The organism is Rummeliibacillus sp. TYF005 (assembly GCF_003844195.1).
Taxonomy (GTDB): domain Bacteria; phylum Bacillota; class Bacilli; order Bacillales_A; family Planococcaceae; genus Rummeliibacillus.
This window is the reverse complement of the sequence record NZ_ML122544.1, coordinates 57,672-107,471: the sequence shown is the minus strand read 5'-3', so window position 1 is coordinate 107,471 and position 49,800 is coordinate 57,672. Positions and strand designations below refer to the sequence as shown.

Here is a 49,800-nt window from a genome sequence, read left to right as displayed (position 1 = left end):
AGAGCTCTTACTACTAATATACGAGGAGAAGAGAAAATGAAAAAGTGGTCATTGTTAACATTGGTTTTTGCGTTATTTCTTGTATTAGGAGCATGTGGCTCCAAAGATTCAGGTAAAGAAGATTCAAACTCGGGTTCAAAGAAAGAAACAATAACAGTAACAAACGATTTTGGTATTCAAAATGAGGATGGCTCTTCAGATTCTGTGAAGGATGAAGTAAAGGTTCCTAAAAATCCTAAAAAGGTTGTTGCTTATGATATGGGATTCTTAGATACACTTGATACATTAGGCGTTAAGATTGCAGGTGTTCCACAAGATTCAATTCCTACTTATCTTAAGAAATATGAAGGTTCTGAATATGAAAATGTTGGTTCTCTAAAAGAACCTGATTTTGAAAAATTAGCTACTATTGCTCCAGATGTTATTTTTATCTCAGGGCGTCAAGCGAGTCTATATAAAGAATTTAGTGAAATTGCTCCAACTGTATATGTAGGATTAGACACTGCAAACTACATCGATTCATTTAAAAAGAATACAGAATTAGCTGGTCAAATCTTTGATAAAGAAGACCAAGTAAAAGACGAATTATCAAAAATTGATGATACCATTGCAAAAGTACAAGGTGAAACAAAGGATTTAGATAAAAAATCTTTAATCATTTTAGGTTCTGAAGGCAAGATTAGTGCTTATGGTCCGGCATCACGTTTTGGATTAATCCATGATGTATTTGGTTTCAAAGCAGCTGATGAGGGAATTGAGGTTTCTACTCATGGACAAAACGTATCTTATGAATATGTACTAGAGAAAAATCCTGACATTATCTTTGTTGTCGATCGTGACGCAGTTGTTGCTGAAGGTGCTTCTGCGAAAAAAGATATTGAAAATGATATTGTTAAGAAAACAACAGCCTATAAAGAGAGTAAAATCATTTACCTTAACCCAGAGGTTTGGTACTTATCTGGCGGTGGGTTACAATCTGTAGCTGAAATGGCGAAAGAAGTAGAATCTGCATTATAGTAGTTAAGGTTTAAAATATGTAGAAAAGGTGACTTAAAAGGGGTTCATACTTTTAAGTCGCCTTTTGTTATGTAATTATTTATTTTTAATCACTTTTATCTAGCATAATAACTAGGTATAGTATTACATATGAATATAATATGTTGGAAGGAATTTAAAAGGAGGAAAATGGAGTGAAGAAATTTTTCTATCCTTTATCTATTATAACGTTTGTGTTATTTGGCGTTATGTTGATAAATATTAAAAGTAATTGGGTTGCCAGTTTAGATACAACTGTTTCAAAGATATTGAAAGGTAATGACGTAATTGAATTTTTCCATTACTTCGGGGAGACGAAGTTTATAATGGTCATAACATTCCTCTTACTAATATGGCTATGGATTCGTGATTATAATTATCGTGGTATGATGTTCACGCTAATCACAATAGCTGGAGGAAATGTGCTAAATCGTTTAATAAAGGAATGGGTACAAAGACCACGACCAATTATCCCGCATCAATTATCGACTTTTAGTTTTCCCTCAGGACATGCTATGATTGGAATTCTCTATGTTTTCACAATTGCTTACCTTGCAACTGAGTATGAAGCTTCAACAAAAAGAAAACTAACGGTATGGTTACTGGCAACGATAATGGTCATTTTAATAGGTCTATCCAGAGTAGCAGGAAGTCGTCATTTTGCATCAGATGTAATTGCAGGTTGGTCCATTGGCTATACTTGGTTTATTGTTTTAGTAATTTGGTATGAACGAAGAAGAAGAATTATTAATAGGCATTCAAAAAGGTAACCTAAAAATAGGAGTCATTTTAGGTTACCTTGAGTAGAAAAGGATTTGTTCAATCTTGATGTTGGACAATCCTTTTTATTTATCCTAGTCTTGTTTTCTTTATGGTTATTTTATTGATCGTATAAGTTAAAATACTTGCTACAACTAAAAACAATAAAATGATACTAATAACACCATTCCATCCATACTTAGTCCAGAAAATCCCGCCACTTGTACCACCAACACTTGACCCTACATAATAGAAAAATAAATAGAGTGAAGAGGCTTGAGCTTTATCGTGACTAGCCCTTTGACCAACCCAACCACTTGCAATGGAATGTCCGCCGAAGAAACCAAAAGTGAAAATAGCAATTCCAAAGATTTTTAGAATTAGGTTTCCTGCTAAAGCAAGAACAGCACCTACAAGCATTAGACCGATGCCTGTTAATAATATTTTAAAACGACCATGTTGGTCAGCTAATCCGCCCATCCATGCAGAACTGAATGTACCAACTAAATAGATTAAGAAAATCCAACCGACCACTGTTTGACTTAATGAGTATGGAGGATTCAATAGTTGAAATCCAATATAGTTATACATCGTTACAAACGATCCCATTAATAAGAAACCTATTCCAAATAGACTTAATAATGCAGGATCTTTTAGATGCATAACCATCGATTTAAATAACGGTTTAAATGCAAGCCTTTCTGCGTTAAAGTGTTTTGATGCTGGTAACAAGAAATAAAAGGCGATGGCAACAAGTAAACTAATAGTCCCTATTGTGAGCATACCAATCCGCCAATTAAATAGATCACTAACAGTACCCATAATAATCCGTCCTGCAAGGCCACCAATTGAATTTCCACTAATATACAGACCCATCGCAGCACCTAAACTAGCCGGTTCAATTTCTTCACCGAGATAAGCCATGGCAATTGCAGGGAGACCTGCGAATACTATTCCTTGTATGACTCGCAAGGTAAGTAACATGTGATAGTTTGGAGAAAATGCAATAAGAAAAGTTAAAATGGCTACGGCAACCATTGAAAAAGTCATAATTGGTTTTCGTCCCCAAGCCTCTGAAAGTGAACCAACGATTAACATACTAAATGCTAAGGCTGCGGTTGTTAATGATAAGGAAAGACTTGCAGTAGCAGGTGATATATTAAAAAATTTTGAAAGTGTCGGTAACACAGGTTGAGTCATATATAAATTTGCAAATGTACTAAAAGCACCAGCAAATAACGCTAAGTTAGCTTTTCGAAAGTTCATCGTTCCTTTTTTTATATAATCATCCATTGTAGTAAATCACTCCATTAAAGTATCGAAAGGTAATAATTATAATTGTATATTTTTAATACGATTAATTATAGGTATTATTCAAAGATAAATACAATTTAATTGAAGTAGTTTTTAGAATGATGCCAGTTAGTTAGCTTTTTAAAATTTCCCTATGAAATAAAGTTGCATAAAGGAAACTATTTGCATACAATGAGCAAAAGCCAATTTTCAATCATTGGGGAGGTATGCGGATGGATGGGAGTGTTTTATATGCATTAGGCTTGACATTGTTTGCAGGGTTAGCAACAGGTGTTGGTAGTTTGATAGCATTCTTTACTTCTAGGACGAATACAAAGTTCTTATCTTTTTCATTAGGGTTTTCAGCAGGGGTTATGATTTATGTATCATTGGTAGAAATTTTCGTGAAGGCAAAGATTGCGTTAGTAAGTGAATTAGGAGCGAAGCAAGGGTATTTATATACAGTCATAGGTTTCTTTGCGGGGATGTTATTAATTACTCTGATTGATAAGATGATACCGAAGCAAGGAAATCCACATGAAGTAAAAATGGTTGAAGACTTACAAAAGGGACCTTCAAAAGAAGAATATACGAAGCTTATGAAAATGGGGGTCTTTACAGCACTGGCAATTGGTATTCACAATTTCCCTGAAGGAATAGCAACGTTTGTGTCAGCTCTAAATGATCCAAATTTAGGTTTGGCGATTGCGATAGCTGTAGCTATACATAATATTCCGGAAGGGATAGCTGTATCTGTGCCTATATTCTATGCAACGGGGAATCGTAAGAAAGCATTTAAGCTATCCTTTTTATCAGGATTAGCAGAACCAGTTGGTGCATTTGTTGCTTACTTACTGCTAATGCCTTTTTTAAATGAAATTATATTTGGCTTGATTTTTGCAGGGGTAGCAGGGATTATGGTGTTTATTTCACTAGATGAATTATTACCGGCTGCTCGAAAATATGATGAGGCACACTCGTCTATTTATGGTGTTGTTTTAGGGATGATTGTCATGGCTATTAGTTTAGTGTTATTAGCATAAATAAGAGGGATTGCATTTTGCAATCCCTCTTATTTACATATATTATTCAACCAACTCTGTTACATTGACCTGTACACCTTTGTCATCGACCTGTACAGCTTTAATATCGTAGTTTGGAAATAACGGTTTCATCTTTGTAACAAAGTTTTCTACGTGATTTTTATCAACCAATGAAATGACGGTAGGACCAGCACCGCTGATAGCAGTTCCGTACGCTCCAGCATCTTTGGCGGTTTGTCTAATTTCATGGTAGTTTGGAATTAAATTAGCGCGAAATGGTTCATGGAATAAGTCGTGCTCCATAAATTCACCCGCACGTTTATAGTCTTTTAATAACAATGCTGCTGTTAGCATATTTGCGTTAGCACTTGCGTGTACAGCATATGCTTTGTCATAGTTTGCAGGTAATACTTTACGAGCCTCTTCAGTCTTTAACTCAACGTTGGGTATAAAAACTGCAAAAGCTGCGTCTACATCTTGTACATGAATAAGTTCTAGCTGGCCATTTGGTAATGTAGAGCCAATTGTAAGTCCTCCACAAACAGATGCAGCAGCATTGTCTGGATGCCCTTCAATTTTAGAAGCTAATCGACAACGCTCATCAGTTGATAACTCTAAATTACATACTTGGTTTGTAATTTCAATACCTGCAACGATGGCGGACGCACTACTACCAAGACCACGTGCTAAAGGTAATTCACTTTGCATAATGACTTTACAAGGTGGCAAGCTAACATTGTATCGTTCAGCAGTTTCTTTTGCGACTTTATAGATTAAATGATCTTCCACAGTGAATTTTTCTGGGAGATGTATGGAATGATGCTCAAACTCCCATTGATCACTAAGCGTTACGTCCAAATGAAGATATAAACCTAAAGCTAAACCAATCGAATCGAAACCAGGACCTAGGTTAGCAGTACTTCCTGGGACAGTAATAGACCATTTTTTACTCATACTAATCCCTCAATATATTTGCGGATTTCTTCCTCATCATTCGGTAGGGATACCATGTCCACATTTGAAGCTTTCACAGCTGTATCAGGATCTTTTAAACCATTACCTGTCAATACAGCAACTACACGACTACCTTTTGAAATAGAGCCATTTGCAACTGATTGTATTACACCTGCAACGGAAGCAGCAGATCCAGGTTCTGCAAATACACCTTCTTTTGCGGCAATTTGTCGATAAGCGTTTAAGATTTCTTCATCTGTTACAGAACCGATTTTACCTTCTGATTCATCACGTGCTGCTTCTGCTAGTTTCCAACTTGCAGGATTTCCGATGCGGATAGCAGTAGCGATTGTTTCAGGATGTGCAATTGGAGCACCTTGAACGATTGCAGCAGCACCTTCAGCTTCAAATCCGAACATTTTTGGCAATTTCGTACCTTTTTTCTCATGATATTCTTTGAAGCCTTTCCAATAGGCACTAATATTACCGGCGTTGCCGACCGGAATTGCTAAGATATCTGGAGCATCTCCTAATTGATCACAAACTTCAAATGCAGCTGTTTTTTGGCCTTCTAATCGATATGGGTTTACGGAGTTTACTAAAGTAACAGCAGTTGTTTCACTAATATCACGAACAACTTGTAATGCTTCATCAAAGTTGCCATCTATTTCAATAATTTTAGCACCGTACATATAAGCTTGAGCTAATTTGCCGGCTGCAACTTTACCTTTTGGTATAACGATGATGGCTTGAATCCCTGCACGGGCAGCGTAAGCGGCAGCAGCAGCAGAAGTATTACCAGTTGAAGCACAGATAACACATTTACTACCGTCTTCAATGGCTTTTGCCACTGCCATTACCATTCCACGATCTTTGAAAGAACCAGTTGGATTTAAACCTTCAAATTTCACATGTAAATCAATTCCAAGTTCTTTTGATAATGTATCTAAATAAATTAATGGTGTATTTCCTTCATGCAAAGTTAAGGCAGGTGTTTTGTCAGTTACGGGTAAAAATTCTTTATAGTGATTTAAAAGGCCTTTCCACATTTGTAACATTCTCCTTTGTATATAAAATCTTTTGATGTTCATTCTAAAAGTACAAGTGTTTTTCTATAAGAGACATTTTAACTCATTTCAAGTACTGTTTTCAATAGTATCTTGTAAATTTTCAAAACTATTTGAATTTATTTTACATCTTGTCACAAAATATAATTCTGTGTATAGTTGTATTTACAAATTAGTTTACTGGTGTAAAGACACAAGGAAGCTTAGGAGGCGTATAAAATGACAAAGGCAGTAGTTAATACACCAACAATCTCAAGAAATAAATTGCTAGGTGTAGCTGGTATTGGCTGGCTATTCGATGCTCTTGACGTTGGAATTCTATCATTCGTTATTGCGGCTTTAGCCAAAGAATGGAATTTAACCTCTGAACAAATGGGGTGGATTGGTAGTATCAATTCTATCGGTATGGCAGTTGGAGCTTTTGTGTTTGGCATTTTTGCAGATCGAATCGGACGGAAATCTGTTTTTATCTGGACTTTAGTTATTTTCTCTATAGCAAGTGGATTATCGGCCATGGCAACTACTCTAGCCATATTTATGATTTTACGGTTTTTTATTGGAATGGGCTTAGGTGGGGAGTTGCCAGTTGCTTCTACATTAGTTTCTGAAAGTGTAGCTTCACATGAAAGAGGAAGAGTAGTAGTCTTGTTAGAAAGCTTTTGGGCAGTTGGCTGGTTATTAGCAGCACTTATTTCTTATTTTATTATTCCTGAGTATGGCTGGAGAGTGGCATTGCTATTAACTGCTATACCTGCACTCTATGCAATCTATTTACGTTTGCATTTACCAGATTCACCGCAATTTACTGCAAAAAAGAATCCGTCTAGAAGTATATTGCAAAATTTAAAGGATGTTTGGTCTAAAAAATATATGAGACCTACACTAATGTTATGGATTGTTTGGTTTACTGTTGTATTTTCTTATTACGGTATGTTCTTATGGCTACCAAGTGTTATGGTGTTAAAAGGATTTAGCTTGATCAAAAGCTTTGAATATGTCCTAATTATGACGCTTGCGCAGTTACCTGGATATTTTACGGCAGCATGGTTAATTGAAAAGGTAGGACGTAAATTTGTCTTAGCTACCTATTTATTTGGGACTGCTATCAGTGCACTTGCATTTGGTTTAACAGATATTACTTGGATGTTAATCGTTTCAGGAATGTTACTATCCTTCTTTAATTTAGGTGCTTGGGGTGCACTCTATGCCTATACGCCAGAGCAATATCCAACAGTCATAAGAGGAACTGGGGTAGGAATGGCAGCATCTATCGGTAGGTTAGGGGGAATATTTGGACCGCTTTTAGTGGGGGTATTGATGACAAAAGGATTTTCGATTGGTTGGATATTCTCCATCTTCTGTGTGTCTATTTTGATAGGTATACTAGCCATCCTATTATTAGGAAAAGAAACGAAACAAACAGTATTACAATAAAAAAATATATTGCTTATTTAAATAGAAGATAAATACTATTGTTGTTAACGCAACCATAGTATTTTATGTAAAAAAATACCAGCAAAAATAGTATAAGTCTTAAATTCATTTTAGATTGAATTATACTAAAATGTTTTTGCAATATAATGTTTTAAAAATAATTATTTGATCATGAAAATATAGAATAGTTTAAATTTACAAATTCTTTATAATCTATATTCAATATTATGTTAATTTTTATAGAAAAAGAGTATTATCTGTTAAAAACAGTTAATACTTTTTTTTACATATTTTACAAAATGCAAAAATAATTCATTTTCTATTCATTTTTATGATGATTATGACTTATTGTTCATATGGAACGACATCACTAAAATAGATAAATGTGACGTTTTTTAAAACTTTTATAAATAAGTAAGATTAGAATAATATCTAACCGGGAAATACTTAAGCTTAAAGGTAAGTGTTTTTATTTATCTCGAGTGGAAAAATTATTTCTATTATTTTAAGGGAGGGTTCTAATAATGAGTAATAAAGATATTTCAAGACGTGACTTCCTGAAAACAACTGGTATTGCTACAGGAACGTTAATCGGTGGTGGATTAATCGGCGGATTAATCGGATTTAACTCTAAAAAAACTACTGCACCAACGAAAACTACAGAAACAAAAACAAACCAAACATCTACAAGTGAAGGTAAAATGTTCTTCACAACTGATAAGGATTTTAATATATTAGCCGCAGCTACTGAACGTATTTTTCCTAAAGACGATTTAGGCGCAGGTGCTATTGACTTAGGTGTTCCTTACTTCATCGATCATCAATTAGCAGGACAATATGGTAGTAACTCAAAAGAATATATGCAAGGACCATTCGGCGCTGGTCAACCTACTCAAGGTTACCAATCTCGTTTGACTCGTGCTGAAATTTTCACTCAAGGTGTTCAATCTTTAGAATCTGAAGCTCAAAAACGTTACAAAAAAAGCTTTACAGATATTTCTGATAAAGAACGTGATGTGATTTTAACTGCATTCCAAAAAGATGAAATTAAGATGAAAGGTGTTACCGCCGGATTCTTCTTCAATTTACTTCGCTCTGCAACAATTGAAGGTGCTTATTCTGATCCATTGTATGGTGGTAACAGAAACATGGAAGGCTGGAAAATGAAAGGCTTCCCAGGTCACCAAATGTCTTATATTAACGTAATTGAAAAAGAAGGATTCCAAAAAATCGAACCTAGATCACTAGGTATGCACTAATTTAGGAGGTTGTATCAATGGCTAAAACTATGCCAAAAGTTGATGTTGTAACTGTCGGTGTTGGTTGGACAGGCGGTATCGTTGCTGCTGAATGTACTAATGCCGGATTAAAAGTTGTAGGACTTGAAAGAGGTAAAGATCGTGGTACAGCAAACTTTGCCAACGTACATGATGAATATCGTTATGCAATTCGTTATGAATTAATGCAAGACTTATCTAAAGAAACAGTCACTTTCCGTAACAATCGTAAACAACAAGCATTACCAATGCGCCAATTAGGTTCTTTTTTACTTGGTGAAGGTCTTGGCGGAGCTGGTACTCACTGGAATGGACAAGTATTCCGTTTCTTACCATATGACTTTGAAATTAAAACAATGACAGATAAAAAGTACGGTAAAGATTTCCTAGGTAAAGACTACCTATACCAAGACTGGGGTCTAACTTACGATGAAATAGAACCATACTATGATAAATTCGAAAAAATAGCTGGTACTGGTGGTGAAGAAAACTCTCTAACTGGTAAACGTTCTGATAAGTATCCGAACAAACCAATGAAGAAAACACCATTATTACAAAAATTCGATAAAGCAACAAAAAAATTAGGTTATCATCCATACATGATGCCATCTTCAAACATGAGTGCAACATACAAAAACCCTTATGGTAATACTCTTAATGCTTGCCAATATTGCGGTTTCTGTGAACGCTTTGGTTGTGAATATGGCGCTAAAGCTACTCCAGAAGTAGCTGTTATCCCAACTGCATTAAAATCTGGTAAATACGAAATTCGTTTTAACTCAAATGTTGTTGAAGTTTTAACAAAAGGAAACAAAGCAACAGGTGTTAAATACCTTGACACTGTAACAGGTGAAGAATTTATTCAACCAGCAGACGTTGTTGTATTAACTTCATATATGATGAATAATGCTAAATTATTAATGGTATCTAATATTGGTACTATGTATGATCCTGCAACTGGTAAAGGTACTCTAGGACGTAACTATTGCTATCAAATTATGCCTGGTGCAACAGGTTTCTTCGATGAACAATTCAATACATTCATGGGTGCTGGTGCGTTAGGTATGTGTATTGATGATTTTAATGGTGATAACTTTGATCACTCTAAACTTGGATTTATCCATGGTGGTAATATTGAATTAACACAATTAGGTAACCGTCCAATCGGTAATAACCCAACACATTCTGATACACCAACATGGGGTGCTGAATGGAAAAAAGATTCAATTATGAACTATACTCGTTCTCTTAGTGTAGGTGCTCAAGGTGCTTCTATTCCTCACAAAGAAAACTTCTTAACTTTAGATTCTAAATATAAAGATGTTTACGGTGTTCCATTGTTACAATTAAATTATGATTTTACTGAACAAGATAAAAAATTACACAAGTTCATTTCAGATAAGTGCGCAGAAGTCTTAAAAGAAATGGGTGCTAAAACAGTTGAAGCACGTGCGGAAATTACAAATTACAATATCGTACCTTACCAATCAACTCATAACACTGGTGGTACAGTAATGAGTAAGACTCCAGAAGATGGTGTAGTAAATAATTATCTACAACACTGGGATTGTGAAAATCTATTTGCTGTAGGTGCCGGTTCATTTGCGAATAACTCTGGTTATAACCCAACTGATACTGTCGGTGCTTTAGCATTACGTTGTGCTGAAGGTATTATTAAATACTCTAAAAAAGGCGGTTCATTGGTTTAATAGAAAATTATCTGTTAAACTAGTTCACTGATGAAGGAGGAATGAGTCGTGGGATTAGGTGCAATTGGAGTTCCAGGATTAATCGTTATCTTAATCATTGTCTTAATCGTTTTTGGACCAAAAAAATTGCCTGAAATTGGTTCTGCAGTAGGTAAAACCTTTACAGAATTCAAAAAGTCAACTAAAGGTTTAATTGACGAAGACGATGAAGCAAAAAAAGAAAAATCAACTTCTGATAAAAAAGAAATCTAACTAGAGGGTGTTCGTATGGATCCATATGAAGAAAATGCAAAAAAAGTACTCAGCCCTTTGGATAAAATTAGTGAAGATATAGAAGAAATTGAGAAAGAAAAAGAAGTAGAAGAATCTGCTTCTCTTTCGAGTATCGAGCAGGAGCAAGAAGAAGATTCTTCTCTAGCTGATGTAAGTGAAGCTTTTGTAGAACATTTAGCCGACTTAAGAAAGCAACTAATTAAAGGTCTGGCAGTTTTTGTGTTCTTTTTCATCATTGTATTTGCTACAGTGAACAAATGGCTTCCATATGTAACAAGAGGACATGATTTAGTTATTCTAGGTCCACTTGAAGTGATCAAATTCTATATGTCAATTTCAACAACGCTTGCCTTAGGCCTATCTTTACCATTCCTGATGCATTTTGTATGGAATTTCATCAAACCTGGGCTTAAGGAAAATGAAAAAGGATTTCTAGGATTATATTCTCCTGTAATGCTTGTTTTATTTGTTATTGGTGTTGCATTTGGTTATTATGTATTAAACCCACTAAGTTACAGTTTTCTCGTTGGAATAGGTGAATCAAACTTTGATGTCATGATTTCTGCTAGTCAATATATGAGTTATTTAATTATGACAACTGTTCCGATAGGTTTATTGTTTGAGTTGCCGATTTTAGCAATGTTTTTATCAACAATAGGTGTTTTAACATCTGTTGCGATGAAAAGTATTAGAAAATGGTCATACGTTTCGATGGCTGTACTTTCTGCTTTGATCACGCCACCTGACTTTATGAGCCAATTAATCGTGCTTATTCCTATGATATTATTGTATGAAATCAGTATTTTATTAGTGAAGAAAATTGAACGTAAACAAGCTGCAAAATTAGAAAAGGAAAGTACTAATATGTAAGTTAGACTTCCGATCCTATATAAACTTGCCCAATGAAAAACTGATAGTCTATTAATTGGTTTGAGTATTGGCTCATTTATCTGAAGATATCAGATAGATGAGCCTTTTGCATTTATACAGTGAATAATTATAAAAGAATTAATAGAAAAGCTACCTCATATTATTATGTTATAGTACAACGAAAAAGTGACTCGATGTGTGTTATGTAAGTTAAAACATCTAAAGAAAGAATTGTAAAATGATAAATCACCCATGTATTCTTGTATGAATTAAAAAAATATAATTTTATAGTAAATTTTCGTTTGATATTAAATCATTTGTAGGAATTAACTCAAACATATTCTAATATGCTTTTAAGGATAGAAAAAATATTGCCAAACAAATATGTACTTTAATCGAAGTTCATTTTTTAAGCGACTTCACTAAGAAACATTGAATTACTAATTATTACTTAATTTTTTATGATGATTTAATACGTTTACTTACATACCAAATACTAAATGACGTTAATGACAAGTCAATAACAATGAAAATTTCTAGAGAAAAGTTATGGTAACGCTTTCAAAAAGGCGTTGACTAGATTGTGGGCTTTTTTGTAAAATTTCAATTGAGTTTAGATTTTGTTTTCGAGTTTCAGAGTTCGTCTTTAAAAAATTAGAAAAATATCTTTATAGACGAATTTTTTATTAAGTACATTATTCATAGAGGAGGATAAGGATGTCTACATTTACAGCTGAGTTAGTCGGCACGATGATTTTAATTTTGTTCGGGGGAGGCGTTGTAGCTAGTGTTTCCCTAAACAAATCGAAAGGTTTTGGAGGCGGTTGGGTAGTTGTTACAATCGCATGGGGTCTCGCAGTATCCATGGGCGCCTATGCTGTTGGGGGAATTAGTGGAGCACATTTAAACCCTGCATTAACAATTGCACTAGCAACGATAGGAGATTTTCCTTGGAATGATGTACCAATGTATATTGTAGCTCAAATGATTGGAGCTTTTCTTGGTGCAGTATTAGTTTATCTTGTATACTTACCACATTGGGGCGCAACTGATGACCCTGAAGCAAAACTAGGTGTGTTTAGTACAATGCCAGCGATTAATCATCCATTATCAAACCTAATTACTGAAATTATTGGCATATTTGCATTAGTGCTTGGTATTTTGGCGCTTGGAACAAATGATATGACAGATGGATTAAATCCTTTTGTAGTAGGTTTATTGATTGTTGTAATTGGGATGGCTCTAGGCGGTCCAACAGGTTATGCTATTAACCCAGCTCGTGACTTAGGTCCACGTATTGCTCATTTTATATTACCGATTCCAGGTAAAAGAGATTCTGGATGGAGCTATGCATGGGTTCCAATTGTAGGTCCTATAATCGGTGGTGTGTTTGGAGCGTTATTCTATCAACAAATATTTGAAGGTAAATCTAGTATTCTATTTTGGGTATTCCTAGTGATTATTTTACTAATCATTATAGGCGCTCAAGCAACAGTGAAAAAAGTAGTGAAATAAAAAATAAAATAAATAAGATGGGGGTATTGGTATGGCGGAAAAATATATAATGGCTTTAGATCAAGGTACAACTAGTTCACGTGCAATTTTGTTTGATCAATCAGGAGGCATTTTCCATACAGCTCAACAAGAATTTCCACAGTACTTTCCTAAATCAGGTTGGGTAGAACATAATCCTGAAGAAATCTGGAGTTCTATTTTATCTGTTATTGCTGGAGTTCTTTCTGAAAAAAATGTAAGCGCTGACCAAGTAGCTGGAATAGGCATTACAAATCAACGCGAAACAACTGTAGTTTGGGATAAAAATACAGGAGTACCTATATATAATGCAATCGTATGGCAATCACGCCAAACAGCAGCTATTTGTGAAGAATTAAAAGCTAAAGGCTATAATGATTTATTTAGAGAAAAAACGGGTCTACTGATTGACGCTTATTTCTCTGGTACAAAAGTTAAGTGGATTTTAGACAATGTAGAAGGTGCACGTGAAAAAGCTGAAAAAGGGGACCTTTTATTTGGTACCATTGATACTTGGCTAATTTGGAAGTTAACAGGCGGAAAAGTACATGTTACGGATTATACAAATGCTTCACGTACATTGATGTACAATATTCATGATTTGAAATGGGATGAACAATTACTAGATATTCTAGGTGTCCCAGCATCAATGCTTCCAGAAGTACACCCATCTTCAGAAGTTTATGGTAAAACGGATGCTGTTCACTTCTTTGGGCAAGAGGTTCCAATAGCAGGTGTTGCAGGTGACCAACAGGCAGCATTATTTGGCCAAGCTTGTTTTGAAAAGGGAATGGTTAAAAACACTTATGGTACTGGATGCTTCATGCTGATGAATACAGGTGAAAAGGCTGTTAAATCTGAAAATGGTTTACTGACGACCATTGCTTGGGGTGTTGATGGTAAAGTAACATATGCACTTGAAGGAAGTATTTTTGTAGCAGGCTCAGCAATCCAATGGTTGCGTGATGGTTTACGGATGTTCCGAACTGCTGCAGAAAGTGAACGTTATGCGGAAAAAGTGGAATCTACTGAAGGTGTATACGTTGTGCCTGCATTTGTTGGATTAGGTACACCATATTGGGATAGCGATGTTCGAGGAGCTGTATTTGGTTTAACTCGTGGTACACAAAAAGAACATTTTATCCGTGCTACATTAGAGTCTCTTGCATATCAAACAAAAGATGTATTAGATGCTATGGAAGTCGATTCAGGGATTTCTTTAAAAACACTACGAGTAGATGGTGGAGCAGTTGCTAATAACTTCTTAATGCAGTTCCAATCAGATTTACTTAATGTCCCTGTAGAACGTCCATCTGTGAGCGAAACGACAGCTCTAGGTGCTGCCTACCTTGCAGGTCTTGCTGTAGGCTTCTGGGAAAGTACGGAGGCAATTGCAAAACACTGGAACTTGAACAAACAATTCACTCCTGAAATGGATGAAGATAAACGTCAAGAATTATATATAGGTTGGCAAAAAGCTGTACGTGCAGCACAATCATTTAAATAAAAGTATGAAAATTATCGATTGATTCAAACAAAACAGCTTACTACTTAAAATGTGGTAAGCTGTTTTAGTTTTTATTTGCTATTTTGAAATCTGTTCAGGTAGTGGATATTTGATTGAATTTTTAACCAGCTTATCTTTAACGGCTTTTTCTAAATCTACGTTCATACAATCAGCCATTTGAATAAGATATATTAAGACGTCCGCCATCTCTTCAACAATTGCTTGTTTATCCTTTTTAATGGATTCATCAGCAGTTGTCCATTGAAAACATTCGAGCAATTCGTTTGCTTCTAAAGAAATTGAAATGGCTAAATTTTTTACATCATGATTACCTTTCCACCCACGGTCATCACGGAACTTTAAAACTTCTTCAGTAATTTCTTGCATATTGTTACCCTCTTTCGATAAAGAATAATAATAATAATACTCTTTATTATATAGGACTGAGATTATTTTTGGCAGTTGTCACTAAAAGTTTAAAGGATGGGATTACGGATGAAAACAGAAATATTGGATATTGCTCCGAGGCTAACGGAAATATTTGCTCATTTACATGAAAATCCAGAAATTTCTTGGAAAGAATATAAAACGACAGATTTTATCACAAGTCTTTTAAAGCAAGAAGGGTATGATGTTTATACTTTTCCTAATAGTACCGGATTATATGTTGAGATTGGTCAAGGCAAGCCCGTCATAGGATTACGCACGGATATGGATGCATTATGGCAGGAAGTAGATGGAGAAATGCGTGCAAATCATTCATGTGGTCACGATGCACATATGACAATGGTTATTGGAGTCCTTTTGTTGATAAAAAAACTCAAACCACAATTTACTGGAACATTACGAGTATTGTTCCAACCTGCCGAAGAAAAGGGGGAAGGTGCTCTCTCTTTAGTTGAAAAGGGACTTGTAGATGATATGGATTATTTGTTTGGCGTACATTTAAGACCATTTCAAGAATTGGAAGATGGTACATTCTCTCCGGCGTTACACCATGGTGCATCTATGATGATTGCTGCAGAAATATATGGTGTAGAAGCCCATGCAGCTAGACCTCATTTAGGAAAAAATGCTATTGAGATTGGTAGTAGTTTGGTTGAAGCGTTAAAATCGATTCATATAGATACTATGATTCCATACTCTGTTAAAGTAACGAAGTTTCATGCAGGTGGGGAATCAGGTAATATTATTCCTGGAAAAGCGTTTATCAACCTTGATGTAAGAGCTCAGACAAATGATGGGATGGAAGAACTAGTAAAAGATATAAGGCGAATTGTTGATGCAGTTTGTAAATTATATGATGCAAAAATCGTGTTAAAAGTTTTAATGGATATAGCAGCTGCCCAAGTAAATGAGGAAGCAAAAGATATTCTAGAACATGCTATTATTCAATCAGTAGGACATGAAAATGTGAGCCCACCCTTATTTACACCTGGTGGAGAAGATTTTCACTTTTATTCAAAACAACGACCTACTGTTAAAACGACAATGTTAGGAGTAGGATGCAATTTAACCCCTGGATTACATCATCCGAATATGACATTTAACCGTGATCGACTGATTACAGGAGTAGAAATCTTAACTCGAACAGTATTGTGTGCATTCGAATATGCCAAGTTAAAGAAGATACCACAGTAATAGTTTTAGAAAAGGAGTGGTGACGTTGAAGATTGAACATGTGACCATTCGACAACTAAAAATGCGTATGAAATCACCATTTGTAACAAGTTTTGGAACAGTTCAAACAAAACAATTTTTAATCGTAGAAGTATTTGATAAGGAAGGTTTAGTGGGTTTTGGTGAAGGAGTAGCCTTTGAAGCACCATGGTATACAGAAGAAACACTACAAACAAGCTGGCATATGTTAGAAGATTTCTTAGTCCCCATTATTCTAAAAAGTGAAATAGGACATCCATCCGAAGTATCACAATTATTCTCAAGTATTCGTCGTAACAATATGGCTAAAGCGGCTATTGAGACTGCTATTTGGGATTTATATGCAAAACAAAATCATATTTCTTTAGCAAAAGCTCTGGGTGGAAAACGGGATTCAATAGAAGTTGGGGTTAGCATTGGCATTCAACCAACAACTGAACAACTCTATGAGAAAATTGATCATGCAATAAGAGAAGGTTGTAAAAGGATTAAGGTTAAGATTAAGCCAGGATTAGATCTGGACCTTATTAGTTCCATTCGTAAACGATATCCAGACATCCCATTAATGGCAGACGCTAATTCATGCTATACATTAAATGATATCCCATTATTAAAGTCCTTAGACAAATACAACTTATTAATGATTGAACAACCATTGGCTGCAGATGATCTATTGCAACATGCAAAACTACAGAAACAAATTCAAACACCTATTTGTCTAGATGAAAGTATTTGTTCATATGATGATGCAAAAACAGCAATTGAATTAGGCAGTTGTAGAGTGATTAATATTAAATATGCTCGTGTAGGTGGTCTAACAGAAGCTAAGAAAATTCAAAACCTATGTGAGGACAACAATATCAAGGTGTGGTGTGGAGGCATGCTTGAGGCTGGCGTAGGACGTGCACATGCTATTGCATTAGCGACACTATCTAATTTTACATTACCTGGCGATACTTTAGGGTCAAGTCATTATTGGGAAGAGGATATTATATATCCTGAAGTAGTTGTTAAGAATGGATTAATAGAAGTTCCTGAAGGGGTAGGGATAGGTTATTCAATCAATCAAAAAGTTCTAGAAAAATATACAGTTAAACAAAAAATAATCATGCAAGATTAATATTGCATGATTATTTTTTTGATGTATTAGTCAAAAATTTTACTCATATAGAGTTCGTCTATGTAACTTGAGTTTATTTTAATTGATTTTTTTCTTTCCCCTTCAATTGTAAATCCAAATTTTTTATATAATGAAATAGCTTTTTGATTAGTTTTGAAAACGGATAATTCTAAACGAGTAATATTTTTTGAATGTGCCCATTTTTCAGCTTCACTTATAAGTGAAGTGCCAATTCCTTTATGTGCGAATTTTTCTAGCACGCCCATTTTTATAGAAGCACGATGTTTTGTTCTTAGTACAGTGTTGCCCATAATAGAAATAACACCGCCAATTTCTCCATCAATAATAGCTATTAGTATGATGCTAGAGTTATCGCTTTTCCATTGAGCAATCAATTTACGAAAACCTTGTACAGAAATATTAAATTCGTTTTGTCCATATTCTAAGTAATCTGTTTCGGCAAATAATTGTTGGTATAATCCTATTACTTCACGTGCGTCATCGAAGTCAATTGGACGAATAATGTATGTAGATTGATTGGCAGATTTTTTTTCAATCGTTGCTGCAATTTGGTTTATAGTAGTTTTTTCAAAGGTTACATAATAGCCTAGTTTTACGTCTGTTACACTGTAACCAAGTTCGGTCCAAGCAATAAAATGCTTCAATGGGGGCTTTGTTTTCTTCCACCAACTTTTATTTAAATAAGAGGCATTTGGAAGAGGTTGACCCATAATGGTTTCAATTTCAGAGAAGGTCAAAGTAAGCTTATCTTCTGTTGCTGCTTCAAAATAAGAAGCTAATGGTATGTATTTCTTTTCTATCTTATTATCCATATTTACCCCACTTTATTTTTGATAAATTATATAAAAATATTAACATAGGTTGGAAATGAATGACACTGATTTGTCATATAAAAGTTTCTTACTAATAAGTAATTTGCGAAAATAATATTAAAGAATCATTTTTCATACTTTATGATGTTATCGTGATAGAAGGAACTTTCATTCTTTTTCGTTAACAGATGTGATAAAATAATATCGGAATTTGTATATAATTTTTAGGAGGAATAATCATGAGTAAAATCCTTGTTTTCGGACATAAAAACCCTGATACTGATACAATTACATCTGCATTAGTATACGCTTACTTAAAACAACAAATTGGAGTAGAAGCTGAAGCTGTTCGTTTAGGCGAACCAAACAACGAAACTGCTTATGCTTTAGAAAAATTTGGATTTGAAGCACCTCGCTTCGTAGCAAAAGTAGCTCCTGAAGCTTCTCAAGTAATCCTAGTTGACCACAATGAACGTCAACAATCTGCAGATGATATTACAGAAGTACAAATTACAGAAGTAATCGATCACCACCGTATTGCCAACTTTGAAACAGCTGATCCATTGTACTACCGTGCTGAACCTGTAGGATGTACAGCAACTATTTTAAATAAAATGTTTAAAGAAAATGATGTTGAAATTCCAGCAAAATATGCTGGCTTAATGCTTTCAGCTATTATTTCTGATACATTATTATTCAAATCACCAACTTGCACATCTCAAGACGTAAAAGCTGCTAAAGAACTTGCTGAAAAAGCAGGTGTCAACGCAGAAGAATACGGTTTAGCTATGCTAAAAGCAGGTGCTGATTTAAGTGATAAATCATTAGAAGATTTACTATCTCTAGATGCAAAAGAATTTTCTATGGGAGATAACAAAGTTGTAATCGCTCAAGTTAATGCTGTAGATGTCAATGATGTATTAGACCGTCAAGCTGAACTTGAAGCTTTACTTAACAAAGAAGTTGAAGAAAAAGGATTAGATTTATTCTTCTTCGTTGTTACTGATATTTTAAATAATGATTCAGTAGCAGTACCTGTTGGTAAAGTAGCAGATAAAGCTGCACCAGCATTTGGAGCATCTTTAGAAAACAATCGCGTCGTATTAAAAGGCGTTGTATCACGTAAAAAACAAATTGTCCCAGCGTTAACAGAAGCTTTAAAATAGTATTCCTCAATCGAAAAAAGGCTATCCATCAAGTGTGGATAGCCTTTTTTGTCATCACCAAATTTTTTTACAAGTAGTTATTTGGAATTGATAGAAAATCTAGAGATCTAGTGGTTTTACAGCAGGTCCTTCTAAGACCGAACCGTCTTTTGAAAATCTTGAACCATGACAAGGACAATCCCATGTTTCGTCTGCTTCGTTCCATCGTGTTTTACAACCTAAATGTGTGCATCTTGGATTTGAGCTTCTTGTCATATATCCTCCAACTAAATCGACTACTGTTTGTCCACCTACTTTTAGTGCTTGCATGAGTGTATCTCCAATTTTCGTATGTTTCGGTGAATAAAGCTTAATCCCATCATTAGATTGCCCTAATAATCCATCACTGATTATTTGGCCGGCAACAATAGAATTAGATATGCCCCATTTTCTAAAACCTGTAGCGAGCCAAATATTAGGATAACCCGAACTAATCTGCCCTACATAAGGAAGGAGGTCAGGCGTTTCAGGGTCTTGTGCAGACCATTTAAAATCTATTTCATCAGCAGAAAATTTCTCAAAAGCTTCATTTTCAATAGCTTCATAATATATATTCGTATTTGACGAAGAACCAGCTCTTTGTGAAGAACCTGCAAGCAAAGTATAGTAATCGTTATCTATCTTAACTGTACGAATTGACCGACCCACTTGATCGATTGAGAGATATTGTCCTTTATAAGGCTCTGAACATTTAAAAGCAATTATATAAGACCGATTCACTTTTAGTTTCACTAATTGCAAGCCAACAATAGCTTCCAAAGGATAATGAGAACAAATTACTAAATCCTTACAATAAACAGTTTGCTTATTTTCTAATTCAACATATGGTTTTGACAGATTAATGTGTGCTACACGAGAATGTTCAAAAAACTTGGCCCCAGCTTTACCAGCCATATCCATAATACTCTGGCCAAATCGAACGGGATGTATTTGCGCTTGCTCTAGCATAGAGACAGAAGCTTTAGATGAATATGGGATTTCACATTTCTCACCGAATGTACCTGGTATGTGTAACAGTTTATAAGCATCCCATTCATCTTCAATCTTCTTAATATTATTGCTTTCAGTAGTGTATAAGAAAGAAGTAGCAGGTTTAATAATAGAAGAATCTACTAAATCTAGTGCAGCAGTTATAGCTTTTTGGTTAAGTTCATAATAGAGTTGAGCAGCATCCAATCCGAATTTTTCAATAATCGTTTGATATACAAGGCCGTGTTGTGCGGTCAGTTTTCCTGTAGAGTGACCGGTGGCGCCACTAAGAAAAGAATTACCTTCAAGTAAAACGACGGACTTTCCAGCTTTGGCTAAATGATAGGCTGTCATTATGCCACTTAGGCCTCCACCGATAATACACACATCGGTTTGTAAAGATTCCTGAAGGGATGAATTTATAGTCGTTTGCATGTTTTGTAACCAAATAGAGGTGGTCATAAAATCTCCTACTTATTTTTTATTTATATTATGTGAAATTTGTGGATTATTATACATGGGCAGGAAAATTGCAGAATATATAATAACCCCTATACAATAGATTGAAGAGGTGAAGGAACATGAAAATTGAGATATGGTCAGATTATGTATGTCCATTTTGTTATATTGGTAAAAGAGAATTAGAGAATGCATTAGAAAAAACAGGCTATAAAGATCAAGTTGAAGTAGAGTTAAAAAGTTATCAACTAAGTCCTGATTCACCAGCAACATCGGAGATAGGAGTCTATGAAGCATTAGCAAAAAAATACGGTACAACAGTTGAACAGATGAAAGTACAATCAGAGGGGATTATTGCACGTGCAGCATCGCTTGGATTGGATTATCATTATGAAAATATGAAACCTGCTAATACATTTAAAGCTCATCGACTAGCCAAATATGCTGACTCTGTAGGAAAAGGGGCAGAGATGAGCGAGAGACTTTTAAAAGCTTATTTCAATGAAAATAAAGAAATAGGATTAACGGAAGAATTAGTGGATTTAGGGGTAGAAGTTGGTTTAGAACGTCAAGCAATTGAAGATGTACTTAATGATGGCTCATTTGCAGATGATGTCCTATCTGATATTCAAAAAGCATCTGAGTTAGGTGTTCGTGGTGTTCCTTTCTTTGTATTTGATAACAAATACGCAATATCTGGCGCACAACCAGGAGAGGTCTTTGAAAAAGCAGTTCGGCAAGTTGCTAAAGAAGCAGGTTTACGACCAAGCTTGAAAATGATGGGGCAAGATGGTACTGGAATTTGCACAGATGGTAAATGTGAATTATAGAATCAGTCAAAAGTATGAGAACACGTTCATTGACTTAGAATGTGTTTTCTTTTAAAATGAATTTATCTCGAATTAGAGATATTCATTTAAAACCAATTGAAAGCGAGAGATATATTTAATGACTAATGTATTAGTAGTAAAAGCAAATAATCGTCCAGCTGATCAAGCTATTTCTAGTAAAATGTATGAAACATTTATGGAAGAGATTAAAGGATCTGACCTTAACGTTTCTGTATATGATGTTTATGAAGAAGATACTCCATACTTTGGACAAGACCTTCTTGAAGCGTTTGGTAAATTACAAAATGGTGAAGAGTTATCTGATCTACAAAAACGTACACTAGCTGCAAAACAAAAAGCAATGGATGCAATTTCTGCTGCTGATGTTGTCGTATTCGCATTCCCATTATGGAACGGAACAATTCCAGCTAAATTACACACATTTGTCGATTATGTTTATGCTGCAGGTTTTGCATTTAAATATGGTGAAAACGGTAATTTAGTAAGCTTAATGCCAGAGAAAAAAGCAATTTTCTTAAATGCTCGTGGTGGTATTTACTCAACTCCAGAAACAGCACCAATGGAAATGTGTGTAAACTACATGCGTAACGTATTTGGCGGCGTATTTGGTATGCAAATCATCGATGAAGTAATTATCGAAGGTCACAATGCAATGCCTGCTAAAGCTCAAGAAATTATTGCAAATGGTTTAGAAGAAGTAAAAGCTGCAGCAAAACGTTTAAAAGAACTTACTGTTAAAGCTTAATAAATATAATCATAACAATCCCGGCGCAAATTAGTGTGTCGGGATTTTTTAGTTTATAAATATTTGTGCAAGCATAAACTCATGAAAACCTATCCCCACGAATAATAACATCTCATTTTGCCTTCTTAAGTGTAATAGAATAAATACGGTGGATGAGAGAAAAAGTTTTAAAGGATAGATTGAGTAGCGGATAAAAAGAAAAAGCCCCTCACTAATGTGAGAAGGCTAAGAGGCTCTTGTATTATTGAGCTGGATTAAGTTCTAATTCAATTTTGATTTTGATGTCTTCCCCAACAAGTACGCCACCAGTTTCAAGAGCTGCGTTCCAAGTTAAGCCGAATTCTTTACGGTTGATTTTTCCAGTTGCTTCAAATGCTACAACTTCTACACCCCATGGGTTAGTACCTTTACCACCGTATTCAACATCAAAAGTAACAGGTTTTGTTACGCCTTTGACTGTGAAATCACCAGTTAATTTGTATTCGCCAGCCCCTTCTGATTTGATATCAGTTGCAACGAAAGTCATTTTAGGGAATTGTTCTGCATCAAAGAAATCAGCTGATTTTAAATGATTATCACGATCTGCATTGTTTGAGTTGATGCTATTTACATCAATGTCAAATTTGATAGAAGCAGATGTTAAATCTTCTGGGTTCATATCAATATCTGCTGTAAATGTATCAAAACCACCTTTTACTTTTGAAATCATCATATGTTTTACTTCGAATCCTAAGCTAGAGTGTGCTACGTCAACATTAAATTTTGTCATTTTAAATTCCTCCTAGAGTTAAATTTTTCTTTGTTTAATCATATTACATTATTATCTTGAAATCAAGATTTATTAATTAAAGATATTTAGTTGTTAAATATCTTTAACTGTAAATATCATTCCATTGTGATTAAAGTCTTTCACAATAATTTTCTTGTCAGTCTCTTCGTGTGAAATATCGTGTTCAACTAGATTTTGCTTTAACTTCTTCAATTCATCCATTGAAGAAAGGTTCAATGAATAGCTGATTAATCCATTAGCAACTGACGGTGCAAGTGGGGCACCAATACCATTCCATACATTTGTAGCAATATGGTGATGATAATCTCCTGCTGACATGAAATAAGCTGAACCCATAAAATTGGTTTTTAAATCTAAGCCGAGTCCATCTATATAGAAGCGACGTAATTCATCACTTAGGTCAGATACAGTTAAATGCATATGACCTAAAATAGTACCTTTAGGGAAGCCAGTCCATTCTCGATTTGGATCATACAATGCCATAATACTATTGAAATCGACTGGAATTGTATCGGTATCAATTGTACCGTCATCATGAATAGTCCATTCGTTACGAGGTCTATCTCTGTATATTTCAATACCGTTTCCCTCAGGATCTGTTAAATAGAAAGCTTCTGAGTATAAATGATCGCCAGCACCACTAAATGGTGCTTTTATCTTCATTAAATTTCCAATCATATACGCTAAATCTTCTCGACTTGGGACTAAAATAGCGAAATGATACAGTCCGGTAGTTCGAGGCGGTCTTTGAATTACATCTTTATCTGCGGTTAGGATTAAAATCGGTTCAGAGCTGCCTGCCCCGAAAATCACCGCTTGAGAGCTTTCTTCTATAAAACTGAAACCTAATGCTTGATAGAACTTTTTTTGAGTTTCAAGTGATTGAACGCGCAATTGTACATATCCCAACTGCATCTTAGGGTCTAATTTAAATGTCATAGTGATTCCTCCTTTCAAAAAGTATTTAACTTACTTTTCGTAATTTACTATAAAACAGTAAATTGATTACGTCAAGTAATTAAGTTACGAAAAGTTTACTTTTAATCGAATTGTCGTTAAAATGTATTTATTAGAGGTGAAATTTATGAAAGAAAATGCATTATGTCCACGATTATCAAAAGCAATGGATTTAATCGGTAAACGCTGGGTTGGTTTAATTTTGTATGAATTATTAGAAGGACCTAAACGTTTTAGCGAAATTGAATCTTCACTTCCTATTAGTGGCCGTTTACTATCAGAGCGTTTGAAGGAATTAGAAAAAGAAGGACTTGTAGAAAGACAAGTTTACACAGAAGTTCCTGTTCGCGTTGAATATAGTCTTACAGAAATGGGTTTAAGCTTAAAAGATGCAATTGATGCAATTGAAATGTGGTCAAAAAGATGGCTTTAAGTGATTTTCACTTGTAAAATAGCCGTTGTATATTCATACTTAATGAAGGAAAAGAAAGTATGAAAGGAATGGACTTTCCATTATGAAAGAACAATGGGTCAATGATTTATATAAGATTGTAAATTCTAAAGATATTAAAATAGATGAACCACTAAAAAATTACACAATGACAAAACTTGGAGGTAATGCAGATATACTTGTAATGCCTTCAACAGAAGATGAGGTAGCTGAAGTTGTAAAATATGCACATCTCAATAATGTTCCGATTTTCTTATTAGGAAATGGCTCGAATATGGTGATAAGAGACGGTGGTATTAGAGGGATTGTATTAAATCTTTCTAAACTCGATGAAATTCGTATTGAGGGTACAACGGTGTATGCACAATCTGGTGCACTTATTAAAGACGTGTCAAAGGCTGCTGCTGCTAAGTCGCTAACAGGCCTTGAATTTTCTTGTGGAATTCCAGGTTCTATTGGTGGTGCGATGGCTATGAATGCTGGTGCATATGGCGGAGAGATTAATGATGTTATTGTTAGTTGTAAGGTATTGACTAAAGCAGGTGAAGTATTAAATCTTTCAAAAGAACAATTAGAACTTGGCTATCGTAAAAGTATTATCGCTAAGAATGGTTATTATGTTTTATCATCTATTTTCAAATTGGAAAATGGGGATAAAGAAACGATTGATGCTACAATTGCAGATTTAACATTTAAGAGAGAATCTAAACAACCACTTGAATATCCTTCAGCGGGAAGTGTCTTCAAACGTCCTCCAGGTTATTTTGCCGGAAAGCTAATCCAAGATAGTGGTATGCAAGGAAAAGGTGTCGGTGGCGCCGAAGTTTCAACAAAACATGCAGGCTTTATTATTAATAAAGGTAACGCTACTGCTACTGACTATATTGAAACCATTCATATGGTACAAAAAGCTGTAAAAGAAAAATTCAATGTAGATCTTGAAACAGAGGTGAAAATTGTTGGAGAAGATTTAGCTACTGATAAAGTAGATTAAACCTTCTATTACTGTAGGATAGTCTAAAATACAGAAGCATTTTTTATTAGCGCCTTTCGTTCGTATAGACGGAAGGTGTATTTTTACATATAGGAGATTTTGAATATGAAATTCATATCATGGAATGTAAATGGTATTCGTGCATGTTTGAAAAAAGGCTTTCAAGATTATTTTGATGAAATGGATGCGGACTTTTTTAGTATTCAAGAAACAAAATGTCAGGCTGGACAAGTAGATTTAGAAATTCCAGGCTATTATCAATTTTGGAATTATGCTGAACGGAAAGGGTATTCAGGTACAGCAATTTTTACAAAACATGAGCCAATATCAGTAAAATATGGAGTTGGGGATTGTGATACACAAGAAGAAGGCCGAATTATTACACTAGAATATGAAACCTTTTATTTAGTAAACGTTTATACGCCAAATTCCAAAAGAGATTTGACGCGTTTGGAATATCGTGTTGTTTGGGAAGACGAATTACGTGCTTATTTAAAATCATTAGATAAAGTAAAACCTGTTATATATTGCGGAGATTTAAATGTTGCACATGAAGAAATAGATTTAAAAAATCCAAAAGCAAATATAGGGAATTCTGGTTTTACAGATGAAGAAAGAGGAAGAATGACTAGACTGCTAAATTCCGGATTCACCGACTCTTTTCGTTATCTATATCCAGATGTAACCGATCGTTACACCTGGTGGTCTTATATGAATAAAGTACGTGAAAGAAATATTGGTTGGCGTATAGATTACTTTATCGTATCGAATCGCTTACAAGAGAAAATCATTAATGCTGAGATTCACGACAATGTTTTAGGTAGTGATCATTGTCCAATCATGTTAGAAATAAAATAGACATATTATCTGAGAGGGCTTATCCAATGAATGGATGAGCCCTTTTATTTATTTGGATTTAGGGATAAATTGAGAGGCCTTGGAATATAGAGAGTGTAGGGGGGATATGTATGATGAAAAGAAAAAGACGACTGTGGAAATGGGTTTTAAGTATACTCGGAATTCTTGTACTAATCGTAATAGCATCTGCCCTTTATGTGAATTATTATATCGACAAAACTTTACCTGACATTGAAGGGAAGGTCATCGTTAAAGGCATGGATGAAGATGTTAAAGTTACAAGAGACGAGAAGGGTGTACCTCATATACATGCAAAATCTGATGCAGATCTTTATCGTGCACAAGGGTATGTTCAGGCACAAGATCGCTTATTCCAGATGGATTTATCAAGGAGACAAGCAAGTGGAACATTATCAGAAGTAGTGGGATCTTCCACGATTAAGACCGACAAATTTTTTAGAACGTTTAGTCTTAGAGATGCTGCAAAAAAGTCATATGATGGTTATTCAAAAGAAGCTAAACAGGTTTTAGGTTGGTATGCAGAAGGGGTGAATGCATATATAAAACAAGCTAAAAAAGAAGGAACATTACCTTATGAGTTTAAGGTGTTAGGATATGAACCAACGCCATGGACAGCAGTAGACTCTTTAACAATTGGTAAATATATGGCATACGATTTAGGTGGAAATTGGAGTATGCTGGCATTTAGACATTGGGCATTAGCAAATCTAACCGCAGATGAAGTACAGGAATTAATGATACATTACCCTGAAAATGCTAAATCTATTATTGAAGAGAATATCGAAAATACCGTAAAAGTTTCAGGTCAATTTGATGCGTCCCTGATTCCAAATGAATTCAATGGAAGTAATAACTGGGTCCTATCTGGAGATAAAACACAAAGTGGTAAACCGCTCTTGGCGGATGATCCACATTTAGGATTGAGCACGCCATCTATATGGTACCAGATGCATCTGACTTCGCCTTCTCAAAATGTGAGTGGTGTAATTTTTGCTGGTATTCCAGGTATTATATTAGGACATAATGATCACATTGCTTGGGGTGTTACGAATGTAGGGCCAGACGTGCAAGATTTATATATTGAAATACCAAATCCAGATAATCCGACACAGTTTAAATATGAAAATAAATGGGAGCAGGCAGAGGTCCGCAAAGAAAAGATTAAAGTAAAAGGGGAAAAAACGATTGATTATAAGCTTGTTGTGACAAGACATGGTCCAATTATCTCGGACTTAGCCTTTAAAAAGGAAAAACCTACTGCAGTATTTTCGATGCAATGGACAGCGCTACAATCTACACAAGAGTTGCAAGCTATATTAAATTTAGATAAAGCAAAAAATTGGCATGAATTTGAAACGGCTTTAACGGATTTTAAAGCACCTGCTCAAAATTTTGTATTTGCATCAACCGACGGAACAATTGCATATAAAGCGAATGGTCTAATTCCAATACGTAAAAGAGGGGATGGACAATTCCCTGTACCAGGATATTCTGCAGATTATGGCTGGAAAGGATATATTGATTTTAATCAATTGCCGAAAGTAGTTAATCCAGATAGCGGTTATATTGCAACTGCGAATAATAAGGTAGTGGGTAGCGGGTATCCTTATCATATTACTGATTTTTGGGCACAACCATATCGTTATGAACGAATAGTTGAAATGCTAGAGGAGAAAGATGATTTTACAGTTGAAGATATGGAGAATATGCAATTAGATACAGAAAACCTATATGCAAAAGAATTCTTGCCAAACCTAATTGAATCTGTAAAAAAACAAGGGAAACTTGAGGATGTTATAAAGATGATGGAAGAGTGGGATTACCAAGATTCTGTATCAGAAGGTGCACCGCTCATATATAATCTGTGGATGATTAAAATACAACAACAGCTCTTTAAGAAATCAATGCCTGCGGATGTTTATGATATGATGCCCGGAAAGTATAATATTACAGATGAAATACTTCGCCAAGCGTATAAAGGAAAACCTGGTGAATTTGTCGATAAGGCTGGTGGGATTGACGAACTTGTTACGAAAGCTTTACAAGAAACTGTAAAGGATATAAAAGAATCTCATGGTGAAGATTTATCAAATTGGCGATGGGGTGATTATCATCAAGTAGTATTCAAACATCCACTATCATCTGCATCTCCAATACTCGCCAAACTATTAGATTCGAAGAAGACTCCAGTTTCTGGTTCAAAGGTAACTGTTCGAGCAGCTGCTTCCGATAAAACAGGCATTGTTAATCATGGAGCATCATGGAGATTTGTAGCTGATTTAAGTGATTTATCGAAAGCTTATCATATTGTTGGGCCTGGTCAATCTGGGCATGTAAGATCACAGTGGTACCATGATCAAGTAGACGATTGGGTGAACGGAACGTACCATGAAACAGTGATTAATGGTAAAATTTCAGATGGCTATACATTAATATTAAAAGCAAAATAAAACTGTTAGAAAGCGAGTTAGGAAAATTCTAAAAAAATATTTAGATGGAATGAAATAACTATTTCGTTTTAGCAGTTCAATTGAAGGTGTATTTTGTGTTAAAAAACGTAGTAGCGGTTACAATAGGTGGAATGTTGGGGACATTGATGCGGTATGGCGTTATAGTTATTGTTCCAACTGAGTGGATGCTGTGGATTGTAAACAGTGTAGGAAGTTTTTTGATGGGTATTTTAAATGGTTTATTCACACGTTTTCCACAGTATTCTGGGTGGAAGGTATTTTTGACAACTGGATTACTAGGTGCCTTCACGACATTTTCTACATTTTCAGCTAGATGGCTTCAACTAATGCAAACCAATGTGTTTATGGCAATTATTTACGCAATTATGATGACGGTACTTTGTATTGTATTGGCATCATTCGGCTTTTTACTTACAAGTCCTAAAAAGAAAGCAGGTGAGCGTTCGTGAACTGGCTCGCACTTGCTATTGGTGGAGGACTTGGAGCGTTAGCACGATTTAGTATTATTAAATGGATGGTGTATAAAGCTCAACCATATTATGTAGCAACATTTATCGTAAATAGTGTAGGTTCATTATTTATGGGAATGGCACTACATATATCAGTGAATCATCAAGAGTTATTGACAGCGTTCGTTGTGACGGGGTTTTTAGGAGCGTTTACAACATTTTCTACTTTTGCGTTCGATACTGTCCGTTTAATACAGGAAAAGGATGTACGTGGAGTATTTTTATATCCTGTTTTAACGTTATTTGTGGGTATTATCTTCGTCACTTTAGGATGGCAAATCCTATAAAAAGATTGGCTTTAGTAGCCAATCTTTTTATTTTTTACGTCAAATTTGCCTTTTCTACAATTCGATTTTTACGTCCAACTGTTGTTTCGGCATGTAGCAATGATTGATAGACAGATTCTTCTGTAGCCTCAATCGTTGCTTGAAAGAGATCATTCATTAGCTTCGAATCATCTCTCACAAATGCTACCGCATCTCCAATAGATGAACTAGATTGGTGTGGGATTGTGTATGCAGTTGAAAATGCAATAATAATATCGCCACTGCCATTATGGATGTGTGTACCTGTTCTTCCAAGTCCGATAGCTGCCCTTTTAGCTAGTCTTTTTAGTTGCCGATCACTAACCGGTGCATCTGTTGCGATTACGATGATGACAGAGCCATCAGGTTTTTCGATAGGTGAATCTTGTTGCCAACTGGCGAAACGACATTCACTAGCGTTACCAAAATTTGTGAGCGATAAAGCACCTACTGTAAAAATTTCATCATCTTGTTCGATAATTCTAGAAGATGAACCAATACCTCCTTTTTGTTCATAGCAGATCATGCCTTTTCCGGCACCGACTGCGCCTTGTTCAAAGGGTGCATGCTTTGCATTATGTATAGCGGAAACAGCATGTTCAGGTTTTACAGCGCGAAGCCTCATACTATTAAGATAGCTATCATTACATTCACCAACAACAATATTGAGGGAACTAGTAGAGTCGCCGATACTAGGATTTTGATGAAGTAAATAATCTAAAGTTCCTTCTAAAACGGACGCAACACTGAATGTATTTGTAAGCATAAGCGGGGACTCCATCAAACCTAATTCTTCTACTTGAACAAGCCCTACTGATTTTCCAAATCCGTTCAATACAAAGCATGCTGAAGGTACCTTCTGCTCAAACAGATTGCCTCCATGTGGTAATATAGCTGTTACACCTGTACAAATTGTATCTTCCGCATTTAATTTCTCATATAACGTAACGTGACCAACATGAACATCCGAAACATCTGTAATCATATTCCAACGCCCTTTTTTCATAAAACCACCCCTTCAGTTGATAGTATTTCCCTTAAATGTTTTAAAGGGATTAAGCATTTCTTTAAAGTTTCTAGTGAACATTAGAAGAATCTTTCTATGTAAGGTTCACTTTATACAAATATACAAAAATAGTAAAAAATTCTCAAATTGAATTTAGGATAGTATATTGAGGAATAAATGATTAACAAAACTACTAATTATTCCGGTATGATAGGGAATATAGAATTTATGATTTATGTATGAATAAGGAATCGTTGGACGATTGATATAGTACTTGTAGTGATTATGGTAATGGAGGCGAATAATATGAAACTAATTGAATGGACTATAGAAGAACAAGAACAACTAATCGAATTTATGACAACAAATGTATGGCCTTATCATGAGAATACACATCCTGCAAGAGAAATTATCGAAAAAGCAATTGATGAAGGTGGTTATGAATCAGATCAAGCAAAAACTTTTTGGTTAGTAAATGATGAGAACTTACAAGTAGGAATGGTAAAAATATACGATTTGCAGGATGAAATTCCATTGTTTGACTTACGTATAGCAGAAAAATGGCGAGGATTAGGCTATGGCACAAAAGCATTAAAATTAGTAAGTGAATATGTATTCTCGTTGCCAAATAATAAAATACGTATAGAGGGCCATACTAGACAAGATAATATTGCCATGAGGAAAACGTTTGAGAAAGCGGGGTTTGTCAAAGAGGCGCATCTTCGTCAAGCTTGGTACGTACCGAAGGAAAATTCATACTACGATGCGGTTACATATGGAATTACGCGTCAAGATTATTTGGAGGGAAAAACCACTCCTGTTAGCTGGGAAGACGAAGAAAAAAATGAAAATATAAATTATAAAGATAGATGGGATTTCCCAAGTAGCTTTGATTCAGAAAGATTAATCATTCGTATGCCACATATAGAAGATGTCGATTCTGTTTGGGAAGCTATTGCACATTCGGCGAAAAACTTAAAGCCCTTCATGAATTGGGCGCAGACAATGCCTAAGAAAGAGGAGACGAAAGAAAATCTTCGTCAAGCTATTGGTGATTTTATAACAAGGAAAGACTTACGATTACATGTATTCCTAAAGGAAAGTGGAGAATTTATCGGTTCTTCAGGATTGCATAATATTGACTGGACTATTCCTAAGTTTGAAATCGGCTATTGGGTAGATGCAAGACATGAAGGAAACGGTTATATGACAGAAGCTGTACAAAGAATTTCTCAATTTGCATTTAAAGAATTAGGTGCAAAACGGCTGGAAATTCGTTGCGATAGTGATAACATAAGAAGTCGGGCTGTCGCAACTAGAGCGCAGTTTGAATTAGAAGGAATATTAAAACAAGATAGTCGCTCAGCAGATGGAAAGAAGCTACGTGATACATGTGTATATGCAAAAATTCAATAATTTAGGCGATATATTATGAATTAAATTTAACGCTTTTACACTACAGGTTACGTTTTATAGTTTCATGTAGTAAACTAGAGAGATAGGAAATCGAAAGAGAGGGAATTGAGATGCCGACACCGAGTATGGAAGATCACATCGAACAAATCTATTTACTAATTGACCAGAAAGGTTACGCGCGTGTATCGGACATAGCCGAAGCATTGTCAGTTCTGCCTTCTTCAGTTACCAAAATGGTACAGAAACTTGATAAAGATGGTTATTTAGTTTACGAACGATATAGAGGACTATCTTTAACGCCAAAAGGGTTAAAATTAGGTAAACGACTAGTAGAGAGACATAGCTTATTGGAACAGTTTTTAAGACTAATTGGTGTAGATGAAGAAAGAATTTACAATGATGTGGAAGGGATTGAGCATCATTTAAGCTGGAATTCTATTGATCGAATAGCAGATCTTATCCAAGTACTAGAAGAGAATCCCGACTTTATCCACAAACTAGAAGAGTTAAAAGATACTCATTCCGGTGAATGATAGATGTCATATGAAAGGAGTTTGCATTATGACAGAGTTGCAATCAGGTGACGTAGTAAAATTAGTAGTAAAAGAAGAACAAGAGTCAAAATATGTATTAACAAATGATAATGTAGATATCCCGTTGAATATTTCGGAAGTAACGGAACCTTTAAAGGTTAATCAAAAAATTGAAGTATTTTTATATGCAGATCGAAGAGGTAATTTAGCTGCAACAACGGCCTTACCACATATTCTTAAAGGTGAATATGGATGGGCACGCGTGTTACATGTTAAAGACCGTGAAGGCGCATATGTAGATATCGGTACTTCAAGAGAAGTTCTAGTGCCAGCTGAAGACTTACCTAAGTTAAAATCACTATGGCCTGAACCAGGAAACCATTTGTATGTAACGTTACGTACAGACCGTGAAGGCGGATTATTTGGTCGTTTAGCTACCGAGGAAAAAATATTAGAATTATATGAGGATGCAGATCCTGAATTGTTCAATAAAAATATTTTAGCTCGTCCGTATCGTTTGTTACCGGTCGGAACATTTTTACTTGGTGTTGATACACCATATCGTATTTTTGTTCATGAATCTGAACGTGGAGCAGAACCACGCCTTGGTTCAGATATTAGCGTTCGAGTTATTGAAGTAAAAGAAGATGGTACTATAAACGCTTCTATGCTTCCCCGAGTTTATGAACGTCTAAGCGATGATGCAGAGCAAATTTTTAAATACCTAGAAGATGTTGGTGGAAAAATGCCATTTGGCGATAAATCTTCACCAGAGGAAATTAAAGAAATGTTCCATATGAGTAAGGGTGCTTTTAAGCGTGCGCTAGGTACACTTATGAAAGCTAACCGAATTACTCAAGAAGACGGTTGGACATCAATTAAATAATATATGAAGAGCAAAAGGAGAAAGTTTACCCACTTTCAGAAACTTTTTGCTCTTTTTAACGTATTATTAGTAAAGATATTTAGAATTACTTAATATTTCTTTTTGAACTGGAAAATTATTTTATGAAAGGATTTGGCTCAAATAATTTCATAATATTTACTAGAAGTGACTAAAACAAATCTAGAAATGATGAAAGTCTAAGGAGGAAATTCCACAATGAAAAAACAAATCTTTGCTGTCATTGCAGCGATGAGTTTGACAACAGCCATTGTTGCACCAACAACAAGTTATGCAAGTACAAATTCATCTCAATCGTCGGATGAAGTGGTCAATGAAAAATTAGGAGTTCCAATTGTTGTTTATGGCGGAAGTCTTTCAGAAAGCGAAAAAGTAAGTGTGAAAAATAGCTTAGGCATTGCAAATAACTCTGATGTCCAAGAAATTACAATTACAGGTGCAGATATCGCAAAATACATTGAAAATGGGAATTCAAGTGCACGTCTATATTCATCTGCTAAAATTACACCAAAAGATGCTGGCTCTGGCTTAGTTATCAACATAGTGACACCTGAAAATATTACAGAGGTAACTTCTGATATGTATAGTAATGCAATGCTAACAGCAGGGATTGAAGATGCTACAGTTGAAGTAGCTGCACCTAAAAAAGTAACAGGACACTCTGCACTTGCAGGCATTTACAAGGCATACGAAGTAACAACTGGTAAAAAACTAGATAAAGACCGTACAGATGTAGCGAATCAAGAGCTTTCAGTAGCCACTGATTTGGCTCAAAATTCTGGTGTGGACGAAGAAAAGGTAAGTCAATTATTAACAGACATAAAAAAACAAATTGCTGAACAAAAACCAGCAACAAAAGAAGATGTCGAAAAAATTGTTGATGAACAACTTAAAAAGTTAGAGATTAACTTAAGTGATAAAGACCGCCAATTATTAATTGATTTAATGGATAAAATCAGTAAACTTGATATTGATTTTAGCAAATGGTCAACACAATTAGATGATTTAAGTGGTAATATTAAAGATCAATTAAATAAAATAAACGAAGACATTAAAAGTGACTCAGGTTTCTGGGCGAGTGTGAAAAGCTTCTTTCAGAAAATAATTGATGGTATTAGCGGATTATTTAGCTAATTCTGTCCTGAATTTGTACCGAATATAAATCCCGCATCACACACTAACATACTTTAGCGATAATATGCTAAACTAAATTTATTACATGGGGGGTGTGAAAATATGGAATTTAAATTAAGTAAAAGAGATGCTGAAGAATTTGCCTTTGAGTATGAAAAAGAAGGTAAAGTACTTGCAGAAATTATTTGGACACAGTTAGGCGACATAATGGTAGTTGAGCATACTTTTGTTGATAGCTCCTTACGCGGTCAAGGAATTGCAAAACAACTCTTAAATCGGGCTGCAGATTATGCTCGTGAAAACGAATATAAAATTGAAGCCGTTTGTTCCTATGTAGTCAAAGCTTTTGAAACATCACATGAATATGATGATATAAAAGCATAAGTGTTTCGTAGTAACTTTTTTAACGAATGTTAGTAAGCTAAACAGCATAAATTTATAAGGATTATCAAATAAGTGAAAATTACTTATAAGATAGTCCTTTTTTGTATAGAATAAGAAAATCTGAAACTTTTTGAAAGTAGTAACGTATAGTAATCTATAACAATAATATAGAGGTGGTTTAGTGAAAAGAACGATTGAAATAGTTTTAGGTAGTGTAGGTACGCTCTTCAATCTGATTGCAATTGCAATTATGGGGTTAATCGTAAAACTTGTTTCAGAAGTGAAGAATAACACGCAATTACAAGATGAATTGGTTACAGAATTTAAAAATCAATTAACAAATGACCCTCAATTCAAGGATACTGATATACAAGCCTTTGCTGAAAGTATGGTATCAGCGATAAATTTTCTAGGCCCTTTTGGTTGGTTTATCATCATTTGCTTTATCGTTAGTGTTGTTGCAGGAATAGTGGGGATAGTTCAAGCAGTAAGGACAAAGAATAGGGCGAATTTTGCAGGAAGTATGTTTATAGTGGCTGGAGTATTTGCTGGAATACTATCTTTAACGTCTATTGTTTACTACATTGCTGCAATTATGTGCTATGTACGAAAACCAAAAGCAGAATCTAGCGATGTAACTTATCCTAATTCCTCTGTCATTTAGATTAAGAGGTGATCTCAATAAACAATCGTTCGGATTGGTAAATGAGATCGCCCTTTACTTTTTTATACGAAAAATTTTCCTTCTATTAAGCAAATAAGCGTATTTCGAATATTTGGGGGAACTTTCTCTAACTTGATCGTAGGATCATAAATTTGCATATGGGTTATCATTGCTAAGAAAGAACCAATTATCCCAACTTGAAATAGGATTAAATCGATTTTAGGTAAATCTCCTTTATCCATTCGATTAACAAGTTCCCAATCTGCATTAGACATACTGTATATATTCGCAATATACTGTTCGGAAAGTTCTGGATGTTTTGTTGATTCATTGAAAATGATTGAATATTGAGGACGATTATAAAAAACTTTGTCTATCAATTCGTTAGTCCATACACTCAACAGTTCTTGATTAGTTAACAGTTGGTAATTTTTATTTTCCATAAAGGGTATGCATTCAGGTTCAACTGTTGATAATAGTAATGTCATTTTGCTTTTAAAATATTTATATAAAGTGGCTTCAGATACTCCTGCTTCTTTAGCAATGATAGCTGTAGTGGTTGCATCGTAGCCTTTTTTATAAAATAAGTTGCGGGCAGTTTTAATAATCTTTTCTTTTGTTAAAGTACCTTTTTTCTTTTTAACAGATTGTACTTCTGTCATTTTGCATAACCACACTTCCATTTCGTGCATTTTCTTATTATGATAGCAGAAAAAAAGCATAGGTCATAGGAGAGAATTATTTTATCTCTTCATAGAAATTTCTATAGGCTAGTGGGATATAAAAACAGTCTTTAAACGTGACAAATTATTATAAAATCAACTTGATAATGTGTATTTTCTAAAAAATAGGGTATAGTTAATTTAGAAAGATAATGGGAGGAATGATTGATATGGCAAAAGGAAAATCTCTATTAATAGCGGGACTTGCTGCAGGTGCATATGCGTATTTTCGTAAAAAAGAAAATCGAGATAAAGCAGTAGAAGCATTTAATAGTACGAAGGCTAAACTAAATGGCCTTATGGATAAAGTACCTGATTCATCAGTTACTGTTGCCCCAGATGCTTTTAATACAACAACAGCTGACGGTTATGCCAATGCACATCAAACTTACAATGACGATGATACAAAAATGATTTCTGAAGGTTCTGCAACTGCAATTCATTATGAAAATGAAGAACAACATGAATTCTTGAATGGTATAAAACCACCTAAAGATCTTAACTAATCATCTATAAGTAAAAAAGACTCAGCAGAAATGCTGAGTCTTTTTTTGAAGACCTGTTATTTTTCTTCTTCTGGAAGCATTGTACCATATTTAGCTAAGTTAGTATGGAATGAAAATGCTTTTTCTAATACGTGAGGAGTTTGTCCACCACGAGTTTTTGCTTCTTCATAGTATGCACGAAGAGCAGGTTTGAATTTAGGGTGTACACATTTTTCAATAATAAGCTCTGCACGTTCACGAGGAGTTAAACCACGTAAGTCTGCAAGACCTTGTTCTGTTACGACAACATCAACATCATGTTCTGCGTGATCAACGTGTGATACGAACGGAACTACTGATGAAATTTTGCCATCTTTCGCAGTGGATTTAGTAACGAAAATTGAATAGCGACCATTGCGTGCAAAATCGCCAGATCCGCCAATACCATTCATCATTTTAGTACCTGACACATGAGTAGAGTTTACGTTACCATAAATGTCAAATTCAATAGCTGTATTCATGCAGATAGGACCCAAGCGACGAATAACTTCAGGACTATTTGAAATTTCTTGTGGACGTATTATTAATTTATCTGCATATTTATCTAAATGATGGAATACGGATTCCATTTTTTCTTTAGATAATGTAATTGAACAGCAAGAAGCAGCTTTTACTTTACCAGCATCAATTAATTCAAATACTGCATCTTGTAAAACTTCAGAGAAAACTTCAAGATCTTCAAATTCAGATTTTACCATCCCAGATAATACTGCATTTGCTACTGAGCCAATTCCTGATTGAAGAGGAGCAAGTTTATTTGTTAAACGGCCTGCTTTAATTTCATCTCGGAAGAAGTCTAAAAGATGATCTGCCATTTGTTGTGTTTCATCGTCAGGAGGAAGTACTAATGATGGAGAATCCTCTTGATCTGTAAGGACAACAGCAATTACTTTTTCCATATTCAAAGGAATACCTTTTTGACCAATACGATCTAAAGTATGGACAATAGCAAAAGGTTTGCGTTCTCCTTGAGGTTCAGGAAGATAAATATCATGAAGTCCTTCAAGTTCTGGATATGAAGAAAGGTTTAATTCAATAATAACTTTGTCGGCTTCTTCAACAAAGATAGGTGAGTTACCCACTGAAGTTGTTGGAATCAACAAGCCGTCTTCGGTAATTGCAGTCGCTTCAATAATTGCAACATCAACTTTTTTTATAGCACCTTGACGTAAAAAGTCAGCAGTCTCTCCCAAATGTTGATCCATAAACGATAGATCGCCTTTATTAATATGACCTCTCATAGTACGATCCACTTGGAATGGTAAGCGTTTTCTAATAATTCCAGCATCAGACATCTTAGCATCTGAATCATGACCAAGTGATGCACCAGTGTACACGTCTACTTTGAATTTTTCAGTTTTACCGCGTTCAGCTAAAGCATTTGGTACAGCCTTGGCATCCCCACCACGAGTAAAACCACTTAATCCTAAAGTCATTCCATCTTCTATTAGCGCTGCTGCTTCAGCGGCTGTCATAATCTTATTAGCAAGTTGTGGATAGCGAAGTCTTTCTTCTACATTTACTGTCATTGAAATCTCTCCTTCTGTTTAATAGAAAATTTCATATCAATTGTGAAAAATTTTTTCACTTGAAGCATGAAGCATAGGTGTTTAAATATTGCCAAAATTATAGTATCACCGAATTATCACAATTTGTTCATAAGTGCATGAAAAGGTTTAAAAAGCGACTGAAACAGAAATGTTTTGCATTAAAGAGAAAAGGAGCTGTACCAAAATAGTTTTGGTCAACTCCATTAAAATAACCGTGGAATTTATTTCTAGAATCCCAATGAACGGCGGAAATAACTTGCATAGCGTTGGCTCACAGGGATTCGTGTGCCATCCTTCATAATGAGTAGGAATGTAGAATGTGAATCTGGTTGAATTTCTTCGATAAAATCAATGTTTACAATATATGAACGATGACATCGAATAAATCTATCATGTGATAGGAATAACTCAAGATCACTTAAATTTAAGCGATGATAGCCTTCTTTTTGCATAGTTTTGACGAAAGTTTTACGAAGCTGAGTTTCTAAATAGATGACTTCATTATGCTTCACTGGATACCAGCAGTCGTCAATTTTAATCGTGATGTAATTTGTTAAGAAAGGAGAAGGCTTTTGTGGGAATACTGCTGTGATTGCTCCTTTTATTTCCCCTTCTTCCACTAATGGAATACTCATTCCATAATAAGGAACACCAAATATTTCAGGTTCAATAAAAGAATTTATTTTTTGTCCATAATCAAGTGCTTTTTGAGTTGCAGAACCTTCTGGTATAGCATCACCAGGCTTAATCTTCAAGTCAATTTTCTTACTTGGTTGATAATATAAATATTTTTTTGTATCTGAAATAACGATTGAAGTGTTATCTGGGAAAAATTCCTTAATAACTTGTATCAATTCCTCGATAGATCGTGGATCCATTAACTTATACCTCGTTTCTTTCCATCTTGAGAATTCTTTCACATATTATTACTATAGAGTATTTATAAAATTAAGTATAGCTAATAAATGCATGAGTTCATACAAAAATGTGACATAAATTTGTCTATATAAATACTATAATTTGATAACCGATAAAAATAAAGATAAAAATTTATTAAAAAATTTCAGTATATGTATTATTTTTACATAAGTATATTTTATTTTTTTAAGAAGATTGACCCATACATAAACGTAAATTTTCTTCTTACTTGGTTAATAAAACTATTTTCATATTACCATTTTCGTTATATAGTAAGAATAATGTAACAGAAAATTGTTTAATATTATAGAAAGATGGGGAGTTTATGCTAGAACACCAATATTCCATTTCAGAATCTATCTCTAAAAGGTACTTTAAGGAAATTGAAATGATGAATCAATACGAAGGTATAGAGAAATTCTTTGATATTGAAGCGCAATTATTGAGGCAAATTAATCAATTAGAAGCCGAGGCTGCGAAGAAATCATTGCAGGAGTTACTTAATATTCTATCTATACGCGCAGGTAAGCAATTCTTTAGAGCTGTTAGACATTATTTTGTTATTCTATCGTCAGTTGTCACTAGAAAACTAATAGAGAACCAGGCACCATCAAAAAAGGTTTTTGCTTTTAACGTGGCATGTGTGGAGATGATTGATGAACGCATGAATGATGCGGAGTATTTACAATTTGCAGATGACTTAATAGAATTTTATATTTATGTTATATCCGAAAGAAAACAACCTTACTATAAACATCAAACCGTTAATAAGGTGATCATGTTTATCGACGATGAGATTGAATCGGATTTATCTGTAGAAGATATAGCATCATACTTTAAAATTAGCACAAGTCATTTATCACGAATTTTCAAAGAGCATGTAGGGATAACCTTAGTAGAGTATTTAAATGTTAGAAGAGTAGAAGAATCACAATATTATTTACGACATACAAATAAAAGTATTTCTGATATTTCGGAGCAATTCCATTTCTGTAATCAAAGTTACTATACTCGTATTTTTAAAAAATATGTGGGTGTTACACCAAAACATTTTAAAGATAATCCAGAACTTGAGTATTTCCGTTTCCAATTACCTGAAAGACTTTTATAATTTAAAAATTACATATATTATTTTTCGTGCATTACTTTGATTTGATTAGTATCCTCTATATAATGTATACTTCACTATAGCTTGAGAAATTGTAGGTGAAAATATTGAAGAAAAAACTTTGGTTAATCTCAATGCTTGGTTTAGCGCCATTCGTGTTAGCTGGATGTGATTCAGTCAAAAACCAAGAAGGCTTTTTTTATAGTACATTTGTAAAACCAATGGAATTCCTGCTAGATTTCTTCGGTAATAATATATTTGGCGGTAGTTATGGACCTGCTATTATTCTCATTACCGTTATTATTCGATTAGTCTTAATGCCTTTCATGCTTAAAAACTACAAGAATCAGCAAGGCATGAAGGACAAAATGGATAAATTAAAGCCAGAAATGGACGAAATACAAAAGAAATTAAAAGCAGCGAAAACAAAAGAAGAGCAAATGGCATTACAACAAGAAATGATGGGCTTATATAAAAAATATAACGTTAATCCTATGAACATGGGATGTTTGCCTGTTATTATTCAAATGCCAATAATTATGGGACTATATTATGCAATCCTATATTCTGGTGAAGTACAAGCGCACCCATTCTTATGGTTTGAGCTTGGTAAACCGGATATAGTTATGACGATTATCGCGGGGGTAGTTTACTTTATCCAAGCACAAGTATCGTTATGGACAGTTCCAGAACAACAAAAATCTCAAATGAAAATGATGATGTACATTTCTCCAATTATGATTATGTTCATCTCATTCTCTAGCATGGCAGCATTACCACTTTACTGGTCAGTCAGCGGTGCAATCTTGATATTCCAAACATATCTAGGACGTAAATTCTATTCAGTACACCCTGAAAAAGAAACGAAAGAAGTTTCAAATGGATCAGAAGAAAAAAGAAAGTTAACACCAGCAGAGAAACAAGCTGCAAAATCAGCAAAGAAAAAAAGTAAAAAATAAGTTAAACTTAAACGGGGTGATTCATGCACCCCGTTTTTTATATAAAAATCTATTTTTTAAGAAAATAGTGTGATAAGTGAAGTTTTACGTTAACTTTATTATTGAAATAGATTTTTATTATTATGTCTTAAAAAAACAGTTATTAAAACCTATATAAAATGATTAGGAGAGAGATAATATGAATGCAAAATTAGTATCAGGCATACTAGTAACTATTACAAGTTTACTTGCCGTATTTTTTGTGATTAAACAAAATTTTAATCTTGCGGTTCTGTTTATATCATTAATGTTTGCAATTACAAATACATTTCGTGCAAAGGATATGGAAAAACAGGGTTTTACTAAAGAAGCAAAATGGATGAAGGCTATGGCCTTATTCTTTGGAGTTGCTACTTTAGCAATCCTCGTTATGATAATTATTTGATCATAATCGATATCGAGCATGTTGATGTTTGATATTGATTTTTGTAAAGTAGAGAATATAAATTGAACAATGTGATTTTCCTAGCTGTTCTACCTTAGTAGAATATGAGATAAGGTTATTTGTTAAATAGAGGTGTATAAAAGGTGAGGAAAGGGAAGTATTACCGATTTCCGATAGCTATTGCTTCAATTATTGCTATTTCTGGGAGTCTACTTGCAGGTTGTGGGGAAACACAACAAGCAAAACAATCTACCAAAGAAGAACAGAAGGCTGTTAGCCATGATACAACAGAAAATAAGAAAGCTACAAATTCATCAGATATTACAAAAAAAGAGCAAAAAGTAGATGCAGGCGGTTATATTGAAGGTAAAAAACTACCGAAAAAGCCGACTTATATAAAAGGAATTTTAGTTGCAAGTAAACAATATCCATTACCATCCAATTTTACTCCAGGTGAAAATAAAGATGCACGAGAAGCTTTTGATGAGTTGAATGCAGCAGCATTATTAGAGGGATTTAAATTTGATGCGTTTAGTACATACCGTTCTTATGATCGCCAAGTTGAATTGTATGAAGCATATGTAAAACGTGATGGAAAAAAGGCAGCTGATACTTATAGTGCTCGTCCAGGATATTCTGAACACCAAACTGGATTAGCTTTTGACATAGGTGAAGTAGGAAATACAGCAGCATATGCTGATAATAAATTTGCAAATACACCAGCAGGCAAGTGGATTGCTAAAAATGCCCATAAATATGGCTTTATCATGCGTTATCCAAAAGGTAAGGATGATGTGACAGGCTATATGTATGAATCATGGCATTTCCGTTATGTTGGTAAAAAAATTGCTACTGAAATTTATAACAATGATGGAACGCTAGAAGAATATTTGGGTATTAACAAATAAAAAAATAAAGCCTATAGTAACTAGTTATTTGCTAGTAATGCTATAGGCTTTTTCTTATAAAATTGGTGATAATAAACGTGAGATAGATTCTTTCATTTTAATAATGCGAGTACGATTATTATATAATTCAGGTGTTAGTTCTGTTGACAGTAACATATCTTCTTCAAATAGTTCTGCAAGTTGATGCGATGTTTCGCGATGATAGATAAAAGCATTGACTTCAAAATTAAGCTTAAAACTTCTAAAGTCAATATTCGCAGTTCCAACAGTAGATGCTTCATCATCGATAACAATCATTTTTGTATGCAAAAAACCATTTTCATAAATATAAATTTTTGCTCCTGCTTTAATTAATTGCCCCACGTAAGAATAAGTTGCCCAATACACAAATAAATGGTCAGGCTTATTTGGAATCATAATTCGCACATCAATTCCGGATAAGCAAGCAATACGTACAGCGTCCATAAAACTATCGTCAGGAATAAAATATGGAGTTTGGATATAAATATATTTTTTAGCCATACCGATTAATTTTACATAGCCATTTTTAATCTGTTCCCATTCAGAATCGGGGCCACTAGATACGATTTGTATTCCAACTTCCCCTTTTCGAGCAATGGTAGGGAAGTAATGGTCGGAGTACTGAATATCCTTCGAATCTGAAGCTTGGTTCCAGTCTAACAAGAATCTTGTTTGCATAGGATGAACCGAGCTACCCTCTATACGCAAATGTGTATCTCGCCAATAGCCGAATTTTTTCTTTAGACCAAGATACTCGTCACCAACATTGAAACCACCGATATAACCAATACGTCCGTCAATAATGACAAGTTTTCTGTGATTACGATAATTCATCCGAGGATTTATAAGGGGGAGGATCGAAGGAAAGAAAACTTCAACTTCTCCACCCGCTTCAATTAGCTCTTTGAAGTTGTTTTTATGAACTCCTCTGGAACCCATCTCATCAAATAGGAGACGAACTTTTACCCCTTGTTTAGCCTTTTTTATCAGCAATTGATAAATACGAGTACCTAAGTTATCTAGCCTAAAGATATAGTATTGAATATGAATATGATGTTTAGCAGCTTCAATATCCTTTAGCAATTTTTTGAATTTTTCTTTACCATCACTATAAATTTGAACAGCATTATCTTGTGTTAAGACTGCGTGATTTGTTGTTAAATGCATGTAAATGATGTCTTCATAAAGTGCTGCATCATCAAGCCGATATTCAAAAGAACCATTACGAATGGCTTCCATTTGATAATCAATTAGTTTATCTATACCAATTTTTTTTCGGCCTTCCCAACGAAACAGATGCTTTTTCCGTAATTGACGCCCCAATAATAAGTACAATATAAATCCTACAACTGGTAAAAAGAATAGTACAAGAATCCAAGCCCACGTTGAACTAGGCTCTTTTCTTTCTAGAAAGATAATAATAGCAGCAAGAAAGATGTTCGATATTAAAATAGTGGAAACGATTAAAGATGTTAAACTGGTTGTATCCATTTCATCACCTTCTTCCATAATCTTCTCTAAGTATAACGTAAATCACAGATTTTAAGAAAGGAATAGCAAGTGGGTAGATGACAAAGGCTATGTAACATTTTAGATTTAAATAGATTCAATAACCTACTTGACCAATAGGAATTATTAGTATAATCTAAGAATTGTATTTTTATTAAAATCTTAATCAGGAGGAATTATATTGAATACGTTTTTAATTGTGCTTAATGTAATCATTCTAATGATTCTCATTAGTTTACTAATAGTGATGCATAAAAAACATGTATCTTTTTCTAAGCGAGTATTTACAGGTCTTGGGCTAGGGATTGTCTTTGGACTAATACTGCATTTCACATATGGGCCAACATCAGAGGTTGTATTAAAATCAGTAGATTGGTTTAGTATAGCAGGTTCAGGATATGTGAAACTTTTACAAATGGTAGCAATGCCATTAGTTTTGATATCCATTGTTTCGGCTTTTACTAAAGTTGTTGCTGGCAAAAACTTTGGTAAGATGGCAGGTCTTATTTTACTTATATTAGTTGGTACTACAGCCATTGCTGCATCTGTCGGTATTGCATCTGCATTAAGTTTTAACTTAGATGCAACTCAACTTGTACAAGGGGATGCAGAACAAGCACGTGGTGAAGAAATTGTCCAAAAATCAAATGATATAGGCGATAAAACTATGCCACAACAAATTTTAGATTTACTACCAGCTAATCCGTTTTTAGATTTAACAGGTGCTCGTTCATCCTCAACAATCGCAGTTGTTATTTTTGCAGCGTTTTTAGGATTAGGTTATTTAGCCGTAAAACGTAAGGACGAAAAAACAGCAGCTTTGATCAAAACCGGGATCGATGCAATTTATGCACTTATCATGCAGATTGTTAAAATTGTTTTACGTTTAACACCATTCGGAATTTTAGCTATTATGACATCAACGATAGCAACATCAGATTTTGGTGCTATTTATAATATGGGCAAATTTGTAATAGCTTCATATGTTGCTTTGGCTGTTATGTTTGTAGTTCATCTGATTATTGTTGCTTTAACAGGGATGAGTCCAATCACATATATTAAAAAAGTATCTCCGACTTTACTATTTGCATTTACTTCACGTTCAAGTGCTGGTACATTGCCACTTAATATACAAACACAAACTAAAAGATTAGGTGTATCTGAAGGTATTGCAAACTTCGCAGGATCGTTTGGTGTATCCATTGGTCAAAATGGCTGTGCGGGTGTTTATCCAGCAATGTTAGCCATTATGATTGCACCTAGTGTAGATATAAATCCATTTGATCCAGGGTTTATTGCCACTTTAATACTTGTGGTTGCGATCAGTTCATTTGGTGTTGCAGGCGTTGGAGGTGGTGCCACTTTTGCGGCAATTATTGTGCTTTCAACTATGAATCTACCAGTTGCTTTAGCTGGTGTTCTAATCTCTGTAGAACCATTAATCGATATGGGACGTACAGCGTTGAATGTTAATGACTCAATGGTAGCAGGTGTTACAACTGCTCGTATTACTGGAGAATTAGACAAGGATGTCTATAACTCTAAAGAAGCTCAAGATTTAGCTGAGGTTTAAATTTATTTAAATTTTGGCTTTATCATAAATTTAAAACCCCGTTCCTATAGGCGAAAAGGAATGGGGTTTTTATGTTACAATTGATCAACTTTTTTACAAAGAGAAGCGTATGTTTTATTTATAAATTGTTTATAAGGCGTATCTATCAAGGGGTCTACAATATCAACAGCTTTTTTAGCTTCTTCTAATGCTTTAGATAATTGTCCTTTTTGTTCGTAGCAAAGAGATTTATAAGAATATTTCTCCGCTAACATCGATAAATCGTAAGGATGATGTATAGAGTTGGGAATCTCTTTTAGCTTTTCGAAGGTTACCAACGCTTCATCGAACTGTCCTAAGTGATACAATGTTTTTCCTTTTTCAAAACAATAGAATAAAGCAAGATCCTCATTTGTATCCTCGATTTCCCTATCATGTCCAAGGTATTCAAGTGCTTTTTCATAATCATGGGTAAAAGAATTATAATAATGTAATTGAATAATAATTGTATAAAGAAAGGATAACTTATCTTCTGTAAAGGCTGCATATTGTTCTATTTTTTTTATATAATATTCTCTTGCTGCGTCATCATTGTCGATCATCGCTTGAAAACAAGCAACTCGAAATATGTCTTCAATTTTATAAAACAATCTTTTTTCTTTAGAAAGTTGTAATGCTTGTTCAATGTAGTTCATACCTTTTTTTTGCTCATTAATTGCTAAATAGCTAATCCCAATTATATATAGTAAATCGAGTGTAGTAATCGTATCGATAATATAGTGTTCACGTTTAACCTCAGCTTCGGTCGCTATTGCAATATTCAGTGCTTGTTCATATTGATGTTCATAAAAATAAATAGAAAAATGTAAAATTTGGAATCTAACCCATTCATTCATCATGTTAATTTCTTTGAACATCTTTAGACCACGTTCCAAGGTAGGTTCCCAATTATTCATTTTTAAATGAGACTGAGCACCTGTGTAATAGAACAATAATTTTCCTGATTCATAGCAAGCAGGAAGCTTTTCTAAATAGGGTTCGATTAAAGTGATTATTTCTTGGTAAGGGGCTTCTTCAAACTCCACATTATTATCATAAATTTTCTTAACTTTTTCTGACAGTTCACGTAATTCAGTAATAGGTACTTCTTCTAATAATGAACTGACATCCACCTGCAAACGTTCAGCTAAATATTGTAAAGTATCCATTGAAGGATTTGCTTTATCATTTTCAATCAGACTTAACATACCTTTTGTAATATGTTCTCCAGCTAGTGTAGCCAAGGTTAACTTTTTTTGTTTTCGTATTGTACGTATTCTACTTCCGAGTGATTCCATGGGTACACCTCATTTCTTTTGTTTAATTATATTAAACTTTTGCTTGCGAAGAAAGTAATAAGTGTGTTATTGTTTGTTTAATTAAATTAAACTTTTTAATTTTATTAAACAAAGGGAGAGGGAAGAATGAATGAAACACTCAAATTAAAAAAGGCTAGTTATCATTTATGGACTTTTACAATTAGCAAAATTATTTCAATTTTAGGTGCTCAAGTTTTAGCTTTTGGTATTAGTCTATACATTTTAAAAATGACGGGATCTGCGACAAGCTTTGCTACGGGGATGATTTGCTCCATATTGCCAAGGGTGATTTTATCGTCCTTTGCAGGATTACTTGCAGATCGTTATTCGAAGAAATTGATTATTTTGCTTTCTCAAGGATGTACCATTTTATTAATGGGCGGTTTATTAATTTATGGCTATACTTCAGGGATTACCGTTATATCTATCTATATCGTAACAGCTTTGTATTCCATCACATCGACTTTTAATAGTGTTACTTTTTCATCTTCAATAGCTTGTTTAGTTGATAAAGAACGTATTCAGAAAGCTACATCATTCAATCAAATGTCGATGTCTATTGCAGCCATTGGTGGACCTGCAATTGGAGGAATGCTTTATGGATTTGCGTCAATTGAAGTATTTTTGATCGTGCATATGGTCGCTTATATGATTGCATTTATATTAGAATCTACAATGGATTTTAAATTGTATAGTAAGAAACAAATAGAAGAGCAAGAAAGTGTGGGAATGTTTAAAAGTATAAAAGAAGGATTTTTATATGCAAAAACTAAGAAGGCTGTTTCTACTGTTCTTTGGGTAGCATTATGGATCAATTTCTTCTTGAGTGTCATAAATGTAGGAGGTACGTATATCCTTGTGGAAACTTTGAAGATTAAATCTCAACATATTGGCGTTATTGAATCAGCAGGTGCAGTCGGTATGTTACTAGCTTCTATTTTTCTTTCTACAAGGAAACAGTCAAAATATCCCTTGCTGCAATCAAAACGATTTATTATTTTGATGGCAGCTACTGTAGGCTTAACATCAGTTCCTTTATGGACAGATGTTGGTTATCTTGTGAACGTTATATACTTTACTTTCATCTTCTTTAGTTTTTCAGTTTTTGGTGTTTTTACAAATACACCAATTGGCGTTATGTTACAAACAGAAGTAGAAGAAGAATATAGAGGACGTGTTTTTGGTATTTTAGAGGCAATGTCTATGGCGATGATGCCACTCGGAACAATAATTTTCGGAGTATTATTTGATCGTGTAGATGCTCAATGGGTTCTACTAGGATCATGTATAGCTTTATTGATCATCACTTTCTACATGATGCGTCCATCAATTATTAAACAAGTATATCCTGATATAAAGGAAAATAATATTAAACTTAAAGAAAAAGTTCAGCACTCTTAAAGAATGCTGAACTTTCATTAAAACATTATGCCTTATCTTGAAGGCGTAATGTTTTTTTGCTTGCTTTGAAAGTAAGAATGATGAAGATACTTAATAATGCAAGTATACCTGAAGTTTCATAAACGGTATTTGGTTGTTTGGTTAAAATCCAAGTGAAGAATAGTGGCCCAAGAATACGCCCTATATTATCCATTGAATAAGAAAGGCCAGCTGCAGTACCGTATTTTCCACCAGATTCTTTAGAAGAAAGAGATGTGTTTAATGTACGTGCTAATGCATTTCCTGCGGTAAATACACAAAGTGCGAGTCCTGCAAACCATAAGCTTTTTGTGAAAGGAAACATTAGTAAGCCAATAGCAGTTACAACTTGAGCTCCGATTAACCATTTAGGTTCTGAGCCATCCTTGATATGACGAACTAGGCCGCCTTGAACCATAAAATCTACAAATCCACTAAATAGGAAGAGAGAACCTAATTGTGCAGCTGTAATATTGATTTTTTCCATTTGGAATAATTGCAGTGTGGATTCGACTCCAGCAAGTAAGAATGTCACCATAAAGGAGAAGATAAATAAGTAACGAACACGGTACTTAAACAATGTAGAAGTTCCTTTTGGGATGATTTCTCGTTTTGTTGTTTCAGTATGACGTTCTGGCTCTTTTAAAACAATACTTGCGTAAATGAATAATAAGAAAGTCAAAATTCCTGAAACGGTAAATGGTGTACTTAAGCTAATTTTCCCTAGCAAACCTCCTAAAGCTGGTCCGAAGATAAAGCCTAATCCAATGGACATTCCCATAAAGCCCATATACTTATTGCGATTTTCTTCAGTA

49 protein-coding genes (1 of these 49 cut by a window edge) are annotated in these 49,800 nt (G+C 34.5%); 34 read left to right on the top strand and 15 right to left on the bottom strand.

Features of this window, described 5'->3' with window-relative positions:
• On the top strand, window positions 1–1,017 hold a 1,017-nt coding region (locus CW357_RS04775), incomplete at its 5' end, for a siderophore ABC transporter substrate-binding protein (RefSeq protein ID WP_371683751.1).
• A gap of 173 nt (window positions 1,018–1,190) precedes the next feature.
• Entirely contained in the window at window positions 1,191–1,805 is a 615-nt protein-coding gene (locus tag CW357_RS04770) for a phosphatase PAP2 family protein (protein WP_119417222.1), read from the top strand.
• Between the two features lie 79 nt (window positions 1,806–1,884).
• Here the strand turns inward: CW357_RS04770 and CW357_RS04765 are convergent, their stop codons facing one another.
• Window positions 1,885–3,087: an MFS transporter gene (locus CW357_RS04765; RefSeq protein ID WP_119417221.1), complete on the bottom strand. Its 1,203-nt coding sequence runs from the start codon at window positions 3,085–3,087 to the stop codon at window positions 1,885–1,887.
• 233 nt (window positions 3,088–3,320) lie between these two features.
• On the opposite strand from CW357_RS04765, the gene zupT reads away from it, so the two are divergent.
• Complete coding sequence (gene zupT, locus CW357_RS04760) at window positions 3,321–4,130, top strand: zinc transporter ZupT (protein ID WP_119417220.1); 810 nt, start codon at window positions 3,321–3,323, stop codon at window positions 4,128–4,130.
• 42 nt (window positions 4,131–4,172) lie between these two features.
• On the opposite strand, the gene thrB is transcribed toward zupT, so the two are convergent.
• Window positions 4,173–5,084, bottom strand: coding sequence for a homoserine kinase (gene thrB / locus CW357_RS04755; protein ID WP_119417219.1), 912 nt, complete (start codon window positions 5,082–5,084; stop codon window positions 4,173–4,175).
• Window positions 5,081–6,133: a threonine synthase gene (gene thrC, locus CW357_RS04750; RefSeq protein ID WP_119417218.1), complete on the bottom strand. Its 1,053-nt coding sequence runs from the start codon at window positions 6,131–6,133 to the stop codon at window positions 5,081–5,083. The genes thrB and thrC overlap by 4 nt, the downstream gene beginning before the upstream one ends.
• Window positions 6,134–6,370: 237 nt before the next feature.
• Between thrC and CW357_RS04745 the strand changes: the two genes are divergently transcribed.
• The 7 genes from CW357_RS04745 (at window position 6,371) to glpK (ending at window position 14,754) form a co-directional block, all read left to right on the top strand.
• Window positions 6,371–7,585 (top strand): MFS transporter, encoded by a 1,215-nt coding sequence (locus tag CW357_RS04745; RefSeq protein WP_119417217.1) that lies wholly within the window; start codon window positions 6,371–6,373, stop codon window positions 7,583–7,585.
• 524 nt (window positions 7,586–8,109) lie between these two features.
• On the top strand, window positions 8,110–8,844 hold the full coding sequence (locus CW357_RS04740; protein ID WP_119417216.1) for a gluconate 2-dehydrogenase subunit 3 family protein: 735 nt from the start codon (window positions 8,110–8,112) through the stop codon (window positions 8,842–8,844).
• Window positions 8,845–8,861: 17 nt separating this feature from the next.
• On the top strand, window positions 8,862–10,571 hold the full coding sequence (locus CW357_RS04735) for a GMC family oxidoreductase (RefSeq protein WP_119417215.1): 1,710 nt from the start codon (window positions 8,862–8,864) through the stop codon (window positions 10,569–10,571).
• A gap of 48 nt (window positions 10,572–10,619) precedes the next feature.
• Window positions 10,620–10,823: a twin-arginine translocase TatA/TatE family subunit gene (tatA, locus tag CW357_RS04730; protein WP_119417214.1), complete on the top strand. Its 204-nt coding sequence runs from the start codon at window positions 10,620–10,622 to the stop codon at window positions 10,821–10,823.
• 15 nt (window positions 10,824–10,838) lie between these two features.
• Complete coding sequence (gene tatC / locus CW357_RS04725; RefSeq protein WP_119417213.1) at window positions 10,839–11,714, top strand: twin-arginine translocase subunit TatC; 876 nt, start codon at window positions 10,839–10,841, stop codon at window positions 11,712–11,714.
• 717 nt (window positions 11,715–12,431) lie between these two features.
• Window positions 12,432–13,229: an MIP/aquaporin family protein gene (locus tag CW357_RS04720; protein WP_124217472.1), complete on the top strand. Its 798-nt coding sequence runs from the start codon at window positions 12,432–12,434 to the stop codon at window positions 13,227–13,229.
• Between the two features lie 31 nt (window positions 13,230–13,260).
• A complete protein-coding gene (gene glpK / locus CW357_RS04715; protein ID WP_124217471.1) occupies window positions 13,261–14,754 on the top strand; it encodes a glycerol kinase GlpK in 1,494 nt (497 codons plus the stop codon).
• Window positions 14,755–14,832: 78 nt separating this feature from the next.
• Here the strand turns inward: glpK and CW357_RS04710 are convergent, their stop codons facing one another.
• Entirely contained in the window at window positions 14,833–15,141 is a 309-nt protein-coding gene (locus CW357_RS04710) for a nucleotide pyrophosphohydrolase (RefSeq protein ID WP_119417260.1), read from the bottom strand.
• 108 nt (window positions 15,142–15,249) lie between these two features.
• On the opposite strand from CW357_RS04710, the gene CW357_RS04705 reads away from it, so the two are divergent.
• The gene (locus tag CW357_RS04705) at window positions 15,250–16,395 is read left to right on the top strand and encodes a M20 peptidase aminoacylase family protein (RefSeq protein ID WP_119417261.1); all 1,146 of its coding nucleotides are present in this window, start codon (window positions 15,250–15,252) and stop codon (window positions 16,393–16,395) included.
• A 25-nt stretch (window positions 16,396–16,420) separates the two neighbouring features.
• On the top strand, window positions 16,421–17,533 hold the full coding sequence (menC, locus tag CW357_RS04700) for an o-succinylbenzoate synthase (protein WP_119417262.1): 1,113 nt from the start codon (window positions 16,421–16,423) through the stop codon (window positions 17,531–17,533).
• A 26-nt stretch (window positions 17,534–17,559) separates the two neighbouring features.
• Here menC and CW357_RS04695 read toward each other — a convergent pair whose 3' ends face one another.
• Window positions 17,560–18,366 (bottom strand): GNAT family N-acetyltransferase, encoded by an 807-nt coding sequence (locus tag CW357_RS04695; protein ID WP_119417263.1) that lies wholly within the window; start codon window positions 18,364–18,366, stop codon window positions 17,560–17,562.
• Window positions 18,367–18,605: 239 nt separating this feature from the next.
• On the opposite strand from CW357_RS04695, the gene CW357_RS04690 reads away from it, so the two are divergent.
• Complete coding sequence (locus CW357_RS04690) at window positions 18,606–19,532, top strand: manganese-dependent inorganic pyrophosphatase (RefSeq protein ID WP_119417264.1); 927 nt, start codon at window positions 18,606–18,608, stop codon at window positions 19,530–19,532.
• Window positions 19,533–19,631: 99 nt separating this feature from the next.
• Here the strand turns inward: CW357_RS04690 and CW357_RS04685 are convergent, their stop codons facing one another.
• Window positions 19,632–21,002: an FAD-dependent oxidoreductase gene (locus CW357_RS04685; protein ID WP_119417265.1), complete on the bottom strand. Its 1,371-nt coding sequence runs from the start codon at window positions 21,000–21,002 to the stop codon at window positions 19,632–19,634.
• A 119-nt stretch (window positions 21,003–21,121) separates the two neighbouring features.
• Between CW357_RS04685 and CW357_RS04680 the strand changes: the two genes are divergently transcribed.
• Entirely contained in the window at window positions 21,122–21,829 is a 708-nt protein-coding gene (locus tag CW357_RS04680; RefSeq protein ID WP_119417266.1) for a DsbA family oxidoreductase, read from the top strand.
• A gap of 118 nt (window positions 21,830–21,947) precedes the next feature.
• Entirely contained in the window at window positions 21,948–22,595 is a 648-nt protein-coding gene (locus CW357_RS04675) for an FMN-dependent NADH-azoreductase (RefSeq protein ID WP_119417267.1), read from the top strand.
• A gap of 241 nt (window positions 22,596–22,836) precedes the next feature.
• Here CW357_RS04675 and CW357_RS04670 read toward each other — a convergent pair whose 3' ends face one another.
• On the bottom strand, window positions 22,837–23,364 hold the full coding sequence (locus tag CW357_RS04670) for a YceI family protein (RefSeq protein ID WP_124217470.1): 528 nt from the start codon (window positions 23,362–23,364) through the stop codon (window positions 22,837–22,839).
• Between the two features lie 93 nt (window positions 23,365–23,457).
• Window positions 23,458–24,324 (bottom strand): VOC family protein, encoded by an 867-nt coding sequence (locus CW357_RS04665; protein WP_124217469.1) that lies wholly within the window; start codon window positions 24,322–24,324, stop codon window positions 23,458–23,460.
• A 145-nt stretch (window positions 24,325–24,469) separates the two neighbouring features.
• On the opposite strand from CW357_RS04665, the gene CW357_RS04660 reads away from it, so the two are divergent.
• From CW357_RS04660 to crcB, 6 genes are all read left to right on the top strand, one after another.
• Entirely contained in the window at window positions 24,470–24,775 is a 306-nt protein-coding gene (locus CW357_RS04660; protein ID WP_124217468.1) for a winged helix-turn-helix transcriptional regulator, read from the top strand.
• A gap of 79 nt (window positions 24,776–24,854) precedes the next feature.
• A complete protein-coding gene (gene murB, locus CW357_RS04655) occupies window positions 24,855–25,787 on the top strand; it encodes a UDP-N-acetylmuramate dehydrogenase (RefSeq protein ID WP_119416007.1) in 933 nt (310 codons plus the stop codon).
• Between the two features lie 105 nt (window positions 25,788–25,892).
• The gene (locus CW357_RS04650; RefSeq protein WP_119416006.1) at window positions 25,893–26,645 is read left to right on the top strand and encodes an exodeoxyribonuclease III; all 753 of its coding nucleotides are present in this window, start codon (window positions 25,893–25,895) and stop codon (window positions 26,643–26,645) included.
• Between the two features lie 110 nt (window positions 26,646–26,755).
• A complete protein-coding gene (locus CW357_RS04645) occupies window positions 26,756–29,116 on the top strand; it encodes a penicillin acylase family protein (RefSeq protein WP_124217467.1) in 2,361 nt (786 codons plus the stop codon).
• 95 nt (window positions 29,117–29,211) lie between these two features.
• Entirely contained in the window at window positions 29,212–29,586 is a 375-nt protein-coding gene (locus tag CW357_RS04640; RefSeq protein WP_233548079.1) for a fluoride efflux transporter FluC, read from the top strand.
• Complete coding sequence (gene crcB, locus CW357_RS04635; RefSeq protein WP_119416004.1) at window positions 29,583–29,933, top strand: fluoride efflux transporter CrcB; 351 nt, start codon at window positions 29,583–29,585, stop codon at window positions 29,931–29,933. Before CW357_RS04640 ends, crcB begins: the two co-directional genes overlap by 4 nt.
• 34 nt (window positions 29,934–29,967) lie before the next feature.
• Here the strand turns inward: crcB and CW357_RS04630 are convergent, their stop codons facing one another.
• Entirely contained in the window at window positions 29,968–30,957 is a 990-nt protein-coding gene (locus CW357_RS04630) for a P1 family peptidase (protein ID WP_124217466.1), read from the bottom strand.
• A 306-nt stretch (window positions 30,958–31,263) separates the two neighbouring features.
• Here CW357_RS04630 and CW357_RS04625 point away from each other — a divergent pair, with 306 nt between their 5' ends.
• From CW357_RS04625 to CW357_RS04600, 6 genes are all read left to right on the top strand, one after another.
• A complete protein-coding gene (locus tag CW357_RS04625; protein ID WP_119416002.1) occupies window positions 31,264–32,373 on the top strand; it encodes a GNAT family N-acetyltransferase in 1,110 nt (369 codons plus the stop codon).
• A gap of 110 nt (window positions 32,374–32,483) precedes the next feature.
• Window positions 32,484–32,906, top strand: coding sequence for a transcriptional regulator MntR (gene mntR, locus CW357_RS04620; protein ID WP_119416001.1), 423 nt, complete (start codon window positions 32,484–32,486; stop codon window positions 32,904–32,906).
• Between the two features lie 28 nt (window positions 32,907–32,934).
• Window positions 32,935–33,792, top strand: a complete 858-nt coding sequence (locus tag CW357_RS04615) for a CvfB family protein (RefSeq protein ID WP_119416000.1) — start codon at window positions 32,935–32,937, stop codon at window positions 33,790–33,792.
• Between the two features lie 216 nt (window positions 33,793–34,008).
• Window positions 34,009–34,944, top strand: coding sequence for a DUF1002 domain-containing protein (locus CW357_RS04610; RefSeq protein WP_124217465.1), 936 nt, complete (start codon window positions 34,009–34,011; stop codon window positions 34,942–34,944).
• A 102-nt stretch (window positions 34,945–35,046) separates the two neighbouring features.
• A complete protein-coding gene (locus tag CW357_RS04605; RefSeq protein ID WP_119415998.1) occupies window positions 35,047–35,328 on the top strand; it encodes a GNAT family N-acetyltransferase in 282 nt (93 codons plus the stop codon).
• Window positions 35,329–35,509: 181 nt separating this feature from the next.
• Window positions 35,510–35,992, top strand: a complete 483-nt coding sequence (locus CW357_RS04600) for a DUF4064 domain-containing protein (protein WP_119415997.1) — start codon at window positions 35,510–35,512, stop codon at window positions 35,990–35,992.
• Window positions 35,993–36,054: 62 nt separating this feature from the next.
• Here the strand turns inward: CW357_RS04600 and CW357_RS04595 are convergent, their stop codons facing one another.
• Window positions 36,055–36,654, bottom strand: a complete 600-nt coding sequence (locus tag CW357_RS04595) for a TetR/AcrR family transcriptional regulator (RefSeq protein WP_164489539.1) — start codon at window positions 36,652–36,654, stop codon at window positions 36,055–36,057.
• A gap of 230 nt (window positions 36,655–36,884) precedes the next feature.
• Between CW357_RS04595 and CW357_RS04590 the strand changes: the two genes are divergently transcribed.
• Window positions 36,885–37,220, top strand: a complete 336-nt coding sequence (locus CW357_RS04590; protein ID WP_124217463.1) for a hypothetical protein — start codon at window positions 36,885–36,887, stop codon at window positions 37,218–37,220.
• Between the two features lie 56 nt (window positions 37,221–37,276).
• Here CW357_RS04590 and CW357_RS04585 read toward each other — a convergent pair whose 3' ends face one another.
• Both CW357_RS04585 and CW357_RS04580 read right to left on the bottom strand, forming a co-directional pair.
• Window positions 37,277–38,788 (bottom strand): succinate CoA transferase, encoded by a 1,512-nt coding sequence (locus CW357_RS04585; protein ID WP_124217462.1) that lies wholly within the window; start codon window positions 38,786–38,788, stop codon window positions 37,277–37,279.
• Window positions 38,789–39,036: 248 nt separating this feature from the next.
• The gene (locus CW357_RS04580) at window positions 39,037–39,687 is read right to left on the bottom strand and encodes a LytTR family DNA-binding domain-containing protein (protein WP_119415993.1); all 651 of its coding nucleotides are present in this window, start codon (window positions 39,685–39,687) and stop codon (window positions 39,037–39,039) included.
• Window positions 39,688–40,052: 365 nt separating this feature from the next.
• Here CW357_RS04580 and CW357_RS04575 point away from each other — a divergent pair, with 365 nt between their 5' ends.
• The 4 genes from CW357_RS04575 to CW357_RS04560 all read left to right on the top strand — a co-directional run bounded on the left by CW357_RS04575 (window position 40,053) and on the right by CW357_RS04560 (window position 43,126).
• Window positions 40,053–40,838 carry a helix-turn-helix transcriptional regulator gene (locus CW357_RS04575; RefSeq protein ID WP_119415992.1) on the top strand — a complete coding sequence of 262 codons (786 nt, stop codon included), beginning with the start codon at window positions 40,053–40,055 and terminating at the stop codon, window positions 40,836–40,838.
• A 104-nt stretch (window positions 40,839–40,942) separates the two neighbouring features.
• A complete protein-coding gene (gene yidC, locus CW357_RS04570) occupies window positions 40,943–41,794 on the top strand; it encodes a membrane protein insertase YidC (protein WP_164489538.1) in 852 nt (283 codons plus the stop codon).
• Between the two features lie 178 nt (window positions 41,795–41,972).
• A complete protein-coding gene (locus tag CW357_RS04565) occupies window positions 41,973–42,218 on the top strand; it encodes a hypothetical protein (RefSeq protein WP_119415991.1) in 246 nt (81 codons plus the stop codon).
• A gap of 143 nt (window positions 42,219–42,361) precedes the next feature.
• Window positions 42,362–43,126: a M15 family metallopeptidase gene (locus CW357_RS04560; RefSeq protein ID WP_124217461.1), complete on the top strand. Its 765-nt coding sequence runs from the start codon at window positions 42,362–42,364 to the stop codon at window positions 43,124–43,126.
• A 54-nt stretch (window positions 43,127–43,180) separates the two neighbouring features.
• Here the strand turns inward: CW357_RS04560 and cls are convergent, their stop codons facing one another.
• Window positions 43,181–44,638, bottom strand: a complete 1,458-nt coding sequence (gene cls, locus CW357_RS04555) for a cardiolipin synthase (protein WP_119416011.1) — start codon at window positions 44,636–44,638, stop codon at window positions 43,181–43,183.
• A 238-nt stretch (window positions 44,639–44,876) separates the two neighbouring features.
• On the opposite strand from cls, the gene CW357_RS04550 reads away from it, so the two are divergent.
• Complete coding sequence (locus CW357_RS04550; RefSeq protein ID WP_164489540.1) at window positions 44,877–46,229, top strand: L-cystine transporter; 1,353 nt, start codon at window positions 44,877–44,879, stop codon at window positions 46,227–46,229.
• Between the two features lie 74 nt (window positions 46,230–46,303).
• Here the strand turns inward: CW357_RS04550 and CW357_RS04545 are convergent, their stop codons facing one another.
• Window positions 46,304–47,545 carry a helix-turn-helix domain-containing protein gene (locus CW357_RS04545; RefSeq protein ID WP_119415988.1) on the bottom strand — a complete coding sequence of 414 codons (1,242 nt, stop codon included), beginning with the start codon at window positions 47,543–47,545 and terminating at the stop codon, window positions 46,304–46,306.
• A gap of 126 nt (window positions 47,546–47,671) precedes the next feature.
• Between CW357_RS04545 and CW357_RS04540 the strand changes: the two genes are divergently transcribed.
• Window positions 47,672–48,967: an MFS transporter gene (locus CW357_RS04540; RefSeq protein ID WP_124217460.1), complete on the top strand. Its 1,296-nt coding sequence runs from the start codon at window positions 47,672–47,674 to the stop codon at window positions 48,965–48,967.
• Between the two features lie 25 nt (window positions 48,968–48,992).
• Here CW357_RS04540 and CW357_RS04535 read toward each other — a convergent pair whose 3' ends face one another.
• A protein-coding gene (locus CW357_RS04535; protein WP_124217459.1) for an MFS transporter crosses the window boundary here: on the bottom strand, window positions 48,993–49,800 show its 3' portion. Its footprint extends 362 nt past the window's final position; 808 of the gene's 1,170 nt are visible here — the last part of the coding sequence; its start codon lies off the right edge, out of view — the gene reads right to left on this strand; its stop codon occupies window positions 48,993–48,995.

Excerpts from the sequence above, each read along its gene's own strand:
- CW357_RS04595 (WP_164489539.1), bottom strand. The coding sequence starts at position 36,654 with ATGACAGAAGTACAATCTGTTAAAAAGAAAAAAGGTACTTTAACAAAA.
- CW357_RS04660 (WP_124217468.1), top strand. The coding sequence starts at position 24,470 with ATGAAAGAAAATGCATTATGTCCACGATTATCAAAAGCAATGGATTTA.
- CW357_RS04690 (WP_119417264.1), top strand. The coding sequence starts at position 18,606 with ATGAGTAAAATCCTTGTTTTCGGACATAAAAACCCTGATACTGATACA.
- CW357_RS04590 (WP_124217463.1), top strand. The coding sequence starts at position 36,885 with ATGGCAAAAGGAAAATCTCTATTAATAGCGGGACTTGCTGCAGGTGCA.
- CW357_RS04605 (WP_119415998.1), top strand. The coding sequence starts at position 35,047 with ATGGAATTTAAATTAAGTAAAAGAGATGCTGAAGAATTTGCCTTTGAG.
- CW357_RS04735 (WP_119417215.1), top strand. The coding sequence starts at position 8,862 with ATGGCTAAAACTATGCCAAAAGTTGATGTTGTAACTGTCGGTGTTGGT.
- CW357_RS04540 (WP_124217460.1), top strand. The coding sequence starts at position 47,672 with ATGAATGAAACACTCAAATTAAAAAAGGCTAGTTATCATTTATGGACT.
- CW357_RS04745 (WP_119417217.1), top strand. The coding sequence starts at position 6,371 with ATGACAAAGGCAGTAGTTAATACACCAACAATCTCAAGAAATAAATTG.
- CW357_RS04665 (WP_124217469.1), bottom strand. The coding sequence starts at position 24,324 with ATGACATTTAAATTAGACCCTAAGATGCAGTTGGGATATGTACAATTG.
- CW357_RS04650 (WP_119416006.1), top strand. The coding sequence starts at position 25,893 with ATGAAATTCATATCATGGAATGTAAATGGTATTCGTGCATGTTTGAAA.
- zupT (WP_119417220.1), top strand. The coding sequence starts at position 3,321 with ATGGATGGGAGTGTTTTATATGCATTAGGCTTGACATTGTTTGCAGGG.
- CW357_RS04645 (WP_124217467.1), top strand. The coding sequence starts at position 26,756 with ATGATGAAAAGAAAAAGACGACTGTGGAAATGGGTTTTAAGTATACTC.
- CW357_RS04575 (WP_119415992.1), top strand. The coding sequence starts at position 40,053 with ATGCTAGAACACCAATATTCCATTTCAGAATCTATCTCTAAAAGGTAC.
- CW357_RS04675 (WP_119417267.1), top strand. The coding sequence starts at position 21,948 with ATGACTAATGTATTAGTAGTAAAAGCAAATAATCGTCCAGCTGATCAA.
- CW357_RS04720 (WP_124217472.1), top strand. The coding sequence starts at position 12,432 with ATGTCTACATTTACAGCTGAGTTAGTCGGCACGATGATTTTAATTTTG.
- CW357_RS04670 (WP_124217470.1), bottom strand. The coding sequence starts at position 23,364 with ATGACAAAATTTAATGTTGACGTAGCACACTCTAGCTTAGGATTCGAA.
- tatC (WP_119417213.1), top strand. The coding sequence starts at position 10,839 with ATGGATCCATATGAAGAAAATGCAAAAAAAGTACTCAGCCCTTTGGAT.
- CW357_RS04565 (WP_119415991.1), top strand. The coding sequence starts at position 41,973 with ATGAATGCAAAATTAGTATCAGGCATACTAGTAACTATTACAAGTTTA.
- thrC (WP_119417218.1), bottom strand. The coding sequence starts at position 6,133 with ATGTGGAAAGGCCTTTTAAATCACTATAAAGAATTTTTACCCGTAACT.
- CW357_RS04550 (WP_164489540.1), top strand. The coding sequence starts at position 44,877 with ATGATTCTCATTAGTTTACTAATAGTGATGCATAAAAAACATGTATCT.
- CW357_RS04680 (WP_119417266.1), top strand. The coding sequence starts at position 21,122 with ATGAAAATTGAGATATGGTCAGATTATGTATGTCCATTTTGTTATATT.
- CW357_RS04630 (WP_124217466.1), bottom strand. The coding sequence starts at position 30,957 with ATGAAAAAAGGGCGTTGGAATATGATTACAGATGTTTCGGATGTTCAT.
- cls (WP_119416011.1), bottom strand. The coding sequence starts at position 44,638 with ATGGATACAACCAGTTTAACATCTTTAATCGTTTCCACTATTTTAATA.
- CW357_RS04615 (WP_119416000.1), top strand. The coding sequence starts at position 32,935 with ATGACAGAGTTGCAATCAGGTGACGTAGTAAAATTAGTAGTAAAAGAA.
- CW357_RS04695 (WP_119417263.1), bottom strand. The coding sequence starts at position 18,366 with ATGGATAATAAGATAGAAAAGAAATACATACCATTAGCTTCTTATTTT.
- mntR (WP_119416001.1), top strand. The coding sequence starts at position 32,484 with ATGCCGACACCGAGTATGGAAGATCACATCGAACAAATCTATTTACTA.
- CW357_RS04740 (WP_119417216.1), top strand. The coding sequence starts at position 8,110 with ATGAGTAATAAAGATATTTCAAGACGTGACTTCCTGAAAACAACTGGT.
- CW357_RS04545 (WP_119415988.1), bottom strand. The coding sequence starts at position 47,545 with ATGGAATCACTCGGAAGTAGAATACGTACAATACGAAAACAAAAAAAG.
- thrB (WP_119417219.1), bottom strand. The coding sequence starts at position 5,084 with ATGAGTAAAAAATGGTCTATTACTGTCCCAGGAAGTACTGCTAACCTA.
- CW357_RS04710 (WP_119417260.1), bottom strand. The coding sequence starts at position 15,141 with ATGCAAGAAATTACTGAAGAAGTTTTAAAGTTCCGTGATGACCGTGGG.
- CW357_RS04625 (WP_119416002.1), top strand. The coding sequence starts at position 31,264 with ATGAAACTAATTGAATGGACTATAGAAGAACAAGAACAACTAATCGAA.
- CW357_RS04765 (WP_119417221.1), bottom strand. The coding sequence starts at position 3,087 with ATGGATGATTATATAAAAAAAGGAACGATGAACTTTCGAAAAGCTAAC.
- CW357_RS04580 (WP_119415993.1), bottom strand. The coding sequence starts at position 39,687 with ATGGATCCACGATCTATCGAGGAATTGATACAAGTTATTAAGGAATTT.
- CW357_RS04610 (WP_124217465.1), top strand. The coding sequence starts at position 34,009 with ATGAAAAAACAAATCTTTGCTGTCATTGCAGCGATGAGTTTGACAACA.
- CW357_RS04585 (WP_124217462.1), bottom strand. The coding sequence starts at position 38,788 with ATGACAGTAAATGTAGAAGAAAGACTTCGCTATCCACAACTTGCTAAT.
- CW357_RS04685 (WP_119417265.1), bottom strand. The coding sequence starts at position 21,002 with ATGACCACCTCTATTTGGTTACAAAACATGCAAACGACTATAAATTCA.
- CW357_RS04705 (WP_119417261.1), top strand. The coding sequence starts at position 15,250 with ATGAAAACAGAAATATTGGATATTGCTCCGAGGCTAACGGAAATATTT.
- glpK (WP_124217471.1), top strand. The coding sequence starts at position 13,261 with ATGGCGGAAAAATATATAATGGCTTTAGATCAAGGTACAACTAGTTCA.